This window comes from Streptomyces nanhaiensis, from assembly GCF_046614825.1.
GTDB lineage: Bacteria > Actinomycetota > Actinomycetes > Streptomycetales > Streptomycetaceae > Streptomyces > Streptomyces radiopugnans.
The window spans coordinates 54,420-111,275 of the sequence record NZ_JBKJFM010000001.1; the positions used below are offsets into that span (position 1 = coordinate 54,420).

46 protein-coding genes and 7 pseudogenes (1 of these 53 cut by a window edge) are annotated in these 56,856 nt (G+C 71.3%); 23 read left to right on the forward strand and 30 right to left on the reverse strand.

Annotated elements, in window-relative coordinates; all coding sequences use genetic code 11:
- Positions 1-1,251, forward strand: partial view of a hypothetical protein gene (locus ACLIYP_RS00325; protein WP_412711120.1) — the 3' portion only. Its footprint begins 93 nt before the window's first position; only the last 1,251 of its 1,344 coding nucleotides appear in the window; its start codon lies off the left edge, out of view; it ends in the stop codon at positions 1,249-1,251.
- A gap of 285 nt (positions 1,252-1,536) precedes the next feature.
- Complete coding sequence (locus tag ACLIYP_RS00330) at positions 1,537-2,394, forward strand: hypothetical protein (RefSeq protein WP_412711121.1); 858 nt, start codon at positions 1,537-1,539, stop codon at positions 2,392-2,394.
- Between the two features lie 220 nt (positions 2,395-2,614).
- Here ACLIYP_RS00330 and ACLIYP_RS00335 read toward each other — a convergent pair whose 3' ends face one another.
- Both ACLIYP_RS00335 and ACLIYP_RS00340 read right to left on the reverse strand, forming a co-directional pair.
- Complete coding sequence (locus tag ACLIYP_RS00335; protein WP_412711122.1) at positions 2,615-3,499, reverse strand: 3'-5' exonuclease; 885 nt, start codon at positions 3,497-3,499, stop codon at positions 2,615-2,617.
- Positions 3,500-4,009: 510 nt separating this feature from the next.
- Positions 4,010-5,386 carry a hypothetical protein gene (locus tag ACLIYP_RS00340; RefSeq protein ID WP_412711123.1) on the reverse strand — a complete coding sequence of 459 codons (1,377 nt, stop codon included), beginning with the start codon at positions 5,384-5,386 and terminating at the stop codon, positions 4,010-4,012.
- A gap of 239 nt (positions 5,387-5,625) precedes the next feature.
- Between ACLIYP_RS00340 and ACLIYP_RS00345 the strand changes: the two genes are divergently transcribed.
- Positions 5,626-6,297, forward strand: coding sequence for a hypothetical protein (locus ACLIYP_RS00345; protein WP_412711124.1), 672 nt, complete (start codon positions 5,626-5,628; stop codon positions 6,295-6,297).
- Positions 6,298-6,434: 137 nt separating this feature from the next.
- On the opposite strand, the gene ACLIYP_RS00350 is transcribed toward ACLIYP_RS00345, so the two are convergent.
- The 4 genes from ACLIYP_RS00350 to ACLIYP_RS00365 form a co-directional block, all read right to left on the reverse strand.
- Positions 6,435-7,934: a helicase associated domain-containing protein gene (locus tag ACLIYP_RS00350; protein ID WP_412711188.1), complete on the reverse strand. Its 1,500-nt coding sequence runs from the start codon at positions 7,932-7,934 to the stop codon at positions 6,435-6,437.
- The gene (locus tag ACLIYP_RS00355; protein ID WP_412711125.1) at positions 7,931-10,147 is read right to left on the reverse strand and encodes a DEAD/DEAH box helicase family protein; all 2,217 of its coding nucleotides are present in this window, start codon (positions 10,145-10,147) and stop codon (positions 7,931-7,933) included. The genes ACLIYP_RS00350 and ACLIYP_RS00355 overlap by 4 nt, the downstream gene beginning before the upstream one ends.
- Positions 10,148-10,312: 165 nt before the next feature.
- Positions 10,313-11,041 (reverse strand): hypothetical protein, encoded by a 729-nt coding sequence (locus tag ACLIYP_RS00360; RefSeq protein ID WP_412711126.1) that lies wholly within the window; start codon positions 11,039-11,041, stop codon positions 10,313-10,315.
- A gap of 96 nt (positions 11,042-11,137) precedes the next feature.
- Positions 11,138-12,523: an AbiJ-related protein gene (locus ACLIYP_RS00365; protein ID WP_412711127.1), complete on the reverse strand. Its 1,386-nt coding sequence runs from the start codon at positions 12,521-12,523 to the stop codon at positions 11,138-11,140.
- A gap of 449 nt (positions 12,524-12,972) precedes the next feature.
- On the opposite strand from ACLIYP_RS00365, the gene ACLIYP_RS00370 reads away from it, so the two are divergent.
- Complete coding sequence (locus tag ACLIYP_RS00370; protein ID WP_412711128.1) at positions 12,973-13,722, forward strand: TIGR02391 family protein; 750 nt, start codon at positions 12,973-12,975, stop codon at positions 13,720-13,722.
- A gap of 721 nt (positions 13,723-14,443) precedes the next feature.
- Positions 14,444-15,493, forward strand: a complete 1,050-nt coding sequence (locus tag ACLIYP_RS00375) for an HNH endonuclease (RefSeq protein ID WP_412711129.1) — start codon at positions 14,444-14,446, stop codon at positions 15,491-15,493.
- A 22-nt stretch (positions 15,494-15,515) separates the two neighbouring features.
- Here ACLIYP_RS00375 and ACLIYP_RS00380 read toward each other — a convergent pair whose 3' ends face one another.
- From ACLIYP_RS00380 to ACLIYP_RS00410, 7 genes are all read right to left on the reverse strand, one after another.
- A complete protein-coding gene (locus ACLIYP_RS00380) occupies positions 15,516-16,523 on the reverse strand; it encodes a hypothetical protein (RefSeq protein ID WP_412711130.1) in 1,008 nt (335 codons plus the stop codon).
- Positions 16,524-17,253: 730 nt separating this feature from the next.
- The gene (locus tag ACLIYP_RS00385; protein ID WP_412711131.1) at positions 17,254-17,994 is read right to left on the reverse strand and encodes a DUF6283 family protein; all 741 of its coding nucleotides are present in this window, start codon (positions 17,992-17,994) and stop codon (positions 17,254-17,256) included.
- Complete coding sequence (locus ACLIYP_RS00390; RefSeq protein WP_412711132.1) at positions 17,991-18,170, reverse strand: hypothetical protein; 180 nt, start codon at positions 18,168-18,170, stop codon at positions 17,991-17,993. The genes ACLIYP_RS00385 and ACLIYP_RS00390 overlap by 4 nt, the downstream gene beginning before the upstream one ends.
- Positions 18,171-18,239: 69 nt before the next feature.
- Positions 18,240-18,677: an HNH endonuclease family protein gene (locus tag ACLIYP_RS00395; RefSeq protein ID WP_412711189.1), complete on the reverse strand. Its 438-nt coding sequence runs from the start codon at positions 18,675-18,677 to the stop codon at positions 18,240-18,242.
- Positions 18,626-19,771 (reverse strand): DUF6417 family protein, encoded by a 1,146-nt coding sequence (locus ACLIYP_RS00400; protein WP_412711133.1) that lies wholly within the window; start codon positions 19,769-19,771, stop codon positions 18,626-18,628. The genes ACLIYP_RS00395 and ACLIYP_RS00400 overlap by 52 nt, the downstream gene beginning before the upstream one ends.
- Before the next feature lie 171 nt (positions 19,772-19,942).
- On the reverse strand, positions 19,943-20,623 hold the full coding sequence (locus tag ACLIYP_RS00405; RefSeq protein WP_412711134.1) for an Lsr2 family DNA-binding protein: 681 nt from the start codon (positions 20,621-20,623) through the stop codon (positions 19,943-19,945).
- A complete protein-coding gene (locus tag ACLIYP_RS00410; RefSeq protein WP_412711135.1) occupies positions 20,620-25,380 on the reverse strand; it encodes an RHS repeat-associated core domain-containing protein in 4,761 nt (1,586 codons plus the stop codon). The genes ACLIYP_RS00405 and ACLIYP_RS00410 overlap by 4 nt, the downstream gene beginning before the upstream one ends.
- A gap of 261 nt (positions 25,381-25,641) precedes the next feature.
- Here ACLIYP_RS00410 and ACLIYP_RS00415 point away from each other — a divergent pair.
- Positions 25,642-26,508, forward strand: a pseudogene (locus ACLIYP_RS00415) (IS5 family transposase).
- Here ACLIYP_RS00415 and ACLIYP_RS00420 read toward each other — a convergent pair.
- Positions 26,468-26,866, reverse strand: a complete 399-nt coding sequence (locus ACLIYP_RS00420; protein WP_412711136.1) for a hypothetical protein — start codon at positions 26,864-26,866, stop codon at positions 26,468-26,470. The pseudogene ACLIYP_RS00415 and the gene ACLIYP_RS00420 sit on opposite strands and share 41 nt — an antisense overlap.
- Before the next feature lie 118 nt (positions 26,867-26,984).
- On the reverse strand, positions 26,985-27,614 hold the full coding sequence (locus ACLIYP_RS00425; RefSeq protein ID WP_412711137.1) for an SMI1/KNR4 family protein: 630 nt from the start codon (positions 27,612-27,614) through the stop codon (positions 26,985-26,987).
- A gap of 451 nt (positions 27,615-28,065) precedes the next feature.
- Between ACLIYP_RS00425 and ACLIYP_RS00430 the strand changes: the two are divergent.
- Positions 28,066-28,431: pseudogene (locus ACLIYP_RS00430) on the forward strand (transposase family protein); the annotation flags it as partial.
- Positions 28,432-28,469: 38 nt separating this feature from the next.
- On the opposite strand, the gene ACLIYP_RS00435 reads toward ACLIYP_RS00430, so the two are convergent.
- The 3 genes from ACLIYP_RS00435 to ACLIYP_RS00445 form a co-directional block, all read right to left on the reverse strand.
- The gene (locus ACLIYP_RS00435; RefSeq protein WP_412711138.1) at positions 28,470-28,751 is read right to left on the reverse strand and encodes a transposase; all 282 of its coding nucleotides are present in this window, start codon (positions 28,749-28,751) and stop codon (positions 28,470-28,472) included.
- 250 nt (positions 28,752-29,001) lie between these two features.
- Positions 29,002-29,817 carry an alpha/beta fold hydrolase gene (locus ACLIYP_RS00440; RefSeq protein ID WP_412711139.1) on the reverse strand — a complete coding sequence of 272 codons (816 nt, stop codon included), beginning with the start codon at positions 29,815-29,817 and terminating at the stop codon, positions 29,002-29,004.
- 153 nt (positions 29,818-29,970) lie between these two features.
- Complete coding sequence (locus ACLIYP_RS00445) at positions 29,971-30,636, reverse strand: DUF4097 family beta strand repeat-containing protein (RefSeq protein WP_412711140.1); 666 nt, start codon at positions 30,634-30,636, stop codon at positions 29,971-29,973.
- 221 nt (positions 30,637-30,857) lie between these two features.
- Here ACLIYP_RS00445 and ACLIYP_RS00450 point away from each other — a divergent pair, with 221 nt between their 5' ends.
- The 3 genes from ACLIYP_RS00450 to ACLIYP_RS00460 all read left to right on the forward strand — a co-directional run bounded on the left by ACLIYP_RS00450 (position 30,858) and on the right by ACLIYP_RS00460 (position 32,417).
- Positions 30,858-31,583, forward strand: coding sequence for a GbsR/MarR family transcriptional regulator (locus tag ACLIYP_RS00450; protein ID WP_412711141.1), 726 nt, complete (start codon positions 30,858-30,860; stop codon positions 31,581-31,583).
- An 88-nt stretch (positions 31,584-31,671) separates the two neighbouring features.
- A complete protein-coding gene (locus ACLIYP_RS00455) occupies positions 31,672-32,025 on the forward strand; it encodes a hypothetical protein (RefSeq protein ID WP_412711142.1) in 354 nt (117 codons plus the stop codon).
- Positions 32,022-32,417 carry a DUF5958 family protein gene (locus ACLIYP_RS00460; RefSeq protein WP_412711143.1) on the forward strand — a complete coding sequence of 132 codons (396 nt, stop codon included), beginning with the start codon at positions 32,022-32,024 and terminating at the stop codon, positions 32,415-32,417. Before ACLIYP_RS00455 ends, ACLIYP_RS00460 begins: the two co-directional genes overlap by 4 nt.
- Positions 32,418-32,475: 58 nt before the next feature.
- Here ACLIYP_RS00460 and ACLIYP_RS00465 read toward each other — a convergent pair.
- Positions 32,476-32,679: pseudogene (locus ACLIYP_RS00465) on the reverse strand (DUF4253 domain-containing protein); the annotation flags it as partial.
- A gap of 94 nt (positions 32,680-32,773) precedes the next feature.
- Positions 32,774-33,583: pseudogene (locus ACLIYP_RS00470) on the reverse strand (AraC family transcriptional regulator); the annotation flags it as partial.
- 116 nt (positions 33,584-33,699) lie between these two features.
- Here ACLIYP_RS00470 and ACLIYP_RS00475 point away from each other — a divergent pair.
- Positions 33,700-34,452, forward strand: a complete 753-nt coding sequence (locus ACLIYP_RS00475) for a hypothetical protein (protein WP_412711144.1) — start codon at positions 33,700-33,702, stop codon at positions 34,450-34,452.
- Positions 34,453-34,988: 536 nt separating this feature from the next.
- On the opposite strand, the gene ACLIYP_RS00480 is transcribed toward ACLIYP_RS00475, so the two are convergent.
- On the reverse strand, positions 34,989-35,471 hold the full coding sequence (locus ACLIYP_RS00480) for an ATP-binding domain-containing protein (RefSeq protein ID WP_412711145.1): 483 nt from the start codon (positions 35,469-35,471) through the stop codon (positions 34,989-34,991).
- Here ACLIYP_RS00480 and ACLIYP_RS00485 point away from each other — a divergent pair.
- Together ACLIYP_RS00485 and ACLIYP_RS00490 are read left to right on the forward strand one after the other, a co-directional pair.
- On the forward strand, positions 35,461-35,607 hold the full coding sequence (locus tag ACLIYP_RS00485; protein WP_412711146.1) for a helicase associated domain-containing protein: 147 nt from the start codon (positions 35,461-35,463) through the stop codon (positions 35,605-35,607). The genes ACLIYP_RS00480 and ACLIYP_RS00485 overlap by 11 nt on opposite strands.
- 91 nt (positions 35,608-35,698) lie before the next feature.
- Positions 35,699-36,757: an NAD(P)-dependent oxidoreductase gene (locus ACLIYP_RS00490; protein WP_412711147.1), complete on the forward strand. Its 1,059-nt coding sequence runs from the start codon at positions 35,699-35,701 to the stop codon at positions 36,755-36,757.
- 235 nt (positions 36,758-36,992) lie between these two features.
- Here ACLIYP_RS00490 and ACLIYP_RS00495 read toward each other — a convergent pair whose 3' ends face one another.
- Complete coding sequence (locus ACLIYP_RS00495) at positions 36,993-37,508, reverse strand: YfbM family protein (protein WP_412711148.1); 516 nt, start codon at positions 37,506-37,508, stop codon at positions 36,993-36,995.
- A gap of 85 nt (positions 37,509-37,593) precedes the next feature.
- Entirely contained in the window at positions 37,594-38,232 is a 639-nt protein-coding gene (locus ACLIYP_RS00500; RefSeq protein ID WP_412711149.1) for an SMI1/KNR4 family protein, read from the reverse strand.
- A gap of 109 nt (positions 38,233-38,341) precedes the next feature.
- On the opposite strand from ACLIYP_RS00500, the gene ACLIYP_RS00505 reads away from it, so the two are divergent.
- The 10 genes and pseudogenes from ACLIYP_RS00505 (at position 38,342) to ACLIYP_RS00550 (ending at position 48,447) form a co-directional block, all read left to right on the forward strand.
- Complete coding sequence (locus ACLIYP_RS00505) at positions 38,342-38,809, forward strand: hypothetical protein (protein ID WP_412711150.1); 468 nt, start codon at positions 38,342-38,344, stop codon at positions 38,807-38,809.
- 156 nt (positions 38,810-38,965) lie between these two features.
- Positions 38,966-39,115, forward strand: a pseudogene (locus ACLIYP_RS00510) (acyl-CoA desaturase); the annotation flags it as partial.
- A gap of 57 nt (positions 39,116-39,172) precedes the next feature.
- Positions 39,173-40,405 carry a sensor histidine kinase gene (locus ACLIYP_RS00515; protein ID WP_412711151.1) on the forward strand — a complete coding sequence of 411 codons (1,233 nt, stop codon included), beginning with the start codon at positions 39,173-39,175 and terminating at the stop codon, positions 40,403-40,405.
- 12 nt (positions 40,406-40,417) lie between these two features.
- Positions 40,418-41,092: a response regulator gene (locus ACLIYP_RS00520; protein ID WP_093663234.1), complete on the forward strand. Its 675-nt coding sequence runs from the start codon at positions 40,418-40,420 to the stop codon at positions 41,090-41,092.
- A 135-nt stretch (positions 41,093-41,227) separates the two neighbouring features.
- The gene (locus ACLIYP_RS00525; RefSeq protein WP_412711152.1) at positions 41,228-42,055 is read left to right on the forward strand and encodes an ABC transporter ATP-binding protein; all 828 of its coding nucleotides are present in this window, start codon (positions 41,228-41,230) and stop codon (positions 42,053-42,055) included.
- Positions 42,052-44,583 carry an FtsX-like permease family protein gene (locus ACLIYP_RS00530; protein WP_412711153.1) on the forward strand — a complete coding sequence of 844 codons (2,532 nt, stop codon included), beginning with the start codon at positions 42,052-42,054 and terminating at the stop codon, positions 44,581-44,583. Before ACLIYP_RS00525 ends, ACLIYP_RS00530 begins: the two co-directional genes overlap by 4 nt.
- 82 nt (positions 44,584-44,665) lie before the next feature.
- Complete coding sequence (locus ACLIYP_RS00535) at positions 44,666-46,081, forward strand: MFS transporter (protein ID WP_412711154.1); 1,416 nt, start codon at positions 44,666-44,668, stop codon at positions 46,079-46,081.
- Positions 46,060-47,310, forward strand: coding sequence for an FAD-dependent monooxygenase (locus ACLIYP_RS00540; RefSeq protein ID WP_412711155.1), 1,251 nt, complete (start codon positions 46,060-46,062; stop codon positions 47,308-47,310). Before ACLIYP_RS00535 ends, ACLIYP_RS00540 begins: the two co-directional genes overlap by 22 nt.
- Positions 47,311-47,383: 73 nt before the next feature.
- Positions 47,384-47,533, forward strand: a pseudogene (locus ACLIYP_RS00545) (Tn3 family transposase); the annotation flags it as partial.
- A 95-nt stretch (positions 47,534-47,628) separates the two neighbouring features.
- A pseudogene (locus ACLIYP_RS00550) lies at positions 47,629-48,447 on the forward strand (IS5 family transposase).
- Between the two features lie 165 nt (positions 48,448-48,612).
- Here the strand turns inward: ACLIYP_RS00550 and ACLIYP_RS00555 are convergent.
- The 7 genes from ACLIYP_RS00555 to ACLIYP_RS00585 form a co-directional block, all read right to left on the reverse strand.
- On the reverse strand, positions 48,613-49,623 hold the full coding sequence (locus ACLIYP_RS00555; RefSeq protein ID WP_412694901.1) for a sugar phosphate isomerase/epimerase family protein: 1,011 nt from the start codon (positions 49,621-49,623) through the stop codon (positions 48,613-48,615).
- 20 nt (positions 49,624-49,643) lie between these two features.
- Positions 49,644-50,843, reverse strand: a complete 1,200-nt coding sequence (locus ACLIYP_RS00560; RefSeq protein ID WP_412711156.1) for a Gfo/Idh/MocA family protein — start codon at positions 50,841-50,843, stop codon at positions 49,644-49,646.
- Between the two features lie 36 nt (positions 50,844-50,879).
- A complete protein-coding gene (locus ACLIYP_RS00565) occupies positions 50,880-51,920 on the reverse strand; it encodes a substrate-binding domain-containing protein (protein ID WP_412711157.1) in 1,041 nt (346 codons plus the stop codon).
- Between the two features lie 68 nt (positions 51,921-51,988).
- Positions 51,989-53,020, reverse strand: coding sequence for an ABC transporter permease (locus tag ACLIYP_RS00570; RefSeq protein ID WP_412711190.1), 1,032 nt, complete (start codon positions 53,018-53,020; stop codon positions 51,989-51,991).
- Positions 53,021-53,052: 32 nt separating this feature from the next.
- Positions 53,053-54,567, reverse strand: coding sequence for a sugar ABC transporter ATP-binding protein (locus ACLIYP_RS00575; protein WP_412711158.1), 1,515 nt, complete (start codon positions 54,565-54,567; stop codon positions 53,053-53,055).
- A 170-nt stretch (positions 54,568-54,737) separates the two neighbouring features.
- A complete protein-coding gene (locus ACLIYP_RS00580) occupies positions 54,738-55,919 on the reverse strand; it encodes an ROK family transcriptional regulator (RefSeq protein WP_412711159.1) in 1,182 nt (393 codons plus the stop codon).
- Between the two features lie 580 nt (positions 55,920-56,499).
- Positions 56,500-56,742 carry a hypothetical protein gene (locus tag ACLIYP_RS00585; protein WP_412711160.1) on the reverse strand — a complete coding sequence of 81 codons (243 nt, stop codon included), beginning with the start codon at positions 56,740-56,742 and terminating at the stop codon, positions 56,500-56,502.
- Between the last annotated feature and the right edge of the window lie 114 nt (positions 56,743-56,856).

A 56,856-nucleotide genomic window follows, 5' to 3' on the forward strand; every position in this document is an offset into this window, starting at 1 on the left:
CTGGCCCAGACCGCGAACGTGCTCAGCTCCGCGGCGAGCCGTCACGAGGACGCCGAGGAACCTGGCACGGTCGAGGAACCAGCCGCAAGTCCGACCGACGCTGTCTTGCTGGAAACCCATGGTCTGTCCGCCGCCACGGCGAGCAGTTTGTTGCCCGAGGACGCGGAACGCATCTGCGGCGAGATCACCGCCGATTTGGACCATGCCGTCCGCGGACACGCGACAGCACTCAAAACCCTGGACAAAGCGGTGCGGTCGGTGGAGCGGCTGGCCCATGACCCGCAGTACCTCCAGGTTGTCGACGGGCGCCTGCGGGCCAGGCTGGAGCAGACCCTCTCTCAGCCTCGGCGGCTGGCCGAGCTCCTGGAAGACATCGAAGAACGCGAACGGAAGGTTCGCGAACTGCTGGAGGAAATCACCGAGGACCAGGCCATGGTGGTGCGCAGCTGTACCGCTTTGGTCGAAGCGATCCTGCACGACCTGGATGAGGTCGCCCACCACTCCCGCCTGCCCAAAGGGCTCGGCAGCTGGTCGGGGCAGCAATTCCTGTCCTTCGAGGTGCGCCACCGGCCACGCGGGGAGGAACTGGAGCGCAGACTGGCCGCAGAGATCGACCGCATGATCGCCGCGCTGCCGGCCGGATCCACCGGCAAGGCCACCACGCTCCCCGACGCCATGCCCCTGGCCAAGCGACTGGTTCTGGCCGCGCTCGGCGGCCGCGGCAACATCGTCGCCAAGATCATCAAACCGGCCCAGAGTCTGGAGACCGTCGAACGGGAATCCGTGACCGTCATTCAGAAGTTCAGCGGGGGTGAACTCCTGACCGTCTCCGTCCTGCTGTACTGCACGCTGGCCCGGATGCGGGCTGCGAAACGCGACCGGCGCGTCCCCGGCGGAGTCGGCACCCTGATCATGGACAACCCGTTCGGCAAAGCCAACTACGGGCCGTTCATCTCGCTGCAGCGCCGCGTCGCGGCCGCCCACGGCATCCAACTGGTGTACACAACAGGCACCAACGACCTCCCCGCACTGGGGCGGTTCCCTCTCGTCATCCGGCTCCGCAACGGCATCGATCTGAGGACACGACGCAGGTACGTGCAGATCGCAGAGCGCTACGGTGACGCCGTGACGCGCGCGGCGGAGCGGGCCGGTGGCGATGGCATCACCGCGGCGCGGCTCCTGCGCCGCACCCACACCAGCCAGGCCGGCGGGGAAACCGAAGAGGCGTCCGCGGCCGGGGAAGCGGTATGACCGCGGCGGACCGCATGGCCGCCTATCTGGCCGGGCAGCCCCGCCAGCGCGTCGAGTTCGACGCGCTGGCGGGCGCCGCCGAACAAGAGGACTCCCGTCTCCCCTCCTCCCCCCACCGGCGCCGGGTGCTCGCCGACGCCGCCCAGGAGCTGGTCCGGCGCGGCCTGGCGCTGTTGCCGCGGCCACCGCGGATGGGACTACTCCGCGCACCCGCCCCTCCCCCTGTGGGTCAAACGCCCTCCCCTGACCCTCGCGGTCCGGGACCGGCCCGGGCCGCGGGCGTGGGTGCGGCAACTGTCCGGGCTTGCGGCCCTGCCTCTGACCACCGGCGACCACGAGCTTCTGGCTCCGGTCAACGCGCTGTTGCGCGACGATCCGGATGCCGAGCTCATCCCCCTCGCCGAGCGCTCCTACCAGCTCTACCGCGACGAAAAGTACCTTCACGGCATCGAACGGCATCGGCTGGTCACCCGCGGAATCCTCGACATCGCTGATCATCTGCGGGCCCGGCCGACGCCAGCCCCGCTGGCCATGTACGAGCTCGGGCCGGCGCCCTGGCTGCTCATCGTGGAGAACAGCGCGGCGTTCAGCAGCCTGCGCCAGATCCTGGGTGAGTGGCCCGATCGCGGTCAGGTGGGGTGGCTCGGATACGGGGCGGGAGACCAGTTGGTGGCTTCCCTGCCCACCGCTGTCGAGTCCTTCCGCGAACGCGACCATCGCGCGGACTCCATCCTGCTGTACGCCGACTTGGACCTCGACGGTCTGGAGTGCGCGCGGCAGGCCGATGTGAGAGGCCGCGCGGCAGGTTTGCCTGCCCTGGTGCCCGCTGTCGGCCTCTACCAGGCGTTGCTGACCCGGACCGCCCGCCGCGTTCCCCCAGCACCAGCCGAACGTGTCCGTGAGGCCGTCTCATGGCTTCCTGCGGAGATGGCGCCCTCGGTGGCCGGCCTGCTGACGGCGGGGGCAGTCCTGCGTCAGGAAGCGCTCCCCCTGCCGGTGCTGCGAGCTCTTCTGGATCCCGCGTCCCCGCTCCTGCCCCAACTACGCGATCCGCTGCCCGCCCATCCGCCGGCCGACCGGAGCGGGAGGAGGACACCATCGTGCTCCCCGGCCACGGCCGTCGAGCAGCCGGCCGACCCATGACCCGCGGCGCGCTGGCGCGCCACCGGCCCAGCACCCCGATGCGCGCGGGGCTCGTCCGCACAATCCTGTGCGGCGGTGCCTTCGGCCAACGAGGCGCCGTCGTCGCACAGCGGACCTCCCCGGGGCGGCGATGGTCCCTGAGGGCCGACGGCAGCATCGGGGTACGTCCTGCAGGTACCGGTCCGGCGCCCTCGCTGCTCGACCGGCATCCCGGCGAACCCTAGATCGCGTCGTGGCTCAAGCCCGCCACCTGGCGCAGATTCTCCAGCAGAGCACGGCATTTGGCGGCAGCGTCGTAGCGGCCTCCCAGCCGCTGGTTGCGGTAGGTACCGTGTTCCGCCGACCACAGGCCCTTGGCTACCGATGCCGGTCCCATGGCGTCCTCCCACCGGCACCTGCCCAGCCACGCCCGCACCGGCGTCCGGGATGCGTGGTGGCGCAGCAGCTCCCGCTCCAGCACCGCGCGGTCGAAGGAGGCGTTGTAGGCCACGCAGCGCCGGCCGGAGAAGACAGGGGTCAGCCGGGGCAGCAGGGCACCGAAGACCGGGGCGCCTCTCAGGTGTGCGGCGGTCAGGCCGTGCAGGGCGCCGGCGGCCGCTTCGATGTCGGCCTGCGGATCGACCAGCTCATCGATGAGTACCGTCCCGGTGCCGTCCACCGCGCCGATCTGCACCGCCCAGGGGTTGTGCAGTCCGGTGGTCTGGATGTCGACCACGAGCAGGTCCGGGTCGGCCAGTACCTCCCGGGCCCAGCGGCGGGCGCGGTCGCGTTCGTGTGGCCAGGCCGGCGGGCGGCGCAGCGCCCGGACCGCGTCGTCCAGCAGCGCATGGCGCTCGCCCAGCGTCTGCACATGCCACAGCCCGTCGAGATCGGTCCGCGCGTGCAGCGTTCCCAGACACCGTTGCTGCTCGTAGGCGACCCAGGTGGGGCGGGCGGTGTCATGGGGCCTAACGAAGCACACCGGCCGCCCGTCGATGAGGCGGCTGAACACATCCCCCCAGCAGTCCGGTCCGGCGCTGGGCACCGGCTGGTGTGTCCTGCCCCGGTCCAGCGGTGCAGTGGCTTGGGCCAGCCGGGACGGGGACGGGTGTGCCAGGCGGTCCATATGACGATCTTGCAAGCAGTGTGCGCCGGGCCGGGCACGGCAGCGCTGACACACCACACCTGCCGGTACAGGCACACCCGTTTGCCGTACAGCGGCGGACCCTGAAGCCGCGCGGGCGGCCAGACGGGCCGGACGCGGCCCCCCGGGGGATTCACGGGCCGGCCCCGGCGCTCCCGGTGACCGGCCGCGGACGCACGAGCAGGCGCTGGTGGGGCGGCGGGCGCGGGCGGCGCAGCGCCCGGATCCCGCTACACCAGTACAGCCCGGGCGGGCGCCCCCGCCGTTTCGTCGCCGTCGAGCAGCGCGGCGGCCAAGCGCACGTGTTCGTCGGGGAGCCGGCCGGTGCGGTGTCGGTTGCGGGCCTTGGCGAGCCAGGCGCCGATCCTGGTGGTGTTCCCCGTCAGCGTGGATGGTCTCGTGGGGCGGGTGCGAGTTGAGCTGGGTCCTGAGGAGGAGGAGGGGGGCCGCTGTCGGTGGCTTCCGCCCCTCCTCCGTGTTCGCTGAGGGGTCTCAGCTCTGCGGTTCCTTCGGCACGACGCGGGAGAAGAACTCCTTGGCGGCCTGCCCGTCGAGTTTCCCGTTCGTGGTCGCGGACCGCCGCAGTGCTTCGCCCGTCACCTGAGCGGGGATGCCGAGCTGCTTGTCCGCCTCGCCCATGATCTCGCCGATGTACCACTGGGCCGAGGTGGGGAAGTGCTGGATGAACCAGCTGAGCATCTTGGCCAGGGGCACCGACAGGATGAGGTCGAAGTCCTTGAGCTGGCCGCCCCGGCGTTCGGCGATGCGCAGCGAGGTGGTGAAGTCCTCCAGGACGGCATGGCGGATGGTCGGCCCGAGGGCGTCGGTCGGGATGATCCGCCTCAGGCTGTCGGCGACTTCGAAGGCCAGGTGGTCGGCCACTTCCCGCACGCTCGGCTCGTTGCGGTGGCGCAGGGCCCAGCGCTTGCGGATGTCCGGGCGCTTCCACAGGAAGCTGGAGAAGGTCTCGCTGAACCGGTCCCGGATCTGGGCCGCTCCCGGGGCCAGGCGGTGCCGGTCGCCGGCCGTCATGGCGTCCTGCAGTCCCTCGGAGGAGCGGCGCCTTGCTTCGGCCCAGTCTTCGGCGACCGGGCGGGACCACTGGGCCCGTCCTGCGACGGTCGCCTGGGGCAGCGGCACGTCGTTCTCGCCGCGGGAGATGTAGCCCCGCAGGGTGGAGGCCGTGATGCCGCCCAGTGCGGCCATCTCGGGCACGCCGAGCAGCCGGTCCCCGGCGAGTTCGGGACTGGCCAGGTCGACGACGCACTTCTCCAGGGGCAGGGGGTCGTCCTGCTTCTGGTGGTGCTGGGCCCACCGGGTCAGGTCATCGATCCAGTTCTCGGGTTCTGCGGTGGCCGGGTCGAAGGTGGCGACCTTGTGCACGTGTGCGCGGCCGGGGTGGGCGCGGCCGTCGAGCATGTCGGCGGCGTGGACGGTGGCCGTGGCGCGTGCTGTGTGGCGTGCGTAGTCCTCGGTGACCGGGTCCCAGATCTGGCCGGGCCGGTACCAGGCTTCGCCGTCCCACCAGTAGCCGCCGGCTCTGAACAGCAGCGGCGCGCCGGACCAGTAGGTGTGCAGGCTGGCGGTGTCCTCGTCGCGGAGCAGGAGCACGGTGCGGCCGTGCTCGGGGTGGTAGCGGACGGCCCAGCCCAGGTGGTGGGCGATCGGGTCGGTGGTGAAGGCCAGCCACCCTGCCTCGCGGGAGGTGTCGCAACGGCCCCACATGCCTTCGCTCTTGTTGCGGCCGACTGCCTCGATGGCGTCCGGGCCGTCGTCGAGCGGCAGGTGTGAGTCGTCGACGAACGGCAGGCCGGGAACCGGGTGGTCCGTCCGCAGTCCGTTGGCGAGGGGACGGATGTCGTAGACCAACGTGCTCTCCCCCTTCAACTTTTGTGCTGTATCTAGCTACAGCACTTCTGATGCCCAGTAATACACGACTGGGAAGCGGATCGGCACAGCGATTTCGAGACAGGTTTCGCAGCGGCGCACAGCGTGATCGCCGCACCCCGCCCGCGCTCCTGTGGGCAGTCGGCCGCTCCCGCGGGGAAGATCACCAACTTTGGAAACTTTAGTTGTCGCATTGAGTTTAGGTGTTCTACGGTTGTCGCATGGATGATGTGTGGGAATTTCACGGTCATGCCCTGAAGGAGCAGGCCGCCTTCCAAGCCCAGGTGCGTGATCTGGTGTGGCGTGAGACCAAGAGGCGCATGAGCTTCCTGGGCTTCAGCGAGCAGGAGGGCCCCGCCACTCCGGACGCGCTGGCTGCGACCTCCGCGGCCGCCAAGGCGGTGCACCTGACGTACCTGGAGGTCGCCACAGAAGCCGGTGCCGCCGCAAAGGAGTTGGCCACCGAGGCTGCCACGCACGCAGGCCGGGCTGCTGCTACCTACGCGGACCTGGGTGAAGCCGCGGGGATCAGCCGTCAGGCCGCCCGCAAGCGGTGGCCGGAGGCGGTCGGCACCCACTGGGCGCTCTACCTCCTGACCGGCAAGAACCGCCCGCACGGCATGGCCGTCCAGGTACTCCGCAGCAGCAGCAAGGCGATCGAGACCGGGCGCACCGCCGTGGACGAAGGCGCCCTCGCCCAGGACGGCGCCGTGGCGGCCGTCGTCGTCAATGCCGCCCGCGAGGCCGTGTGGGCGTGCTACTTCAACGACGGCGCGTACGCGCCCGAAGAGATCACCCTGCCCGAGGACCTGCAGAGCGTCCCGGGCCCGGGCCAGGAAGGACACAGCGACTGGATGCACCGGTGGGAACAGCACATCACGCGCCTGCCCTGACAGGAGCGGGCTGCAGCCCCCGGCCACAGCCATGGGCCCGGTCCTGCGGCGGGAGGGAGGACCGGGCCCATGGCTGTACAGGCGGTGTTTCAGCGGGGCCCCGTTTTCTCCTGCGGCCGCATCAGCCGGGGCAGGACCTACATCAGGACGGCCGGGGCGGCGTCCTGGTCCGTCCAGTCCCCCTCGAACAGGGCGGCGACCAGGCGGGCGTGGTTGTCGGGGAGCTGCCCGGTGCGGTGTCGGTGGCGGGCTTTGGCGAGCCAGGCGCCGATCTTGACGGTGTCGCCGTCGACGCGGATGGTCTCGCGGGCGGCGGGGGCGCGGCCTTCACGGTGGAGGAAGAGCTCCAGGAGCTGCACGGTCTGTTCGAAGGTGCGGCGGGCGCGGCGGACGGGGGCGAGGGGGTTGGTGTCGGGGGTGAGGCCGAGAGCGGCCATCAGCTGCTGCTGACCGGGGGCGAGATCCGGCCAGGTGGTGAGCTGGCGGGCCAGCCAGGAGCCGATCCTCACCCCGGCCAGGACCGTGTCGCGGGTGAGGGCGGCCGGGTCGGCGCCGTCTGCGAGGTGGGTGCGGAGCAGGTGGTATTTGCGGTGCCAGTCCGCGCCGTGCGGCAGGCGCCAGTCCGGTGCGAGGGCGGTGAGGGCGTCGGCGCGGGCCGCATCGAGGGTGTTCCTGGCGGCGAGGTGGCGCTGCTCGGCGAGCCAGGCGCCGACGGGGGTGGTGGCGGGGGCGGCGAGGTGACCGTGCGCGGCGTGGTAGTCGGCCGCGGCGGCGAGGCGGGCGCGCCAGGCGGCGTCGTGCTTGTCCCAGATCATGCCCAGCGCGTCGAGTTCGGCGATCCAGTCCGCCTCGAGGCGGCCGGCCCTGCGGGCGTCGCGCAGGGTGGTGATGAAGGTGCCCAGCCGGAAGCCGGTGGGGTCGGTGTGGTCGGCGGGGACGTCGAGGTGGCCGTAGTGGTCGCGGTAGGCCTGGGCGGCAGCCAGCCCGAGGCGGCGGGAGCGGGAGATGCCTTGGTCGCGGGGGTCGAAGGACGCCAGATCCATGGCGCGGGCGATGCGTTCGGGGTGGACGGTGAAGTCGAAGTGCCAGCGGCGTTCGATGACGGTGCTGGTCTCCTTCGGCAGGCGGTTGGCCTTGTCCGGCAGGCGCTCGAGGATGCGGTGGTCGTGGCTGGCCAGCGCGCAGGCGATCGCCCACACCGGCTCGTAAGGGGTGCCGAGGATGTTCTCGCCGTCGGCGCCGGGCGGGACGTAGACGGGGACGACCAGGCTGGCCATCTTGCCGGAGACGTCCAGGCGCAGGGCGCGGCCGAGGGCCTGGACGCAGCGGATGACGCTTCGGGTGGGGTCGGCGAAGACGACGGCATCCACGCTGGGGATGTCGACGCCCTCGGCGATCAGGCGCGAGTTGGCGAGGATCGCGCAGTCGGCGGCGGCGAACGCGGTGAAGGTGTCGGCGCGCTGGGCGGGGGTGTGCTCGCCGTGGGCGAAGAACAGCTGCGGGGTGAGGTCCGGGACGAGGCCGGGGTCGGTGCGGGCCAGCAGACGCAGCGTGTGCGGGAGCTCGCGGGCGAAGCGGCGGGCGTCGGAGACGAGGTTGAAGTAGACCAGCACCTTGTTCAGGCGGTGCTCGGTCATGGCGCGCAGCACCGCGAGGTGCAGGGCGGTGGTGCGCAGCGCGCTGTCCGGCTCCTCGCCGCTGCCGTCGCCGGGAGGGCGGGCGGTGGGGAGGTTGAGGCGGCGGCGCAGGTCGGCGTCGGTGAGGGTGGGCACCACGATGCGGTAGTCCGCTGCCCGGCCGTCGGCCGCTGCCTGTGCGAGGGGATATTCGAAGATTTTTTTGCCGTACACCTGTTCGTTGTCCATGGAGTTGGCGAACGCGTCGACGTCCCGCCCCGCGGCGGCTGGGCGGCGGCGTGGGCGGGTGGTGTCGGCGGACTCGGCCAGTTCGGGGGCGGCGAAGATGCGGGGGTGGCGGTCATGTAGAGGCGGCGCTCCGCGCGGATCCGCTGCGCGTCGTTGACGATCGCCCACTTCTTGTCCGCCCGGCCGGCGATGCGGTGCGCCTCGTCCATGACCGCCAGGTCGAAGGCGGGGACGTCATCGCGGGTGCGCTGGGCGGTTTCGATCTTGGGCAGGGAGTCGTAGGTGCAGATCACCGTCAGCGCCGCGAGTGCCCCCTCGCCCGCCGCGGCCAGGGCCGCGGCCAGCCCGGCCGCGTCCCCGGTGGCGCCGACCCCGGCGGCGGCCAGGTCCGGGCGGGCGCAGGCGTCCATCGAGGAGACGATCACCATCGGCTCGCGGCGGTGGTCGGCGCGCCAGGCCAGCGCGGTCTGCGCCGCCAGGTCCAGGGTGGGCACCGTGAACAGCACCAGCCGCGCCCCCAGCTCCTCGCCGATCCGGTTCGCGACCAGGGTCTTGCCGGTGCCGGTGGCCGCCACGTACAGCCCGCGGCTGCCCGGGCGGCGTAGATGCCGTACGGCCGCGTCTCTGCCCCGGATCTGGTCCGGGCGCAGCACCGCCCGCTCCGGTCGGGCGGGGAGGTCCACCAGGTCCATGGTCGGTGTCGTCCTTACCGGGTGAGCGGGGGTCAGGGGGCGGTCGGCGGGGCGTCCTGGAGGAGGGTGGTGTAGCGGTGGTGGGTGTCCAGGGAGCGCAGGAGGGGGCCGGTCAGGCGGGCGGTGACCGCGCCGGGGGTGGAGGTGATCTCCGCCCAGGTGGCGAGGGTGGCCTCTTCGTAGGTGTCCTGGTCGTAGCGGGCCCTCGATCCGGGCCAGGTGTCCTGGTTCTGGTAGGGGCGGCGGCCGCGGAGGCGGGTGGCGCCCACCGCGAGCGCCCAGTTGCCGCGGTAGCCGGCCTCGGCGGCCGCGGCCTGGACCAGGGGCCAGCAGGCGCCGGGTGAGGTTGACCACGGCCGCGTCCAGCAGGATCTGCTCGCCGGAGGGCAGCTGGTCTGACAGGCGGCTGGAGAAGAGGCGCAGGCCGCCGTCCTCGAAGACCTGGACCTCGATGACGTCTGGGTCGTGGCCGTCGCGCGGGGCGTTGTAGGTGCGGCCCTCGCCCAGGGCGGGGCTGGCCTTGGCCACGCCGCGGGCGCGGCGGTGCCCGTTGGTGGCGTGGGTGAGGCCGGGGGCGGCCTGCACGTCGCGCAGCAGGGTCTCCAGCCCGGGCGTGGCGGCGTTCTGGAAGTGCCACAGGCGGGTGTTCCAGTTCGGGTCGCTGGTCAACTCCAGCAGCATGTCGCGCCGCCCGGCGGCCGGCTGGGCCAGGAGGAACAGGTGCGACTGGTCGCCCGCCCCGGCCAGGGGGTCGCGGCCGATCTCCTCGCGCAGCAGGGCCAGGGCGTCGTCTTCGGCGGTGCGGCGCCGCTGGTGCAGGCGGACGACGTCGGCGTCGGCCAGGGGGTGCTTGGTCTTGTCGCCGCGGCCGAAGTAGCGGCCGTCGACCATGTGGGGGGCGGCGGGGCTGGGCGGGATGTGCACGATGAGGTAGCCGCGGGCGGGGTCACTCTCGCACGGGATGGGGTCGGTGAGTACCGGCAGCGGCGGGTCGGGCAGGGTGCGGGCGATGTTCTCCACCCGTTCGGCCAGGCCCGCCAGCGGCTGGGGGGCGAGGGTGAGGGTGCGGTGCTCGGTGTCCTCGGCGACGCCGATCAGCAGGGTGCCGCCGTCGACGGCGAAGGACGCCAGATCCCGGGCGAGTTCCTTGTTGGAACTCTTGCCCGCAGCCAGGGCCTCCTTGGCGTCCAGGTGGTGCGACTCGCCGATCAGGCCCTGCTCCAGGGCGGCGCGCAGGTCGGCCTCGGTCTTCGGCGCCCAGCGGGGGGTGTCGGGTGAGAGGTAGATCGACATCGGCCAGGCCTTCCTCACGAACGGGTCGGCGCTGTGCGCCCGGACCGGCACGGTAGCGGACCGCACCGACAACACCGCAGGGACCGTTGCGGTACGGGCCCTCTTCGTTCCTGCCGGCCGCCCCCGCCGATACGGTGGGCGCTGCCGCCGGTCTCCGCCAGGGGGCTACCAGTTCCCGGTGCTGTCGCGCCACGCCGTCCCCAGCGCGGTGAACTCCTCCAGCCGCTCGGCCAGGAGGTCCTGGGGGCGCTGCAGGTGGTAGTCCAGGAGGTGGATGCCGTCGTGGAAGGGCACGAAGCCGCACCGGGCCCACACGGCGGCCAGCTTCCGCCGGGCGGCGGCGTGCTCGGTCTCGGTCATCTCCCGCCCGTCGGCCGAGCCGGGCTCGCACACCACCGCGGCGCAGCCGTTCGACAGGCGGCGGATCGCCGCGGCGGCCAGGGCCGGGCCCAGGCCGAAACCGCGCCAGTCCGGCTCCAGCACCACGCGGTCCATGACCAGCAGATCACCGACCGGGTGGGCCAGCGCCTTCTCGAACCGCGCGCTCCACTCCCCTCCGGCGACGTCCAGGACGCTCTCGCCGATGCGGGCGACATCGCCGCTGTGGGCGTCCATGGCCTCCCAGGGGTGGCCGGGGCCGAACATGCGGATCCGTACGAACACCATGCGGCCCACGGTGATGTCGCGGACGGCGTCGAGGTCGGCCTGGGTCGCGGCGCCGGTGGCGGCCGCCTCCTCGGTCAGGAGGTCGGCGTCGATCCGCGCGGTCACCGTCCACATCTCTAGGGTGTCGGAGAACTCCTGCGCCGCCACGGGGTGTTCATGGCGGTAGACCAGGCTGATCAGGGACGGATCGGCGGGCAGGACACGGCGGGCGGCCGGGGATGTCGTCACCGGGCCCACGGTAGCGGCCGACCACGGGCCGGGGCGGGACGAGTTACTCGATTAGGGGGAAGCCGGGTGCCGGGGATGTCTCGGCGCGGGGCGGGTTCAGTCGGCGCGGGGGGTGACGTCGAACTGCCGGAACAGGTCGTGGAAGAACTGCTGGAGCAGGGCACGGGCCCGGTCGCGGTCGCGGAGCTCGTGGGCGCCGAAGCGGAACACCTCGTATCCGGCGAGTTTGAGGTCCCGGTCGCCGCGCATGTTGGCCGCGTACTTGGCGCTGTCCGGCCGTCCCTGGGTGGTGTAGTGGTGCATTCCGTCGACCTCGAGGACGATGCGGTGTCCGTGGGGCAGCAGGAGCAGGAAGTCCATGCGGAAGTTCAGCAGGGCCTGGGCGCCGCGGGCGCGGACGGTCTTGGGGTCCCAGTGCAGCCACACTTCGGGCAGGAGGGCCGGCAGGCCGTACACGGTGGGGCCGTGGATCTCGTGGTAGAGGTCGAAGAGGGTCCGCTGCGGGGGTGAGGTGTCGGGCAGGCAGCGGGTCAGCCGCGCGTACAGCGACCTTTTGGCTTCGGTGTCGCCGGGGAGGGTGCGCTGGTCCTTCCACCAGGCCTGCAGGTCGCGCCAGCGCAGGCCGTCGGCTCCGATGGGGCGGTCGTAGACCAGGACGTCGTCGGTGTCGCCGAGGACTTCGATGTCGTTGTCGACGGCGTCGCGGAAGCGGATGTCGGGCTTGGTCAGCGTGGCGAAGACGAGGTTCTTCGGCCGTCGGGTGCGGGCCGTCCGGGTGGAGACGAGGGTGAAGACCGGGTAGCCGCCGTCGGTGCCCATCTCGCGCAGCTCGGCCGCGGCGGTGTGCAGGTGGGGGTTGATGGTGGCGGTGAGGCGGCGCTGTGCCGGTTCGTCGGGGATGGTGTCGGCGCTGACCAGGCCCTCCAGGAACCGTGCGAAGCGCGCATCGCCGGCGTCGAAGGCGCCGAGTTGTTCGAGGAGTTCTTCGGTGGACCAGTCCCCCGGGTTGCGCAGGACGTGCCGGTCGATGCGGGCGCGCAGCCCCGTGGGGGTGCTGGTCAGCAGGCCGAGCAGCGGGTCGTCGTCCAGGACCCACAGGCGGTCCAGGAGGGCCATGAACCGGCCCGGGTGGCGGGCGAGGTCCGCGAGGTCGAGGGCCCGGGCGATCTCGCGCCGGGTCTTCTTGGGTATCTGTGGGGTGTTCTGCGCGGCCCATAGCGCGTCCTGGATCGTGTTCCGGGCCGCGGGGTCCACCAGTCCGTCACGGATCACGCGCTGCGCCACGTCCGGCAGCCGCCCGTCCGGCAGGGCCTTGAGGCTGTGCATCACCCGCTCGCGCTTCGACCCTTCCTCGGGCGGTTGCGGTAGTCCCAGCCGCGCACAGGCTCCGGGGAGCGTTCTGTGGGTGTTGGCGTCCCCCAGCCCGGAGAGCGCGTGTTCGAGGAGCTGCCGCAGCGCACCATGGTCCGTCTCACCCGCCATCACCCGATGATGGCAGGCACCAGGGCCCGGCCGGCACCGGCTTCGGACCCCCCGGGCCGGTGGGTGCGAGGAGCGCCGGCGCGCCGCCGGGCCGGTGGAGGCACAGTCGGCGCCCACGTTGGTCCTGCGGGAGCCGGCCGCAGGCGAGGGCCGGGAGCCGGTGAGCGGGCCGGTCGGCACGACTCGGTGATCAGCGGCGCTGCTCGGCCCACGGGTTTGCCTGCCCGGGTGCTCGTCGGCAGCGCCCGTGTTCTCGCGCGGGAGATTGCCCCACCTGGTTTTCAGGCCGTGGCTGGCCTCTTGGGGGGTTGCCGGCGGCCGGGCATGGCGGCCCCGCCGGTGCCAAGCTCTCTTCTCGCGCTCGCGTTCTCTGTCGTGCCGTGTCCGGCGTGCGGGTGCGCCTTGGCTCGCGGGTCCTCATGGTGTCCGGGCCGACTACGCTCCCGGGGATGGACCACGCCTTCGCAGTACGGAAGTTGACGGAGTTCCTCGACCTCGTCGGCGGCTACCTCTTCGAAGTGGACCTCGCTACCAGCGATGAGGGGAGACAGTTGCCGGCCTGGCCTCAGCAGCTCGTTGTGCAGGAAGCCGTGGCCCGGCAGATCGCCAACGCCTACTCACCCGGGCTGGGCGATGTCGAACGCGATGACATGGAAAACGACGCCACCTACTGGCACCGGGTACGCACCGCCGCCGCTCAGGCGCTCGGCATGGCCTCCTCCGCCGAGGAGATAGCGGCCTTCCTGCGCCCCACCTCGCCAGCCATCGCCGCCGACTGTCTCCATCCGTGGGCCTGGGAGCCGGCCGCGCCGCTGTGGGCCGCCGAGGCCCGTCAGGACGCTGTCCTCGCTGCGGCCCGCACCGTCAACCGCCGGCTTCAGCAGAAACTCGGGCGTCATGACATCGGTGAGACCGATCTGTGCATGCAGGCTTTCGACCTTAAGGCAGCTCAGCCGGGGAAACCACGGCTGCGGTTTCCGGGTAACCGGACGACAGCGACATGGCGGGCCCGTCAGGATGGGGCGAAGTACTTCACCGCAGGCGCCTTCCTCGCCATTCGCAACGTCGCGGCCCACGAGGAAGCCGTGGACTGGTCCCGGCAGGACGCTCTGGAACACCTGGCGGCCCTGAGCATCGTCGCCCGCTGGATCGAGGAGTGCACGATCGAGCAAGCACAACCGTCCGAGCCACCCCAGTGACTTCGGGATGGCTCCGTGCATGCTGTCCGACGACGTTCGTCGATAAGCCAGCAAGGCGGTCGGGAGCGAAGGGGCCGGAAGACGTTCGCCGGTTGCAGGAAGGCAGGTGGCCGGCCACCGTGTCCGCCGGCGTCCGGCCACCATCGGTGCCTGCCAACAGGATCATCGGCATGACACCGCTGCTTCTCACCGACACCGAACGAGCTGTCCGCAGCAGGTGGAGCGCCGAGACGTGCACACCCGAGTTCCGAGAGAAAACCCCACTCAAGCCAGACCGAGCGGACAAAGTATGACGGAGATCATTTCTCGTGGCATCCTCGGCATGATATAAGGCAGAGTTTATCAGCCCGCGACGTGCGCCGCACTTGCCCACCTGACCCTCTTGGCAGCAATGTTTACCGAATTCGAGAAAGAGCCCTTCCGCCCATCCGGTACACAACACCTGGTGTGCGCCGCGATACCCGCTGGCTTCGGCGCCCCTGTGTACGCGGCCCGGCGACCCGACGACGCGTCACTCAAGGCTCTCTGGCCCTACCCAGCACTGCCAGGTGGTTTACACACGGCCGGATCCCTCAGGAAGGATGGGTTGCGCCCCCCGAACCTTTTCCGCCCTGACGGGTACGTTCTCGGCCCTCCGGGTAAGGCTTTCATCTCTGGGGACGGCACCTGGGACAGCAGCCAGACATCCGGCTGGATGGAAACTATCTACAGGCCCGCACCCGTGTACTACGCGAACCGTGCGGTCCCCTTCTCAGCTCCGCCGACTGTTGAACAACTGGCGGCTGAACGGCGCGGCGCGATCGACTGGGCCCAGGAGGCGCTCGACGACCCACACACTGTCATCCTCGCCATCAACGCCGTCGGATCGCTGGCGCCGACTACAGACCCGATCGCACGGGCCACGCCCTACGAGATAGCGCTCACCTCGGCGAAGGGTCTTGAAAAGTGGCATCAATTCATCAATCCGCAGTGGGATAACCGCTTTATGCAACAAATCGACCCACATGGTGCAATTCCCGCCGACATCGAAGAAGCGCCCACTTTTCGGGATGTTCATGAAGCGCTCACACGCAGGCTCTCCGGTAAGAGAGTCATCACCTACGGACGCAACATGGTTTACGCCACCTTGTACTCGGCGCTGGAATACGCATGGCTGGGAGGCGCTCTTCCGGAAGGGGCCGTATGGCCAGATACCCTACAGACACTGCGGGGCCTGGAACAGATCCACTGGGAATGCGCGCGCTTGCGGCACGCGGAACTCGAGAACGAGTGGGACATAACGGAAGGACACTACGCCCTCCCCTCACCACTACCAGCCGGAAACGCCGTCCAGCAGTGCAGGGAAGTCGCGAAAATCCTGCAACACATGGCAACACCGGCGCTGCGCTATGCGGAGCTGAACGCGCGGGCTGAGCGGGCCGTACGCGAGGGCAGAAGCCACATCCCGCGTGACTTCTCCGAAACTCGCCGGAGCCGCATCCCCGCATCACGCCAAGCAGTCCTCGAACGGAGCAAAGGCGCCTGTGAAAACCCTGACTGCCCCGATCTTCGCTACACCTCCGCCCGCAGTAGAAACGGAACCTATCTCCTGGAGGTGGACCATATCGACGACCATGCCGAGGGAGGCGAGGACCTGCCTCGCTCCATGATTGCCCTCTGCCCGAACTGTCATGCCATCAAAACGCGAACAGCTGTGGCCAAAGATTTCCGTGCGTCGCTTCGCGCCGCGGCCCTGGCTAACCACCACCGCATGCTTGGCGGCAGCACTTGATGGCGGTCGGTATCGGCGCGGGTCAGGCCGGATCCGACCTGACCGGCGGACGGAACGGCCCCGCGAGCTGGCTGGCTGGCTGGCTGGCTGCGGTACGTCTTCCCCACTGCTGCGGGGAGGTTGTGTTCTCCCCCGATGGGTGATGAGTCACCCCCTCTGCCGGAATTCTGACGGTGGTCAGGTCGTGCCGGGCCCGGGGTGGCAGGCCCCGGGGGTCAGGGTGCGGTCGCCAGGGTGCGGTCGAGTTCGGCGGTGATGTGCCAGGTGCCGTCGGGCTGGTCGGTGACCTCGGCGCGCAAAAGGACCGGGCCAGCGGGCCGCCGGTCTCCTCCGCCCAGGGGCCCAGGTGGGGCAGGAGGCGGGCGGTGGGGTCGTCGGTCCAGTCCAGCAGGAGCATCTGGTGGGGGGCACACCGTTCCAGGTCCCAGGTCAGGACGTCCAGGGCGGTCAGTGACTGGACGCGGTGCCAGGGCCGGGCGGCGACCTCCAGCGGCCACCATGCCGACAGGCACACCGTCAGGTGCAGGGGGCCGGTGGCCTGCCACCAGGCCCTCTCGGGCAGGCCGGTGCTGCGGCCGGCGGTGATGCCGGTCAGGTCCGGGCGCAGCGGGTCGTGGAGGACCAGGTGCTGCACCGGGGGGAAGACCGCTTCGTGCAGGTCGTCGTCATAGCGGGTGGCGGCCCGGCGCCGGCGGAACCGGCCGTCGGCCGCGTCGGGGTGCAGGTCGGGGACCGGTCCCCAGTGCATCGCCGCCTCCTCCCAAGGGACGGTCTCGACCTCGTGGTCGGTGAGCCAGGTGGGGGTGAAGTACCGCAGGGGCCCGGCCGCGTCCTGGGCGTCCTTGACCGCGTGCAGGTGGGGTGAGCGGTGGCAGGCGGCGCGGGAGATGGCGTGTGCGGTGGCCCACCGCCACGGGTCGGGCCGGTGGGCGGGGGTGTCCGGCAGGGCCGGGGTGGTGGGCAGGGAGCGGTCGGGGGCAGGGTGGAACTCGTGGTCGGCGGCCTCGGGCCAGCCGTGGTCGCGCAGCACGCGGTTGACGGCCGCCCGCCACAGGGCGCGGCCCGGGTCGTGGTGGAGGGGGCGGGGTACCGCTCCCGGGCGTCACAGCCGGTCGTTGACCGCGGCGACCGCGCCTACGCGGCCGTCGCGGCGTGCTCCGGCGGCCGCGTAGGCGGCCAGACGCTCGGCGTGATCGTGCAGCGTCGTCGGCTGGGAGGTCATGGCCGCTGAGGATGGCAGCGTCCGCTCTGGTGCGGGGCCGGAAGCCGGGAGGGTTCCCCCCGACGAGGGAGCCGGACAAAGCGCCCCGCCACCTGGGGCGGGTCCGGTCTGGGTGCCCCGGTGCGCTGCCGCGCGCCGGGCAGGACGCACCGGCCGCCGGAGGGCGGCCAGAGGACGGGCCGCTGCGCGGCCGGTGCGGCTTGTGTGCTCTGACCTGCCAGGCACACCCCGGCGGGGCAGGACCGCCCACGGTCCGCGTCCTTGCTTTCGAAGGCGCCAGTCGGCTTGAAGTCTTGCCATCGGAGGTGCGGACGGGTCAAGGAACGGGCGGAGCGCTGGCGGCGGGGGCGTCCGAATGCCGCCGCCGAGCGGTGCCGTCAGCGCCGGAACGCGGATGCTGCGCGGTGATCTACGGGGCTGCCGCGGAGTATTCCGGGGCCGACGGCCTGGACGGCGGGGGCATCGGCATCCTGCACACGGGCCGAGCGGACTCGAGTCGAGCGTCCCGCCCCGGAGGCTGTCCGCCGGTGTTGTCGCCTCAGTCGCTCCGGGACGGTTCCTCGCGCCCGTCGGTGAGGGCGTTCATCGCAACGAAGTCCTCCTCCTCGGTCTCCGTTGCCGCGCCCGGGTACAGGGCCGGCAGGGCGGGGTCGACGCCGTTGGCGGCGGCCATCTCGGCGTAGCTGCCGTACACGGTCGTTCCGTCGGGCAGTTGGGGCGTGGGCAGCGCGCCGGAGCGCAGCAGGTTCAGCACACCGGGGTTGCCGTCGGCCCCGGCCAGGAGCCAGCCCGCGCAGAGCAGGGGCCGGGCGGGGGTGCCGGCGTGGCAGCCGAACCGGCCCGTGGGGCCGCCTGTGCGGTTGCCGGGCGCGGAGTGGAGGAAGGCCTGGGGCGGGAACTGGCCGCGGGGGGCGTCCCGGCGCCATGGGCAGGGCTCTGCGCCTGCGCCTGCGCAGGGGCGGCGGGGTGCGGCCGGGGGGCCGTCGTACGCCACACCGGTCACGCCCCAGGTGTCGTCGGCGGGCCGGTGGGCCACCACGCGCGGGCTGGGCCGCGGCGCGGGGTGTGCCGCCGAGGCGGGCGGCGCCTCGGAGCTGGGGGGCTGTCCGGCGGCCAGGCGGGCGTTGATGTCCTGGAGGACTTCCTCGGCCGTCATGCCGTGGCGGGCGGCCAGTTCGGCCAGGCGGGCGCGCACCCGCCGGTCGTGTTCGTGGTCTGTGGCGCAGCGGGGCGGGCCGCCCGGCTGTCCGGTGGTGGCGGGGGCGTCGATGCCGCTCACGAGTGGTTGTTCTCGGTGGCGTTGCAGCGGCGGCACCGGGCTTCCCCGGCGGCCGGGTAGGCGTGCTCGGGGTAGGTGCGCTCGCCGGGCGGGCGGCAGGGGTCGGTCAGCTCGGGGATGGTGTGCTTCATCCCGCCGATGGGCGGGGTGTATGCGCTGTGGTTGTGGGTGCTCATGGCTGGTTGTCCTCGGTGGTGTTGGCGCGGGCAGGCGGGGCGGGCTTGCCGCACCAGGCAGGGCGGGTGTCAGGGGGCGGGGGTGTAGGAGAGGCGGGTGTCGGGGCAGTCGGCGGCGAGGTCTTCCAGCGCCGACCGTTCGGCGGTGTCGGCGGTCAGGGACCAGCGGAGCTTGGTGGCGATCCAGTCCGCGGCGTAGGTGCAGTGTGTGTCGGTGGCCGGGGGAAGCCATTCGGCCGGGTCCTGGTCGCCCTTGGAGCGGTTGGTGGCCGCGGTGACCGCGATCAGGGCGTAGTCGGCGTCCAGGTCGTTGGCGAAGGCCTCACGGCGCTGGGCGTCCCAGGAGTGGGCGCCCGAGTCCCAGGCCTCGGCCAGGGGGACCATGTGGTCGATGTCGAGGCGGGCGGGGTCGGTGACGGTCTGCTGGTCGTAGGCGGAGTGCCAGCGGCCGCCGGTCAGCGCACACCCCTCCCCCTGCCTGGGGGGCTCGGTCGCTTCGGCGAGCAGGACTTCCCGCCGGGTGTCGCAACCGTCCTGGTCGGCGTCGGTCCAGTGGCGGAAAACTTCTCCCGCTCGTAGCCGTCGCGGGACTCTGGCGCGGTCTCCAGCCGGGTGAGGGCCTCGGCCAGTTCAAGCCCCTCCCCCGCCCCGCCGGTGTCCGAGATGGCGGGTGCGGTGGCCGGCGCGGACGGTTTGGCGTCATCGGCCACCCCGCCCGTTTCGGTGCCGCACCCGGCCACCAGCAGCAGCGCGGCGGTGGCGGGCAGGACGGACAGGCGGCGGGGCGAGAGCACGTCACATCTCCAGGACACGGGCTGCGTTGGGCGCCTCATCGTTCCAGAGCACTTCAGCGCCCCTCCACCCCGCACCAGCAGGCCAGCAGCGAGGCGGCGTACACCCGATCCGGTCAAAGGCGCCGGTCGTTCCAGGGCCACCGCGTCGACCGTCGCGGGCCCGGTCGTCGAGGTGGTGGGGATGGGGTGGTGGGGATGGGGTGGAGGGATGGGGTGGGGGTGGGTGAGGCCGCAAGTGCGGTGAAGGCGGTTGCGGGCGGTCACCTGCCCGGCCAGCGCCTCCAGATGCACGGCGTGGGCCATGCCGGCCAGGCCGGTGTCGTCGAGCTGGAGACGCCACCGGTTGGTGGCGGTGTCGTAGTGGGCCTCGATCAGTGCCTCCCACAGGGTGCCGGCCGCCGCGGGGGCGGCGGCCGGGCCGGGCAGGAGGTGGGTGTAGCGGCTCAGTAGCAGCATCTCGTGCGGTTGCAGGGCGACCTCTTGGTAGGCGGGGTCGGCTGCCTTCGCCGTCCGGGCCGGGCACGGCCGGTCGGCGTTGGTGCGGTGGTGGTGCCAGGCCAGCGCGTCCAGCCCCGCGGGCGTGATCCGGGCGGCCCGGGCCTCGGGCGGGCGGGTGGCGTGGGCGCGCAGCACCTCGGCGGCGGGGACGGTGCGGTACAGCCCGGCCCATTCCAGCGCCCGCACCGCCCGCTCCTCCAGGGGGCCGCCGACCGGCAGCCAGGTCTGCCGCACCGTCTCCCCCGCCCACTCCGCCGCTGCCAAGCGCTCCAGGACCGCCCACTGCCCGCCGGTGATTTTGTCGGTCATCCCCGCCTGCCCCTCTCTCGCCGAAGCCGGGGGCCGCTGCCCCCGGATCCACGGGGAGGGATCATGGCCCACCGCGCACCGGCCGCGTGGTGTTCTCGCCCGTACACCACCCGTACAACTGCCGCCTGCCGGTGCCGTCACGGCGCGGGAGCACTACGGCGGGGTGGTGGTTCAGGCGGGGTGGGCTTCTTCCCAGGCCTGGAGGATGGTGGCGGGGATGCGTCCGCGGTCGGGGAGGTCGTAGCCGTTGGCGCGGGCCCATGCGCGTACCGCCTGGGAGTCGATGCGCCGCCCGGTGCTGGGGGGCGATGCCGGTGCGGGGCCGCTCTGGGCGGGAGAGGGGGTGAAGGAGGTTCCCGCGTCGAGGAGGTCGTCAGGGAAAACGGGGACCTGGAGCTGTCCGCCGAGTACGGCGGTGAGGAAGTCGGTGAGGGTGCCGTCGAAGGTGTACCAGTCGTGGCCGCGGGCCTCGTTGACGGTGATGCGCCAGGCGTCGGGGGCGGTTTGGGGTGTGGTGATCCAGAACAGGTGGTTGCCGTTGTCGGTCACCCCGATGGCGAACAGCGCCTGGGGGTCGTGGGGGACGGGGAACCTGTCCTGGTCGCGGTCCTGGGTGAGCTGGGCACGCAGGGTGGCGGGCATGGGGCCGGTGAGGTTGACCCACGGGGTGGGCGCGTGGGGGTGATAGATACGGAGGAAGTCGCAGAACGCGCCGGGCCCGTAGGCGGAGGCCAGGTGTTTGTAGTCGCCGGGTAGGCGCAGGCCGAGGGTGGTCTCGACGGTCGGCCAGTCCACGGCCGGGGGTGTGGCGGGTGGGGGGCAGAGCTGGGTCAGGTCGTCGAGGCCGGTCATGGCTGGAGTCCTTGGCGGTGTCGCTGCTGCTGTGCGTGGGCGGGGTTGTCCAGGGTGGTGTCCACGATCGTCTTCCCTTTTTGATCGTAGGCTTCGAGCTGGATGTACTTCGGTACGGAGTCCTTCTGGTCGTCGCTGTACTCGAGGTAGACGTTGTAGGTGACGATCTTTCCGTCTTTTTTGACCGCGTCGTAGATATCTTGTTCGAAGTCCCGCATTTCGGGGCTGTTGGTGGGGTTCTGGGTGATGGTGAAGAGATTGTCCAGGGTGTCGCCGGAGCCGCCGAGCATGTTGGCCAGGATGTGTCCTCGTGCCTGGTTGTAGTCGCCGCCGAGGAAGCCGGGGGGTCTGAGTGACTGCCTGGCGTCTGTGCCTTCGTCGAGCATGTCCCGGGTGACGGTGGCGTTCATCTCGTACGGGCGTCCGTGCTGGTCGCGGGTGAAGGTGACGCGTCCGCCCCAGGTCGGGTCCGCTTCGCAGCCGGCCAGGCCGAGGGGGTCGGCCAGGGTGAAGGGGTTGGGGACGTAGGCGTAGTGGTTGATGGCGGGGGCGAGGCCGAGGGGGTCGGGGGTGATGTAGCGGCCGAGGGCGGGGTCGTAGTAGCGGTTGAGGTTGTAGTGGAGGCCGGTTTCGGGGTCGTGGTACTGGCCGGGGTAGCGCAGCGGGGTGTAGGCGGTGGCGTCGCGGTTCCACTGGGTGGCGCCCCAGGTGGTGCTGCGTGCTCGCCAGGCGATGTCGCCGTCGGGGTCGATGAGTTCGCTGGGGCTGCCGTCGAGGTGGGCGACGATCGCGAAGAAGCGCCGGTCGACCTCGTGCTGGTCGGTGTCGGTTTTCGTCTCGCGTTGGGCCAGTGGGTGCAGGCCGGTGTAGTCCCAGGTGAGGGTGGTGGGGCCGGTGGTCTGTTCGGCCAGTTGGGCGCCGTCCCAGCAGTAGGTGGTGGTCTCCAGGAGCCGGCCGTCGGGGTCCAGGTGGTGTTTGGCGATGCGGCGGCCCAGGGCGTCGTAGCGGTAGTGCCAGCGGGTGCCGCCCGGGGTTTGGAGGTGGGTGAGGCGGTCTTCGGCGTCCCAGTGGAAGTGCCAGGTGAGGGTCTTGCCGGACAGGGTGGTGGTCTGGCGGCGGATGAGGCGGCCGGCGGGGTCGTAGTGGTAGTGGGTGCGGCCGGCTCGGGTGATGCGGGTGCCCTGCTGGGTGCGGGGGCCGGCGGTGTCCTGGCCGGGGGCCTGGGCGGGCAGGGTGGCGTGGGTCTGGTCGCCGGCTGCGTTGTAGGCGTAGGTTTCCCGCCAGCCGCGGGCCTGGACGGCGGTGATGCGGCCGGAGGGGTCGAGGGTGAGGGTGCGGGGGCCGGCCAGGGTGTCGTCGATGCCGGTGGGGGTGCCGTCGGCCCGGTAGGTGAAGGTGCGGGTCAGGATGTCGGTGCCGGGTGTGGTCAGGGACTGGCCGGTGAGGCGGCCGAGGGTGTCCCAGGTGTGGCGGAGGGTCAGGCGGCCGTCGATGTCTCGGGTGGTCTCGCGGCCGAGGGCGTCGCGGTCGAAGTGGAAGGTGTGTTCGCCCGTCTCGTAGGCGGTCAGGCCTTGGGGGGTGTAGGTGAGGGTGCTGGTGGCGCCGGAGGGGGTGCGGCGGTGGGTGCGGCGGCCGAGCGCGTCGTAGGCGTGGGCGAGGGTGCGGTCGTTGACCGTCTCGGCGGTGATGCGGCCGGCGGCGTCCCGTTCCAGTTCGATGGTGGCGTGGGCGTTGGTGATGCGGGTGAGGTGGCCGGTTTCGTCGTGGGCGAAGGTGGAGACCGGTCCGTCGCCGTGGCGTAGTTCGGTGACGCGGCCGAGGGTGTCGCGTTCGAAGGTCAGGGTCTGGCCGGCGGCGTTGGTGCGGGATATGAGGCGGCCGGCCGGGTCGTGTTCGTAGGTGATGGTGCGGCCGTCGAAGTCGGTCTCGCGGGTCAGACGGCCGGCCGCGTCGTAGGTGTAGTGCCAGGTCAGGCCCTGGGCGTTGGTGACGCGGGTCAGGCGTAGTTCGGTGTCGTGGGCGAAGCGGTATTCGCCGTCGGTGGTGCGGGTGGCGGTGGGCTGGTCGAAGTGGGTGTGGGTGTGGGTGCTGGTGCGGCCCATGCGGTCGGTGTGGCGCAGCAGGTTGCCTTCGCCGTCCCAGGTCCATTCCTCCCGGGTGCCGTCGGGGAGCTCCCGCCAGGCCGGTTTTCCCTCCACGGTCCAGGCCTGGCGGACGGTGTGGCCCAGGGCGTCGGTGGCTGCGGTGACGCGGCCGAAGGCGTCCCGTATACAGGTGGCGGTTGCGCCGTCGGGGGCGGTGACCGCCTCGGGGAGGCCGGCCGGGTTGGGGGTGATCCGTGTGGTCTGGCCCAGGGCGTCGCGGATGGCGGTCAGGTGGCCGTGGGCGTTGACCTCGTACTCGGTTCTCGCGCCGGCCGGGTCGGTCGTGGAGGCCAGGTTGCCGCGGTCGTCGTAGGTGTAGCGCGTCCGCCGGCCGCCGCGTTCGGTGATCTCGACGGGGAGGTGCAGGTGGTTGTAGGCGGCGGTGGTGCGTGCCCCGTCGGGCGCGGTCATCGCGGTGAGGTTGCCGTGCTCGTCGCGTTCGAAGCGGGTGGTGTGGCCCAGGGGGTCGGTGACGGCCAGGAGGCGGTCGTAGGGGTCGAAGTCGAAGTGTGTGGTGTGGCCCAGGGGGTCGGTTTCGGTGACGACCTGGTGGGCCTGGTTGATGCGGAAGGCGGTGGTGGCGCCGGTGGAGTCGGTGAAGTGGGTGGTGCGGTGGCCGTCCGCCCCGGCGGGCTGGTAGGCGAAGGTGGACGACAGGAAGCCGGCCGGGCCGGTCGTGCGGCTGACCCGTCCTTCGGTGTCGTAGACGTAGTGGTAGGTGGAGTCGTTGCGGTCGGTCCAGGACGTGATCCGCCCGTCCGGGTCGTAGGTGAAGCGCAGCGGCCGGCCGGAGGAGTTCGTCACGGTCTCCAGGCGGCCGGCTTCGTCGTACCCGAAGGCCGTGATGCGGGTGGGGCCGTTTGGGGTGCGGAGGCTGATGTCTGCGATGCGGTCCAGGTCCGCGTCCCGCGACAGGGTCACGCGGTAGCCGCCGTCGTGGGTCACCGCGGTGGGCAGGCCGCCCTCGCTCCGCGCGAGGTGGACGCTGTTGCCGTTGCGGTCCTCGATCTCGTTCAGCCAGTACAGGCTGCCCTGGTGAGGGCTGCCGGTGAAGTAGCGGGTGATCCCGGAGCGGATATCGGTGACCGCGTAGGTCACCTCGCCCAGGACGCTGCTTTCGGCGAAGGCCAGGGGCAGCCGGTCGCCTTCCAGGGGCCAGACCGGGTCGCTTCCCTCGCCGGGGAGGGCCGGGTAGGCGAGGATCGATCCGTCCTCGCGCGCCCACAGGGTGCCGCGGTCGGTCACCTCCAGGCGCTCGTCCAGGGTGGAGGCCCAAGTGGGGCCGAACCAGTGTCCCCAGCGGTAGCTGGAGAGGTGGGTGCGGCGCAGCACCAGCGGCAGTACCCCCGGCAGGGCCAGGTCGGTGTGGGCCAGGACCATCTCGCCGCTGGCCACGTCGACCGGGTCGGTCTTGCAGCGGCGCTTGGACAGCGGGATCGCCTTCTCCCGGGGCTGCTCCGAGGCGTCCCGCAGGGAACGGGGCCGCTCCCCGCCGCGGCGGGAGCCGGGACTACCGGGCCGGTCAGCCCCGCCGGGGCCTTTCCCGCCTTGGCCGCCGCGGCCGTCTCCGCCGTCGACCTTGATCTTGTCGAAGGAGTCCTTGGTGCGGCGGTCGTTGTCCTTGTGGGAGCCGGCGATACCGCGCACGCCCTTGGGCAGGGCGCCGCCCATGTGGTCGCCGAGCTGTTTGGTGGCCTTCTCCAGGGAGGCCATCATCTTGTCGGCGACGGTGTCGATGGCCTGGGCGACGTCGTCCTTGCCGCGGGTGCGGTTGTGGCTGCTCTTGGCTTTGGTCAGCTTGCCGGTGGTGCGGCCGTTGATCGAGGTGCTGACGCTGTTGAGCTTGGTCGCGGCCCGGTCGTGCTCGTCCTCGTCGATGTCCAGGGTGCCCAGCATCCCGCCCAGGCTCGGCAGGCCGCCCGCTGCGGGGCCGTCGGCGGAGGCCAGGTGCAGGGACTCCTTGCCGGACTGCACGCCGTCGGCGAAGCCTTCCCGGCCGGCCGCGCCGACCTGTGCGATGTCGACGCCGTCCTGGGTGCCCAGGCCGTTGGAGGCGAGCTGGACGACCAGTTCGGCGGCCATGTTCTCCAGCGCGGCCGCCGCGGGCTCGGTCATGGCGGTGACGATCTGCTCCACCGCCAGGTCCATCATCTCCTTGATCGCCCGCTTGACCGCGATCCGGCAGGCCTGGATCGCGCCCGCGCCGATCAGCGTGGACAGCCCCGCGGTGAACGGGGCGGCGGCCAGGGAGATACCGGCCGAGGCCGCGCACGCGGTCAGCTCCCCGACGGCCACCCACTTGCGGCCTTCGATGATGTCGGCCGCCGCGTCCATGGCATCGGCGAAGATCCGGGCCGCGTCGCCCAGATCCTTCAGATGCTTGTCCTTGACCTTGCCCCAGTAGCCGTTCAGCGCGCCCAGCGCCTCGCTCTGCCCGGAGGAGATCAGCCGCTGCATGCTCTGGTGCGCGGCGTGGGAGTCCTCGTCCACGTCGTCGGCGAAGTCCCGCAGGTCCTTGGCCATGTCGCGGTACGCGTCCTCGTCGACGTTGGGCCAGCCCACCCCGATCAGATCCAGAATGGTGTCCACACCGTCCGGCAGCACCACCGCCATGACTCGGCCCCCCTCTTCGCCGCCCCGCCCCGCGCAAGTCGGCCAACTACTCTTCCACAGGCGCTGGTTGGGCACCGAACGGTTTCCGGGCGATCCCCCGCCGCAGCCCCCAGCAGAAGATGATCATGCCAGGTTCCGCGTCCCTCCCCCACCACAGACAGCCGCCAGCCCGCCACAGGCTGAGGGTGGCCCGGGGCAGCTGAAAATCTCCAACCGAATGATCACCGGTGTGGGTCGACCGATTTCGACGCTGCGTTGATCATGCTGGAAGTCGAGGTGGTACGGCCGGAGCCGTGGGAGGTCGGCGACGAGCTATGGGCGGTGGTCGAGCCGCTGCTGCCGAGGGGCGAGCGCCGCACGCACCGCGCCCGGGGCACAAGCGGCCAGATGGCCGGGGTGCCGCAGGGGGTCCTGTTGGTGCTGCACACCCAAGGTCTCTTGGGAGCATCTGCCGCAGGAGCCGGGCTTCGGCTCGGGGGATGGTCTGCCGGAGGTGTCTGGCCGAGTGGCACCGGGCCGGCGTGTGGCAGCGCCTTCATGAGGTCCTGCCGACCGGACTCCGGGTCGCCAGCGCCCTTGTTTTCTCCCGTGCGGCCGTGGACTCCGCGCACGTTAGAGCCTTGAGACGAGGGCCCAAGAGGGGACGAAACCCTGTTGGCCGGGGCGGGGCGGGCAGCAGGCACCATCTGGTCACCGACGGCAGCGGGATTCCACTCGTCTGCGCGCTCACCGGCGGCAACCGCAGCGACGTCGCCCAGCTCGTCCCGCTGCAGGAGGCGGTGCCGCCAGTGCGCGGCGAGCGTGGAAGACCCCTTCGGCGGCTGGATACGGTGCTCGCCGCCCACTGCTACGACCATGACAAGCATCGGTGCCTGTGCGCGAGCTGGGCATCAAACCGTGATTGCCCGTCGTGGCACTCGACACGGCTCCGGCCTGGGCACTCGGAGGTGAGGGGTTGAGCGCGCGTTCGTGCTGCTGCACCACTTCCGCCGGCTGCGGATCTGCTGGGAGGCCCGCGACGACGTCTGCGAAGCCTTTCTCGTCCTGGGGTGTGCATTGATCTGCTGGCGCCGCCTGAAGGCGTGGGTCAGGAGAGGGTCTCGCCCTCACGCAGCAACCACTCCCTGACGCTGGGCGCGCTGTCCAGGAGCCGCCTGATCTGCGTTCCCTCGTCGCGCGAGGTCACCCTCGGCAGTGAGGCGAAGTCACCGGGGAGCACGTCCAGCAGGCTCCTGACGCGTTCTCCGGTATGCAGGGCAATCAGTAGCTCGCACCGCAGGTGAGCGGGGACATCCGGGCGGTGGGACAGGTCGTGCCACAGGACCGGCCACAGGTAGTGGACTCCGGCGGGAGCGGCGTTCACCGCCACCCACGAGGGGTCCAGGCGTTGACTGAGACCGAGATCGAGGGCGCGCTCCTCCAACTCCAGTAGCGAGGCCGTGGCTATGGCCTTGAGTTCACGAGGCAGCGACTGGTCCGAGTTCACGGACTCATGCTCCCGCAGGGCCCCGGCAACGGCGCAGCAGGTCAAGTGCGGCATTCCGTTGGGAGTTCTACGTGGACCACGGCCCTTCGGCACGACCGTCGCCGCCCGGAGGGGACGGTCAGCTGAACTCCATGCCGAAGTACGGGTCGGCGTCGCCTGTGTAGGGGTCGACGCCGGACTCCCACCGTCGTTGTTCCTCGCGCCAGTGGAGGAAGCACGCAGAGGGCTCTCCCCAGAGGGAGGCGTCGCTGAGCGGGCACTCCTCGAAGCCCTTGGCGAACAGACGCCGGAGGAACTCCGTCATTCCGCAGTCGTAGATCTTCCAGTGGGGCCAGCCGTGCCGCTCCCACACGACGACGGGCCACTTGTCGGGGTCAGGGTCGGCAGTGAGCCAGCCGAGCATGTCGGCTCCGCAGCTGACGCCCCAGGCGAGGACGGAGGCGGGGCCGGCATCGATCCCTTCCGGCCCGCCGCCGTATTCCCACATGTGCCGCATATTGGCCGTCTCGCCCGCCATGCTCCCGAATCCCGGGCCCTGTGACGGTTGTGCGCTCGCCTCGGGCACGAGGACGCTCAGCACGCCGTCGATGCCTCCGGCTCCGTACGTGCTCATGAAGGCGACGTAGTCGGACGGGAAGTCCACCCCCCACGTTCGCCGCATCGCGTCCCAGTCCACCTGCTCGTCGGCGCCGTCATGCGGCGGCATCACCGCCCTGAGCGCGGCAAGAACTGTCTCCTGAGACGGCATGTCCCCTCCAAGTGTGGTGCTCGTCGGACGACCGTACCGGGCACCACCGACACCGAGGAGGGCGCTCCCCGACCGACCAGCGCGACGCGGAAGACTCTGCACGCCCGAACCCCTCGACACCTCGACCGAGCCGGGCCGAGGCACCGAGGGCCCCTTCCGCTGAAGGCGGGACGCGGAACACGGCCGGGGATCGCCGGCTGGCCAGACCGGCGACCCCGCGGACCATTGACCGTCCCGCCGCCGAGGAGCCATCCGGGGCATGACTTCAGGGTGGGGCAGGCTGTGCTGGTGGGCGGAGTTGCTGCCCGGCCGTTCGGTGTGGCCAGAACTGGCCGTCAGCCCGGCTCCGGTGTACAAGCCACGTCCCAGGCCACCGGCTACTGGGGGCACCACCCGGCCGAAGGCTGGGGGACTACCTGCACGAAGGCATCGACGTCTGCTCCGGACGGCACCCCTGTGGGTCTCCGACGTCGAGCCCGGCAGCGTCCCCGACATCACCGCCGCCCGCCTGCATGCCCTGCCCGCCCTTTACAGGACCGCCGCCGAGGGCCTTCCGACCCTGGCGGACAAGGGCTACATCGGCGCGGGTATCGGCATCCGCATCCCGGTCCGTCGCCCAAAAGGCAAGTCAGGAGAGGCACTTCACACCGATACCCGCATGCCCAACATGCTGCGGCGACACGTCCGCGCCCTGGGCGAGCGCACCGCCGCCGAGCTCAAGCAGCGATGGCGCACCCTGCAGCACGTCACGCTCAGCCCCAGCCGGATCGGTGACATCACCCGAGCAGCCCTCGTCCTCAACGGAATCTGGAAGTGATCACCACTGAGAAAACCTCACTCACCGGTCGTCCTCCTTCACGAAGAAGGCGGTCGCTTTTTCAGGATCTCGATCGTCTGCTGCTGTTCGCGGACCTCCTTGCGCAGCCACTTGAGTTCCTCGCGCTCGGCGCTGCTCAATTCGCCGGGAGTGCCCTCGCCCCGGTCGGCCTTCGCCCGGCGGTACCGGCCGCGCAGGGACTCGGAGCTGATCCCGAGTTCCCGGGCGACGGCGGTGACCGTCCTGCCCGAGGAATCGACGAGCGCGATGGCGTCCCGCTTGAACTCCTCGGTGTACCGCTTCGTGTACTTGCTTCCCACCTGGTGCTACTTCCTCTGGAACCTCAGGTCCCAGTTTCCAGGTGTCCACGATCAAGGGAAAGCTTCAGTCGGCCGCCCCGGGCAGCGTAGCCGCAGCCCCCTGCCGGTGACGGCGCCGGACGTGTCACCGGGATGGCCGGAGGCGCGGATGGACAACGGGCCGGGCATGAACGCGGAAATCGTGATCCTGTGGCGCTTCCTCCGAGCCGGAGTGCTGGGCGTACTGCCCAGCGACGTTGCCCGCTCCTCGTCAGAGCCCCCGGCGGTCGAGGGCGGCGACCTCGCGCACGGCCTCGGCGACGGCGCGGAAGTCTTTCCTGAGGATCGCACCGTGGTTGCTCGCGACCTTCACGCTCTTGATGTCCGGGTTGCGGGCGGTGACCGCATCGAGGCTGGTGCGTATCCGTTCCTGCTCGTCACCGCGGCTTCCCAGGGAGGTCCCCGAAGCGACCACGTACCGCACCGGGACGGCGATGCCGGCCAGCACGGGGCCCAGTTCGCGCTCACGGGAGAGCCGGCCGAGCTCGATGTTGCTGTTCGCCATCTGTTCGGCGGTCATTCGCGGGGCCAGCCCCGTCGGGCGCAGCAGCGGCAGGAAGCAGCTCATCCGCTGGAACGACTTCCGGATCCGCTCCTCCATGGCCTCGTCGAGCCAGTCGTACGGGTACGCGCCATCGACCAGGACCGCGCCCAGGGCACGCTCCGGATTCCGGCCGGCCCAGTGCGCGCCGACGACCGCCCCGTAGGACCAGCCCACCACCAGCGCCCGATCCACTCCCCTGGCCTCGAGAACGGTATCGACGTCCCGGACTGCGGCCTCGAAGGAATAGTCCGCCGAGCGCTTCGACTTCCTGCCGCGGGCCCGCTCGTCGTAGGTGATGTGCCGCCACTGCGTGCCCAGTTCGCCGATGGTCCGCCGCCAGTATCCCTGCGTGGCGAACTGGCCGTTGAGGTAGATCACGGGGGTGCCGGGGCCGCCGCTGTCGGTGACGGCCAGGGCCGTGTCGTCGACCGGCACCATGCCGGTCCACTGCGCAGTGGCCGGGGAAGTGTTGTCCTTCGTCATGTGTTCCTCCTGATCGCGTGAGAGCTTCCTGTACGGCTTCTCCCGGTCCCGTATGTGGATCGCGGGTTCTTCGGGATGGATGGCGGTGCCTTCGGCGACGACCGGCGGAATCGGTCGCGGTGAGTCCGGCCGGATCGTGCGGTTTCCGCTCTTTCAGCGGCTGCGGGCGGTGATGTCGCCGTGGGATGTGGTGGCACGGATGTCGAGTTCGGCGGTTCCGGCGTTCTTCAGGGCGTTGCTGACGCGGCCGTAGGCGGTACCGGCGTCCAGGGCGGCCGGGACACCGGCTGCGGCGGCGATCGAGATGTCGCCGTGCTCGGTGCGCAGCGTGACCGTGCCGCGCAGGGCCTCGGCGATGTGGATGTCGCCCTTCTGGGTGCTGATCTGTGCGGGGCCGCCCAGGCGGCCGACCGAGATGTCGCCGGCCTGCAGGGTGAGGCTGGCGCTCGCGGTCTCGTCGAGCTTGACTGTGGCCTGCGCGCCCTCGAAGGTGACGTCGCCGAGCCGTCCGACGCCCCGGAACTCGGCGAGGGCCGCCTTCGCCTCGACGCGGGAGCCGGCGGGCAGTTGGACGGTCACCTCGATGGATCCGGAGTCGCCGAGGATCCGGTTCTTCCCCGGAGAGGTCTCGATTCGCAGGACACCGCCACCGTATTCGCCCCTGGTCCGTTCGGCCGCCTTCACGTCGCGGCCGTTCGAGGGGTTCGCGGGCAGGACCTCGACCACGGTGTCGGCCCGGTCGGCGGCGATGAACCGGATGCGTCCCGCGGGGATGTCGAGGATTGCGGAGACCGGGGCGGGGGTGTCGAACTTCTGCATCGTGCTCTCCCTTGACTCGTTTTTTCTTACACCGGAAACGCTACGTTGCATTCAATTATCCATCAACATCTTTGTCGCACGGGAGGACCATAACAGCAGGTGGAAGCCGATAAATCGTTGCAACTCCGATCAGGATTAACGCAACGACAATCATCCATTCGTTGCAATGGATTGAGCGTGAACGCTATCTTGAAGCCATCGGGAGAACGAGGGAGACCGCGATGCCGGGAAGCAGGCTCACCCAGCAGGAACGCCGACAGATCGTGCAGGGACTGGGCGACGGCCTGGCCTACGCCGAGATCGCCAGACGTCTCGATCGTCCGACCTCGACGATCACGCGTGAGGTGATGCGCAACGGCGGCCCCGCCGGCTACCGGGCCGACCTGGCCCAGCGCGCCACCGAACGCCGCACCCGCCGGCGCAGGCAGGCCGTGCCAGGAGAACCGCAGACGCTCCCGCAGGCACACGGAGGTGTCTCCGAGGCTGTACGCGAGTACGAGGAGACATTCGCCGCCGCCTTCATGGCCTCGGGCATGCCGAGGATGATGTCCCGGGTGATGGCCTGCCTCGCCCTCACCGACACCGGCAGCCTCACCGCCTCCGAACTCGCCCAGCGCCTCCAAGTCAGCCCGGCGTCCATCTCCAAAGCGGTCGCGTTCCTCGACAGCCAGGGTTTCGTCCGCCGGGAACGCGGCGAACGCCGCCGCGAGCGCTACGTCGTCGACGACGACGTCTGGTACCGGTCGATGATGGCCAGCGCCCGTTCCACCGCCCAACTCGTCGACACCGCGCGGCAGGGCATCGGCGTCCTCGGCCCCGGCACCCCGGCCGCCGCCCGCCTCGAGAACGTCGCCCGCTTCCTCGGCTTCGTCAGCGAGAGCATCGCCCGCGCCGCGGAGCAGGCCCGCGACGTTCTTCACACCAAACCCGGGACGACCTCGGACTGAGCCGATTCGAGGAGGACAGGACCCGGTTTCGTGCAGCGCGCACGCGGCTTCCGCACAGGAGAACGCGTACGCCACGTCCCGGAGGCGGGTGGCCGGGCAAGCCGTGTCGATGGCCCGGCCGGCCACCGCGAGCGCCACACGGTCGAGTACGGAACCAACCCCCCAAAAAAAGCACCGCGCCGCCGCCGCGCGCCACGGCAAGCCGGCGGCCCGCTACAAGGCGACCCTCCTCGTCGCCGCCGTCAACGAGTGGCTGTGCCGCTCGGCCATGCCGGCGGTGGCCCTCGTCCTGGCCCGCGAAGGCGTCCTGGTCGACCAGGTCCACCCACTGCAGACTGCTCGCTGGGCCGACGACGCCGAGGGCGCGGCCGATCCGGCAGTGCTGCTCGGAACCCTGATCACCGCTGCAAAGCGGCGTCCGTCCCACTGGAGGCAGTCGTGAACGAACGCGATGTCCTGCTCAACGAGCTCGCGCAGGGGCTGCGCCCGATGTCCCAGGGCCTCGAATGGTTCGACGGCCTCGGACGGGAACAGCAGTCCGAGGTGCTGCTGTCCCTGCGCCATCACTGCGTTCAGGCGCGCGCGGTCACCGAGGACGCACCGGAGAGCATCCGCCGTGCCGGGCTGCGCCCGACGCATACACCCGCAGTGCTGATCTCACGAGGCCGGATGGACGAGCAACTGGGAAAGATCGCCGGTCTTGCGCCCCTGGACGAACGCCGCAAGGCGTTCCGGCTGCTGATCGCGGTGCTCGCGATCGCCGACGGACGGCGCCGCGAGCGCTTCTGCTCCGGCGGCTGCAGTCACTGGTGGCACAGACTGTCCGCCGCCTGACACTCCAGCACCGCACTCCGAGGGCCACTTCCCAGTCGAACGTCTTCCGGGCAGCGGGTCAGTCCCACCAGAAGTCCCAGCAGTGGGCACCGGTGATCCGCTCGGCGTATGCGGCCAGTGCGTACGGCCTGCTGCCCTGCCAGATGTCGTCCGGGCAGAAGGCGAAGTGCTCGACCGAGGCCAGGAGAGCCTCGTGCTCGTCCACGGAAGGCGAGGCGACGCTGAGGTGCAGCATGGAGAAGCCGACCCCTACGACACGAGCACCGAACCGTCGCCCCCCCCCCGGCCTCGGGCGACCGCTGAGAACCCCACAGTGCCATCACCACAGTCACAGGAACCGGATGCCGGGGGACTCGTCATGAGGGTGCGCCGGCCGGCTGCGGGGGCGGGGCCGTCGCGGTGCGCCGATACGCGCTGGGGCTGATGCCGCGGGTTCGTTTGAACGCCGCGCTGAACGCGAACGCGTCGGAGTAGCCCACGGCGCGGGCGATCTCCGCGACAGTCGCCGTCTCGCGCTCGGTCAGCAGGTCCGCCGCGAGCGTCATGCGCCAGCGGGTGAGGTAGGTCAGGGGCGGTTCGCCGACCAGGTCGGTGAACCGCTTCGCCAGCGTGGCCCGCGACACCCCGGTCCGGCTGGCCAGCGAGGCAACCGTCCACGGCGCCGCCGGTTCCCCGTGCAGCAGGCGCAGCGCGCCGCCCACCACCGGGTCGCGCCCGGCGGAGTACCAGCCCGGCGGAGTACCGCCGGGCCGGTCGAAGTACTCGCGCAGCGCGCACACCAGCATCCAGTCCAGCAGCCGGTCGAGGACGATCTGCTGGCCCGGGGTGTCGGCGGCGACCTCGGCGGCGAGATGGTCCCACACGGGGTCGGGCCCGCCGCCGGACCCCACGCGCAGTACGACGGGCAGCGCGTCCAGCAGCCTGCGACTGATCTCCCCGCGCACCGGATAGGCGCCGACGACCAGGGTCGTCGCGTCCTCCCCGCCGGTACCGGCGTCGTGCCAGCCAAACCGGTGGCGGGTCCCGCCCTGCTCGGGCGTCGAGCAGAACGCGCCGCACTCGACGGGTTCGGCCCGAGTGCCCACCTCGTCGACGAAGAGGAACGGCGCGGGGCCCCGCACGATCACTGTCTCGCCGACGCCCAGACGCTCGGGCCCTTCCGCTTCGGTGCTCGCTACGGCGGGTGCGGTGCCCTTGGATTCCTGCGGCGGAAGCCCGTACGCCGACGTGCGGAAGGCTGGGCTAGGCTCTGCCGGTCCATCACATTCGAGCAGGAGGTTGCGTGCGTCAGGGGAAGCCGCAGGCGAGAACACTGGGAGCGGTCCTGGTCGCCGGGGCGCTGTGGGCGGGCGGCTGCGCGACGGCCCAGGTGCCGGACGGCGCAGCCAAGGCTGCTGACGCCGAGACGTCGGCTGGCACAGCGGGCCGCCCGCTGAGCGTCAAGCAGCTCAAGACACTGGCTTTGCGGGAAGCAGAAGTTCCGCAGGCCGGCCCGGGCGGAACTCCCGTGCAGGAGCGCAAGCTGCGTGCCGGGAGGCCTTCGTTTCCGCCGGTCTCCGACCCTGCCTGTCAGGAGGTTCTCGAGGTCAGCCGCGGCGAAGGCGCGTTCGCCGCCGTCGAGCAGGTCTTCAACTGGAAGGACAGCCTCTGGGCCGGTTCCTCGATCCTCGCCTCCTACAAGGGCACGGGGGCTCAGGAGGCTTTCGCGCGGCTTCAGGCGGGCGTGGAAACCTGCACGTCCTACTCCGGGACCGGCTATGTCGGCGAGTTCCGGGCCCGGCTTGCCGTGGAAAGCCCGCCACGGACCGGGGACGAGGCCGTGAGCTATCGCACCGTGATCCCGCTCGAGGAGCACCTCCTCGGGGTTGAGGAAACCACCGGCGAGGACCCGCTCCGGCAGGAGCAGACCGTTGTGGTTCTCGTCGGTACCACGATAGCGACGTTCAACATGCTGGACGTGGACGGCAGCGCGTCCTTTCCTCCTGACCTGATCGATATCCAAGTCGATCGGCTGAAGAGAGCACAGCGCCGCTGAGAGAAGAGGCCGGAACTGCTGCGAAGGGGCGGGCGCCCGCTGTGCTCGTGCCGCCTCTTCAGCGGCCCGGAACTGTCGGCGGTAGGACGTACTCCTTCCCCATCCCGGCCCAGGGCCTGCCGCCTCACAGCGTGGGTGCGGCTGTCCTGCGGCGGCACAGCAGCATCTCGTGCGGCTGGAGGGCGATCTCCCGCCAGGCCGGGCCAGCCGCCTCAACGCCCAGGCCAGGCACGGCCGGCATCCTGATCCCCCCTGTTCCGGCTGAAGGAACCGGATCGGCCACCCCGGGCGTCCGGGAGCGGCGGCCCCGGCGGGCGAGCGGACCTGAGGCGATCCAGCACGCCTGCCGGGCATGGTCCGGGGCCGGGGCGACGGTGCAGCCCCCATTACCTTCTTGGTGGCCCCGCAACGGGGCACCCGGCCTCCGGAGTCGGCATGACTTTCTCCCCCTGTCGAACACATGGCCTGGGGGGTGGTGTCACCGACTCCGGAGGCATCGGCAGACCGCTGATTAGGGGCATGACCCCCGGCCGAGGTCAGCACACCGATACGTCCACCGCGCGGTCGCGGACCTCTGCCGCCCCGGTCCCGGCGGCGCCGGGAGTGCCCCCGGGATGCTCGGTGAAGCCCAGGAAGCGCGAGACGGGCCCGGTGTGGGTCAGGTGGAGTTCGTGCATGGCCCTGGTACACGCGAGGTAGAGCATGCACCGGTCGATCTCGTCGGCGTAGTTGACGTCGCCCGTGTGCGGGACGATCACTGCGTCGAACTCCAGCCCCTTGGCGATGTGCGCCGAGGTGACGACGATGCCGCCGGTGAACACCGTGGTGCCGTAGTCGAGGAGGGCCGACTCGACGCCGGCATCCGACAGGGCGCGGTGGAGCGTCTCCGCCTGGGCGACGGTCTTGCAGACGATCCCCAGGGAGCGGTGGTCGCCGCGCCGGCGCCACCACCTGGAACGCGCCCTCGCCGCACTCCGCCAATACCGGCAACCGGAAGGACACGTGAAGGTGCCCCGCACATGGATCGAAGCCGTCCGTGACGAGGCCGGGCACTGGCACCCCGTCCGGCTCGGGGTGTGGATCAGCAACCAGCGCCAGAGGCGGGACCGGCTGGACGCCGAACGCGCCGCCGTGCTGGAGGAACTGGGGGTGTAGGACCTCCTGCCGGTACAGGGGCCGGGGCTCTCGCCGTCGGCCACTGGGAGCGTGTACGGTCCACCCGCCGGGAAGGGGGACCATGGGGCGGATGCGAGTGCTGCTGCTGGACGCGGCTCCCGGGGAGCTGCTCGACCGTGAGCTGGAGCGTCTGCTCGGGCACGGTCTGGCCGTCACGCTGAACCTCCGGCGGGTGACCGACCCGGCGGGCGTGCGGGCGGCGTGGGCGGGCCGGGTGGCCTTCGCCGACTTCGACGCCTTCGATGAGTCGGCGCTTGTCGCCGAGACCGTCCGCGGCGGGCTCGGTTACCACGCACTCAAGTCCCGGGCCGGCGTCCCGCTGCGCGCCGCCTTCCTGGCGGCGGCGACCGGCCCGGCGTTGGCCAACCGGCTGAGGGTGATCGGGCGGGCCGGGGCGGGCACCGACCACGTGGACCTGGCCGCCGCCGACCGCCACGGCGTGGCGGTCACCCATACCCCGGGCTCCAACGCGAACGCGGTCGCGGAGTTCGCCCTGGCCCAGTTGCTCGCCCTGACCCGGAACCTGGTGGCACACAACGAGGCCGCGCACGGTGGCCGCTGGAGCACTCCGGCCGCTCCCGCGGTCGAGCTGTCGGAACTGACCCTGGGCATCGCCGGACTGGGTCGGATCGGATCGGCCCTGGCGGGCCGGGCGGCCGCCCTGGGCATGGCCGTCCAGGGTTTCTCCCGCCGCCCGGCACTGGCAAAGGAGTCGGTGGTGCTCCAGGTCGCGTCCCTTGAGGGCCTTCTGGCCACCAGTGACGTGGTGTCGGTGCATCTTCCGCTCACCGAACAAACCCGCTCGATGATCGGTCGGGCGGAACTGGCGCTGATGCGGCCCGGGGCGATCCTGCTGAACACCGCCCGGGGCGGGATCGTCGACGAACAAGCGCTGGCCGACGCGCTGCGCGACCCCGCCCACCCCCTGGCAGCCGCCGCCGTCGACACCTTCGCCCACGAACACGCCGCTTTCGCCTCCCCTCTGTCCGGCGTGCCGGGCGCCCTGCTCACCCCGCACATCGCCGGAATGACCCGGCGCGCCATGGCCGAGGCGGCCCTGCGCTGCGCCGACCACATCGCAGCCCTCCTCACCGGCCGCCCGCACGGCATCCCCCTCGCAACACTATGACGCCCGCACCGACAAGCGACCATGGTGAGCGACCGGGCAGGCTCCCCACCGAACCCGCCACCACGCCGGAGAAGACCAGGCCGCGGGAGGCGGGAAGAGAGGCAGACGCAGAAGGCGTAGTCCGACCGGCAGGCAGCACAGAGCCGGGCAGAGTGGCTCCTGCCCCGCAGCGGGGGCTGGGCGAAGGGGTCTGTGGGTGTCGGGTGGGGCTGTCCGGGCGGAGCCGGAAGCCCGGTCAGGTCAGCATGAGGACGACGGCGTCGCCCGCTGTGGCGGCAGCGCGGAAGAACCGGGTCAGCTCCTGGTAGCGGCGCCGCAGGGTCTCCAGGTCCGCGGGAACCCCGGCCTCGGATTCCGGCAGGAGATAAATTTCGGCGCGGCGCATGGCCGCCAGGTCGTAGTGCCGGGCGAGCTCGCCGAACGGTGTGGCAGCGAGGAAACCGGCAGCCCGGGCGACGTCCTGGGAGTTCAGGTAACGGGCGGGGCCGTAGGCCATCTCCTCTTCCAGCACAAGCACGGCCCCTCCGTGGACAATGTCGACCGGCATACCGCCGTGGGCGGCAAGGAGGTCGTGCAGCTTGTGCCAGGCCTTCTCGATGCTGAAGAACGGCGCCTTCTCCGGCGGCAGCGGATCCCCGCCGGCCCAGGCGTCACCGAGCTCTTCGAGGTGCTTGTGCGCCCAGGCCGGATCGTCCAGCGACCGCCGCAGCTCGGCCGGGGACAGGCGGACGTACTCGCAGTGGATACCCATGAGAAGCGACGCTAACCGCAGGCTCTGACAAGCCACCGGACACGCCCGCCGACCCCCCCGCATTCGACAACCGCCGCCGGGCGGGTCAGGGGTCGAACCGCAGGCCGGCGTACGGGTCCGGCTCGCCCGTCCACGGGTCGATGCCCTGGGCCAGCAGACGCTCCTCCTCGCGCCAGTGCAGGAACCGCCCCGCGCCCGCCCGCCACAGCGTGGTGTCGCTGACCGGGCAGCTGTCGAACTCGCCGGCCAGCAGTCGGCGCAGGAACTCGGCCATACCCACGGGGTGAACGGTCCACCGGGAGACCAGGCTCGGCCGCAGCACCGCGACCGGCCACCGGTCCGGGTGGGCCGGAGAGGTCGGCCAGCACAGGACGTCCGCCGCGGTCGTCACGCCCCAGGCGAGGACATCCCCCGTGGTGCCGCCACCGCCTGCGGCGCTGTCGGCGGCCGAGTCCGGGGGCCACTGGTCGCGTGCGTTCGCCGTCTCGGAAGCCATGCCGCCGTCGTCCATGCGGTCCGGGCCCAGCGGGCGCAGGATCTCGAGGGAGTCGCTGATGCCGCCCGCCCCGTAGACCTGCATGAAGGCCCGGTAGTCGGACGGGAAACACACGCCCCAGGCGGCCGAGAGAGCCTCCCAGTCGACCCCCTCGTCCGCGCCCGCACCCGGAGCAAGAACGGGCCGCAGCGCGGCGACCGCCTCCCGCCCGCGCACTCCACCGGTCACCTCATGCCCCCGTAGGTTGTAGATCCCGCCTCGGAGCACCGTACCCGGGTCCCGCCAAGGAGACGGACGCGCGCCAAGGGCGAGGAGGACCGCAGTGGTGTGCACGCGGATGTCCTGGCGTGGCCCGCACCGCCCCTGGGATGTCCACACCGCCTCCTTCACGCCGCCGCTCGAAGCGGCGATCACCCCGCAGTTCCCGCAGGAGGCGAGCGCCGAGCACCAGGCCCGCTACGACGAGCGGGAGCGGCTGCGCACCCCGCGGCAGGAGCAGCGCACGCCGGACGGCCGGCTCCACGCCGAGTGGGCAGGCGAGCTCCACGCGGCGGCCGAGCGGCTGATGCGCGGTGCCACCGAACACGCCCACACCGCACCCGCAGGGAGGACGGCACGTCCGAGTGCACGAAAATCGCATGGTGCGGAACACTCCCGCGTCGGCGGGGAGGACGCACATGGCCTGGGCATCGCCCCCTCCTACCAGCCCACCCTCGTCGACCCCTTCCGCGACCATCTGCGCCGACGCCGAGCCGAGGAGACGGATGGATGCGCCGCTTCAGGACGTTGCCGACCACCGCCGTAGTGACCACGCGTGCCGGCAGCACACGGCGAAGCTCACCTCCGCCGCACCGCGGGAACACCACCGCGCGACAAGCCCCACCGGACGCGGTCAGCGAGTTCACACCGCTGCTGCGTGACGTCGAGGAACAGGGCTGCTCGACCGGCGCCCCGGCTGGTACGCGCGCACCCGAGGCTCGCCCAGTCCATGGTGAAGGCCCGCTGCCGCGACCTCGGCATCCCCTACGCGGAGACCGACCTCGTCGACTCCTACCGTCAGGCCCTGCGGCACATGTACGAAGTGGGAGAACCGCTGCGTGCCGGCATATGAGGAGCCGACGCCTTGCGCCACTCCGGACGCCGTCGCGGCGCACATAGGCTGGTGCGCATGACCTCAGTGGAGGAGGAACGCCCGCGCGCGCTGCTCGCGGGGGCTTCGCGGCGATGGGTGCGGCTGCTGCCGTGGGCCGTGGCGTTCGTGCTGTGCGTCGCCCTGCTGCCCACGACCATCGTGGTCCTCACCGCCGACTACGGCCTGACCGGAGGCGTCGCCGGCGGGTTGGCCGTCGCGCAGGCCGCGCCGCTGCTGCTCGCCGTCGTGCGGCCGCTGCAGGCCTGGTACGTGGTCTTCGTCGCGGACGTTGCCGGGGCGCTCGCCCTGCTCACCGTCGACTTCCAGGAGCGGCTGCTGTGGCCGTTCCCTCCCATGGAGATCGTCGGGTACGTCGGCCTCTGCCTCGCCCTGGGCCTGCGCGAGCGGCGCCGGACACTGCTGCTGGTGTGGCTGGCCACGGCCGCCGCGAACGTGGCCCTGGGGTTCGTCGCGCCCCATGGCTTCGGCGCCATGGGCCTGCTGTTCACCATCCTCGGGGGCGTCGCGCTCCTGCTGGGCGGTGCGCTGCGCGAGCGGTCCGAGGTGCAGCGCAGGCTGGTCGAGCAGGAGACGATCAGCGAGGCCGAACGTGGCCGGCGGACGCTGCTGGAGGAGCGCGCCCGGATCGCCCGCGAGCTGCACGACGTGGTGGCACACCACATGTCCGTCATCACGGTGCAGGCGGACACAGCGGAGTACCGCCTCGACAGGCTGCCGCCAAACGTGCGGGAGGAGTTCACGTCCATTGCGGCGACCGCGCGCGAGTCGCTCGGCGAAATGCGACGGCTCCTCGGCGTGCTGCGCAACGAGGAGGCGCACGGCGAGCTCGTGCCCCAGCCGGGCCTGGCGCAGATCGGGCAGCTGGTGGAAGTGACGGCGAGGGCCCGCGGGCCGGTGGAGTTCACCCCCTGCGACGCCCATGTGCCCGAGGCGGTCGGCCTGTCCGCGTACCGGATTGTCCAGGAGTCTCTCTCGAACGTCGTGCGGCACGCACCGGGTGCCCGCACGCAGGTGTCGCTGTCGGTGACGGAGTCCGATCCGCAGGACGGTGCGCGGCTCACCGTCCTGGTCGTCAACGGACCTCCGCCCCAGCCGCCCGACGGGCCGCTCGAGGTGGGCGGCACCGGGCACGGTCTCGTCGGCATGCGCGAGCGGGTGCGGCTCGTCGGCGGCAGCCTCGACACGGGGCCGCTGCCGGACGGCGGCTTCCGGGTCGCTGCCCAACTTCCCCTGAACTTCGCTGACTGAAAAGGACTTCACGTGACGACGCGCGTCATCATCGTCGACGACCAGGCCATGGTGCGGGCCGGCTTCGCCGCCCTGCTGGCCGCCCAGAGCGACATCGACGTGGTGGGCGAGGCCCCCGACGGCGCGCAGGGCGTCGAGCTGAGCCGGCGTACCCACCCGGACGTCGTGCTGATGGACGTGCGGATGCCCGAGATGGACGGGCTGGAGGCCGCACGCCGCCTCCTGGAGCCGGCACCCGGTGTGACACACCGGCCGCGCGTCCTGATGCTCACCACCTTCGACGTCGACGACTACGTCTACGAGGCGCTCCGGGCGGGCGCGAGCGGCTTCCTCCTCAAGGATGCGCCGCCGGCCGACCTCATCGCGGCGGTCCGCGTCGTGGCCTCGGGCGACGCGCTGCTCGCCCCTTCCGTGACGCGCCGGCTCATCGCGGACTTCGCCAAGCAGCGTTCCGCCGTCCGGGGCAAGCCCGCGCTGCGGCTCAAAGGCCTGACGGAACGCGAGACCGAGGTCCTCACGCTGGTGGCCCGCGGGCAGTCGAACGGGGAGATCGCGCAGACGCTGGTACTGGCTGAGCAGACGGTGAAGACGCACGTCAGCCGCGTCCTGACCAAGCTTGGCCTGCGCGACCGCGCCCAGGCGGTGGTCTTCGCCTACGAGTCGGGGCTGGTCGCTCCGGGCGAGTAGGACCGCCCCCGCCCCTCCCCCACCCCCTACCGCGGTAGCACCCCCACATTGGCTCCCCGGTATGACGCCCGGCGCTCAGCCGTCCCCGCACTCTTCACCCGTCACAGAAAGCACACGTGAAGAGGGAGACGGGACATGAGGCTACGCAGAGGCAAGCGGCAGAAGGCGGACAACCGGCCCGAGGTCCCGGCCACCACGTCCGGTCTCGCCGTCGAACTGCGCGACGTCCGGCGGCAGTACGGCCGCGGGCCGGGCACGGTGCACGCCCTCGCGGGCATCGACCTCGCCCTGCCGCGCGGCACGTTCACCGCGGTCATGGGCCCGTCCGGGTCCGGCAAGTCCACCTTCCTGCAGTGCGCTGCCGGGCTCGACCGGCCGACGGCGGGATCCGTGCGCCTCGGCGGCACGGAGATCACCGGCATGAGCGAGAACGAGCTCACCGAGCTGCGCCGCAGCCGCCTCGGCTTCGTCTTCCAGGCGTTCAACCTGCTGCCGTCGCTGACCGTGGAGCAGAACGTGCTGCTGCCCATGCGCCTGGCCGGGCAGCGCCAGGACCGGCGCCAGGCGCAGGCGGTGCTCGCCCAGGTCGGACTCGCCGACAAGGCGAAGCGCCGGCCCGGAGAACTCTCCGGCGGTCAGCAGCAACGCGTGGCCGTCGCCCGCGCCCTGGTCACCGGCCCCGACGTGATCTTCGCGGACGAACCCACCGGCGCCCTCGACACCGGCACCGCCGCCGAGGTCCTCGGCCTGCTGCGCAACGCGGTGGACGCTCTGGGCGCCACCGTTGTCATGGTCACCCACGACCCGGTCGCGGCCGCCTGGGCCGACCGTGTGCTGTTCCTCGCCGACGGCGCCTTCGCCGACCACCTCGAGCGCGGTTCGGTGGAGCAGATCGCGGCACGGATGGCCGTGCTCACCTCGCGCGCCTCCCGCTCCGGTGCGATGGCGGGGGTGGCGGCATGAGGCGCCCCAACGGACTCGCCCGTGAGGCCGTCCGCTTCAAGCCCGCGTCCTTCGCGGGGACCTTCCTCGCGCTGCTGATGTCCGCACTGATCGTCTCGGCCTGCGGAATCCTGCTCGAGACCAGCCTGCGCGCCTCCGTGCCGCCGGAACGGTACGCGAACGCGCCGGTCGTCGCGGCGGCGGACCAGAACAAGTACGTCGTCACCGGCAGCGGCGAGGACCGCGAGAAGGAGGCGACGCCCCTGCCGGACACGGCACGGATGGACGCCGGGCTGGCTGCGAAGGCCGCCGGGGCGCCGGGTGCGGCCACCGCCGTCGCGGACTTCACCTTCCCGGTGCGCGCGGTGGACGCCGGCGCCCGTGCACTGACTGTTCCGGGAGGTGTGCTCACCGCGCACGGATGGGGCTCGCACACCTTCACCGGCACCTCGCTGACCACCGGCTCCGCACCCCGCGAGGGGGAAGTCGTCCTCGACGCGGGAACGGCCCGCGCCGCGCGCGCCGCGGTCGGCGACACCGTCGTACTGGAGACCGCCGCCGGCCGGCAGGACTTCCGCGTCGCCGGCGTCGCCGAGGCCGGTCCCGCGGAGACCGCCCGCGACTTTGGCGACGCGGGTGCCCTGACCTGGTTCGCCGACACCCAGGCCCCCATGCTCGCCGGGCACCCCGGCAAGGCCGACGCCGTCGTCGTGCTGGCGGAGGACGGCACCGGCGCCGACGCCCTCGCCGGCGCCGTGAAGCAGGCCCTGGCCGGCTCCGGCGTCCAGGTCCACACCGGCGACGACCGCGGTGCCGTCGAGGACCCGGGCCTCGGGTACGCCAAGGTGACGCTCTTCGGAATCGGCGGCTCCTTCGGCGGCATCGCCGCCATCGTCGCGGTCTTCACGGCCGCCGGAACCGTCGCGCTCTCGGTCGGTCAGCGGGCCCGCGAGTTCGCCCTGCTGCGCGCCGTCGGCGCCACCCCGCGGCAGGTCCGCCGCGCGGTCGCCTCCGAAGCACTGCTCGTCGCGCCGCTCGCCGGGATCATCGGCTGCCTGCCCGGCATCGGGCTCGCCCACTGGTGGTTCGGGCAGCTCCAGGACCGGGGCGCCATCCCGCGCGCCGTGGACCTGCACGTCTCCGGGCTTCCGCTGCTCGCCGCCGTCGTCATGGGGCTGCTCACCGCGCTCGGCGCAGGCTGGATGGCCGGGCGCCGGCCCGCGAAGACCAAGCCCGGACAGGCGCTGTCGGACGCGTCGGTGGAGCGGTTGCGGCCCGGTCTGGTCCGCACCCTCCTCGGCGTCGGCGCCCTCGTCGGAGGCACGATCCTCACCGGCGTGTCCGCCCGCTCCGCCGGGGACGACGCGGCCGGCGCCGCCCTCGGCGTCGTCATGCTCTTCATGCTCGCCGTCGGGCTGCTCGGCCCGTCGGTGGCACGGCTGTGCGCCGGCCTGTTCGGCCTCCCGCTGCGCGGCGCGGGCCCGTCCGCCGAGCTCGCGGCCGCCAACTCCCGTACCAACGCCCGCCGCCTCGCCTCCGCGATCACCCCGATCGTGCTCGCCGTGGCCTTCTCCTCGACCCTCGTGTTCATACACACGAGCGAGACCCACGCCGCCGACAAGCAGCTGCGCGCGGGCATCACCGCGGACCACGTGGTGACGGACCCGGCCGGGCTCCCGGTGGACGCGGCTGCACGCGCCGCCCGCGCGCCGGGCGTGGAGGCGGCCGTCGGGCTGCTGAACACGCAGGTGCTGGTGCCGACCGGCTCCGGCGAGTTCAAGTCGCTCCAGGGCGCGACCGCCCAGGGCGTCACCGGCTCTGGCGCCGAGCTGGCGAAGGTGCAGGACCTGGACGTACGCGACGGCAGCCTCGACCGGCTCGGCGAGGGGCGTATCGCCATCGACAAGACCCTGGCGACCTCGGCGGACGCCGGTGTCGGCGACCGGCTCCCGCTCCACCTCCCCGACGGGACGGAGGTCAGCCCCGAGATCGTCGCGGTCTACGGCCGCGGCCTCGGCCTGGCCACGGTGACCATGGACCGGGCGTCCCTGGCCGGGCACGTCACCTCGAGCTTCGACAGCACGCTCCTGGTACGGGGCGGCTCGGAGAAGTCGCTCACCGCCCTGGGCGAGGTCACCGACGCCTCCGGCTACGCCACCGGGCAGAACCGCGACGCGAAGCTGGGCGCCTGGATGAACAACACCATGGCCGCGGTCCTCGGCGGGTTCGCCGCCGTCGCCGCGGTCAACACCCTGGTGATGACGGTCCTGGACCGCCGCCGCGAGCTGGGCATGCTGCGCCTCGTCGGGTCCACCCGGCGTCAGGTGATGACGATGCTCCGCTGGGAGGGCCTGCTGGTCGCCGTGGTGGGCCTGGTCCTCGGCTCCGCGATCGCCGCGGCCACGCTGGTCCCGATGATGAGCGGCGTGACCGGTGACATGCCGTACGTGCCTCCGCTGGTGTACGGATGCTTCGCGGTCGCCGCCGGCGGCCTGGCCCTGCCGGCGGTCACGCTGCCGGCCCGGGCCGCGCTGCGCCGCCGGTCCTAGCCCGTCCGGGGCGGCAGCGCCACATGCCGTGCGCGCCCCCCGTTGCCCCCTTCCTCACCCGGCAATGGCGGAAAGGACACTCATGACCACAACCCTGGATCCCCCGGTCCCCATCGGGAAGGCCGCTGTCGGAGCCCTCGGTTTACTGGCACTGTTCACCGGCGCTCTGGAGTCGGTGGTGTCACCGACGATCCCGCTCCTGGAACGCGAACTGGACATGAGCCAGTCCGAAGGGGCACTGCTCAGCATCGTGCTCCTCATCTCCGGGGCACTCATCACGCCGTTGGCAGGCATGTTCGGCGACCGCTACGGCGGGAAACGGGTCCTGATCCGGCTGATGGCGGTCGTTGCGGTCGGCGGCACGGTGTCCGCCCTGGCCCCGAACCTGCCCGTACTGCTGCTCGGGCAGGTGCTGCAAGGGGCGATGGTGGGCGCGCTTCCACTGTCGTTCATCGTCGTGCGCAAAAACCTGCCCCCGGGAGAGTCGAGGGTCGCCATCGGGGTGGTCAGCGGACTCTTCGTCGGGGGAGGGATGGTCGGCATGCTGTCGGCCGGGCCGGTGGCGGAAGAGCTCTCCCGGCACTGGATGTTCGCGCTGCCCACGATCGCGGTCGTCGGGGCCACCCTGCTCGTGAACAGGCTCATGCCGTCCGACCGGCCGGGCGGGTCGGACGACGCCGGCATCGACTGGCCCGGCCTGCTGCTCCTGAGCGGGATGCTGGTCACGCTCATGCTCGTACTCGCGCTGGCGCCCGAAGCGGCCTCGCAACCACTCGTGCTCGGCGCCCTCGTCGTGTTTCTGGCCGTCTTCGTCGCCGGTTGGGTGTCCGTCGAACGGCGTGCGGCCTCTCCGGTGATCGATCTGCACATGCTGGCACGGCCCGCGATCTGGAAGGCGTGTGCGCTGACATTCGTGATCTGCCTCGGCACCTCGATGGCGGCCTATCTCGTTCCGCAGCTGCTCGACGAGCGCGGCGACGGGTACGGATTCAGCGCCAGCGCCACCGAGATCGGCTTCCTCCTGCTGCCCGGCGCCGTCGCCGCGACGCTGGCCGGGCCGCTCGGCGGGATCGGGGACCGGCGTTTCGGCTCGCGTGCCGTGGTCAACACCGGGGTCGTCATGATGGCCGTCTCCCTGGTCGTCCTGGCGTCCGTGCACACCGAGGTCTGGCACGTCGTCGTCGGCAAGGCGCTGATCGCGCTGGCAAGCGGCTTGTGCGTCACGGCGATGACGACCAGCACCGCCACGGCCGTCGATGCCAAGGACACCGGCATCGCCACCAGCCTGATCCTGGTGAGCCGCGTACTCGGCTACGCCGTGGGCGGGCAGCTCGGTGGTGCGCTCCTCACCGCCGCAACCCCTTCCGGGTCGGAGGTCGCGGCCGAATCGGCCTACGTCACCGGCTTCGTCATAGCCGGCGTCGTCACGTCGCTGGCCCTGTTCGTCACTCGCACCATGCCCAAAGGAGTCAAGGAATGCCCCTCACCGATCAGCTGACGGATGTCCGTGGCACGCCGAGGCGCACGGTCCTGATATCCGGGGCCGGCATCGCGGGGCCCGCCCTCGCGTTCTGGCTGAACCGCTACGGATACGCGGTCACGGTCGTGGAGAAGGCGCCCACCCTGCGCGGGGGTGGCCATCCCGTCGACGTGCGCGGCACCGCACTGGAAGTCGTCCGGAGGATGGGGATCCTGCCGCGGCTGCGGGACGCGCACATCGACCTGCGGCGGCTGACCTTCCTCGACTCGGACGGCAGCGAGGTGACCTCCCTGCACCCGCATGCCGTCACCGGCGGTGTCGCGGGACAGGACCTGGAGGTACGGCGCGGGGATCTGACGGAAGCGCTGTACACGGCGGTCCGTGACGACGTGGAGTTCCTGTTCAACGACTCCATCGACACCCTCGACCAGAGCGACCACGGGGTCGACGTCACCTTCCGCGGGGGCGGCAGCCGTACGTTCGACATGGTGTTCGGTGCGGACGGCATGCACTCGCGCACCCGGGAGATGCTGTTCGGCCCTGAAGAGCGGTTCCACCGCTACCTCGGCTACTGCTTCGCCGTGTTCACCATGCGCAACACCTTCGGGCTCTCCCACGAGACCGTGATGTGGAACGCCCCGGGCAGGGCCGCGGCACTCTACGCCGTGGGGGACGACGACGAGGTGCACGCCTTTTTGAACTTCGCCCGGCCGGAGCCGCCCATGGACGCGTTCCGGGACCCGCAAGCCCAACGCGACCTGACCGCCGAGGTCTTCGCCGACGCGGGATGGGAGATCCCGGGCATGCTGGCCGCCCTGCGCGAGGCGGAGGACCTGTTCTTCGACGGGGTCAGCCAGATCCACATGCCCCGCTGGTCCAACGGCAGGGTCGCGCTGGTCGGCGACGCCGCGTACGCGCCCTCGTTCCTCACCGGACAGGGCACCAGCCTCGCGCTCGTCGGCGCGTACATGCTCGCCGGCCACCTCGCGGACCGGGGTCACGGCGCGGGCTTCGCCGCCTACGAACGCGACACCCGGCAGTTCGTGACCGCGAACCAAGGGCTGGTCGGCCAGGGCGGCGCCACCCTCTTCCCCACCACCGCCCAGGCCCTGGAACAGCGCAACGAACGACTGCGCAGCCTCAGCGCCATGCCCCCGGCGGAGGGAAAACTGGCTCATGCGGCGCTCACTCTGCTCGATCCCCTGCGCCGGCATGACCGCCGAGCCGGGTCGGGCCCTGCCGGCTGATGGAACTCCATCTGGAACAAGTCGAGCCGTTCCGTCACCGACCCGTGTCATGTCGTCAGCGCGGGCCGACGCGATGCTCGCGCTTCATCTGCTCCGGTCCGCGCTCGTGCACGTCAACACGCTGCTGGTGCAGCAGGTCCTGGCCGAGCCGGCCTGGGCGAAGAATCTGGGGGACGAGGACCGGCGCGGCCTGACCGCACTGTTCTGGCCCAACGTCAACCCGTACGGCACCTTCCGCCTGGACATGGACAAGCGGCTCGACCTGGGGCTGACCGCTGCCGTGCCCCGCCCCCGCAACCCGGCGGACATCGCCGGCCGATCGAGCCGCTGCTGCCCGTGCGGCAGCGCCGGCACCGGCATCCGGGCCGCAAGGCGCTGGACGACCGCACCGTGCTGTGCGGCATCCTGCTCGTGCTCTGCACCGGCATCCGGTGGGAGTGGCTGCCCGGGGAACTCGGCTTCGGCTCGGGCATGACCTGCTGGCGCAGGCTGCGGACTGGAACAATGCCGGGGTGCGGCAGCGGCTGCACGAGGTGCTGCCGGCCGAGCTGCGGGCGGCCGGCCGCCTGGACCTGTCGCGGGCGGTGATCGACAGCTCCCACGTCCGGGCGCTCAAGGGCGGCCCAGAACCGGACGGAGCCCGGTCGGCCGGGGCCGACCGGGCTCCAAACACCATCTGGTCTGCGATGCCACCGGCATCCCGCTCGCGGCGACGCTGACCGGCGGCAACCGGGGGCGACATCACCCGGCTGATGCCCCTGCTGGCCGCGGCTCCGCCGATCCGGGGCAAACGGGGCCGGCCTCGGCAGCGGCCGCGGGAGGTCTTGGCCGACCGCGGTTACGACCACGACTGCTGCCGCCGCCAGGTCCGGGTCAGGGGCATCAAACCGGTCATCGCCCGCCGCGGCACCGAACACGGCTCCGGGGTTGGGCATCCGGCGGTGGGTGGTCGAGCAGACCATCGCGCTGCTGCACGGCTTCCGCCGCCTGCGGATCCGCTGGGAGATCCGCGACGACATCCACGAAGCCCTCATGCGACTTGGTTGCGCGCTGATCTGCCGGCGCCGCCTCCGCACCGCATTGCGACAGGAACTCTTGCGGTTCCCGTGGTGGCGACCGAGTCGCGGTCTCGGATGAGCCGGACTCCGGCTCGTTCCTGTGAGATCGACGGAGCCTCCCTGGTGAACCCGTCCGCGTGTGGGGCGCGTTCGCATCGACGTCGCCGGTAGGACTCCGGAGGTAGGCCGCCGGGCCCCGGAAGGAGAGAGGCACTGGCTCGTGCTTCGGCGGGCGGCGGTGTTGTCAGGACCGGCGATCGCCACCGAAGGCGGCGTCGAAGGAGGCGGTGGGAGGCTCGAAGTCGAAGCGTTTGAGCGCCCGCAGGGCTTCGGGAGCGCCTTGGAGGCGGCTCATCCCCGGGTCCTCCCACTCAACGGAGACGGGACCGTCGTACCCGATGGAGGACAGCATGCGGAAGACGTCCTCCCATGGAACGTCGCCGTGCCCGGCCGAGACGAAGTCCCAGCCCCGGCGCGGGTCGCCCCAGGGCAGGTGGGAACCGAGCCGTCCGTTGCGTCCGTCCAGCCGTTTGCGCGCCTCCTTGCAGTCCACATGGTAGATCCGGTCGCGGAAGTCGTAGAGGAATCCGACGGGGTCGAGGTCCTGCCAGACGAAGTGGCTTGGGTCGAAGTTGAGCCCGAAGGCGGGCCGGTGGTCCACGGCCTCCAGCGCCCTGTGTGTCGTCCAGTAGTCGTAGGCGATCTCACCGGGGTGGACCTCGTGGGCGAACCGCACGCCTTCGGCGTCGAAGACGTCGAGGATCGGCCCCCACCGTTCGGCGAAGTCGGCGTATCCGCGCTCCACCATCTCCGGCGGCACAGGGGGGAACATCGCCACGAGGTGCCAGATCGAGGAACCGGTGAACCCGATGACGGTGTCCACGCCGAGGGCGGCGGCGGCCCTGGCCGTGTCGGCCATCTCGGCCGCGGCCCGGCGCCTGACGCCCTCGGGGTCGCCGTCGCCCCAGATGCGGCCCGGAAGTATCGCCTGGTGGCGTTCGTCGATGAGCCGGTCGCACACGGCCTGGCCGACCAGATGGTTGGAGATGGCCCAGCATCTCAGTCCATAGCGGGCGAGGAGTTCCCTGCGGCCCCGGACGTAGTCCTGGTCCTCCAGTGCCCGGTCGACCTCGAAGTGGTCTCCCCAGCAGGCGAGTTCGAGTCCGTCGTAGCCGAAGTCCCGGGCAAGGCCGCAGACCTCTTCCAGGGGGAGGTCGGCCCACTGGCCGGTGAACAAGGTGAAGGGACGTGACATTGTCGCGTGTCTCCTTGCCGTCAGACGGGTACGGGGGTGTAGCTCGCGTTCTTCGCTGCGCTCTCCTCAACCGCGGCCAGCACCCGCTGGACCTGCAGCCCTTCGGTGAACGACGGTGCGGGGTCGGTGCCGGTGGCGATGGCGTGCACGAGATCGTGGGCCTGGTGGGTGAAGGTGTGCTCGTAGCCCAGGGCGTGGCCGGGGGGCCACCAAGCCTCCATGTACGGGTGCTCGGGTTCGGTGACCAGGACGCGCCGGAAACCGGCCGTCGTGGCCGGCTCGGTGTGGTCGTGGAATGACAGTTCGTTGAGGCGTTCGAGGTCGAAGGCCAGCGATCCCAGCTCGCCGTTGATCTCCACGCGCAGCGCGTTCTTGCGGCCCGCCGCCACCCGGGACACCTCGAAGCTCGCGAGGGCGCCCGAGGCGAGCCGGCCGGTGAACAGGGCCGCGTCGTCCACGGTCACCGGTCCCCTGGCCCGCGGCCCGTCGTCCCCCGTGAGCGTCGCGGCAACCAGGGGCCGCTCGGAGACGAACGTCTCGGTGAGGGCCGACACACCGGCCAACGGCTCCGCGGACAGGTACTGGGCCAGATCCACCGCGTGCGCGCCCAAGTCGCCCAGCGCGCCGGAACCGGCCTTCTCGCGCGAGAGGCGCCAGGTCAGCGGGAACTCAGGGTCGACGAGCCAGTCCTGGAGGTAAGTGACCCGGATATGGCGCAGCGCTCCGAGGCGGCCTCCGGCGATCAGACGGCGGGCTTGGGCGATGGCCGGTACCCGACGGTAGTTGAAACCCACCATCGCCACCTGGCCACGCCGGCTGGCCGCCCGCGCGGCCTCCACCATGGCCTCCGCCTCCGGCACGGAGTTCGCCAACGGCTTCTCGCACAGCACATGCTTACCCGCCTCCAGCGCCGCGATGGCGATCTCGGCGTGGCTGTCTCCCGGTGTGCAGATGTCGACCAGGTCGACGTCGTCGCTGTCCACGACGGCGCGCCAGTCGGTCACGGCGGCGGCCCAGCCTTGCTGCCGGGCCGCCGCTCCGACCGCCGCTTCGTCACGGCCCGAGATCATCGCGAGCCGGGGACGCAGTGGGAGCGGGAACGCGTGCCCCGCCGTCCGCCACGCCTGCGAGTGGGCGACGCCCATGAACGCGTAGCCGACCATGCCGATACCCAGGTCCGGCTTGGGCTCGCCGTACTCTCTGCGATCACTGTGTTTCATCAGATGTGCTCCTGGTTGGCCGGGTGGGGGGAGGGCTCAGATGAAGCCGGTGGGCAGGTAGTCCTCCACGTTGTCCTTGGTGACGATCGCCGAGTAGAGCGTCAGGGACGAGGGGATCTCCAGCTCGGCCAGGCCGCTGACGCCCTTGCCCTGCCCGAGGGCACGGGCGAGGTCGATCGCGGAGGCCGCCATGGTCGGCGGGTAGAGCACGGTGGCCTTGAGCACGCTGTCGTCGGACTGGATCGCTTCCATGGCCGACTTCGATCCCGCGCCGCCGACCATCACGAACTCGTCCCGGCCGGCTTGCTCGATGGCCCGCAGCGCGCCCACGCCCTGGTCGTCATCGTGGTTCCACAGAGCGTCGAAATCCTTTTGGGCCTGCAGTAGTTGGAACATCTTGGCCTGGCCGGACTCGACGGTGAACTCGGCTGCCTGGCGGGCGACCTTGGTGATGTTCGGGTAGTTGCCGAGCGCGTCGTCGAAACCCTGGGTGCGCTGCTTGGTGAGCTCCAGGGTGTCGAGCCCGGCGAGTTCGACGACCTTGGCGTCCTCGACATCCTTCAGTCGCTCGCCGATGTACCGGCCCGCGTTGAGGCCCATTCCGTAGTTGTCTCCGCCGATCCAGCACCGGTAGGCCTGGGGGGAGTTGAATATCCGGTCCAGATTGACGACGGGGATGCCCGCACGCATCGCCTCGAGGCCGGTCTGGGTGAGCGCCTTGCCGTCGGCCGGCAGGATCACGAGCACGTCGACCTTCTTGTTGATCAGTGTCGTGATCTGGCCGATCTGCGTCGCCGTGTCGTTGGACCCCTCGGTGATCTCCAGCGTCACGTCCTCGTACTGCTCGGCCCGCCGGGTGGCGTTCTCGTTGATGGCGTTCAGCCAGCCGTGGTCGGCCTGCGGGCCGGCGAACCCGATGGTGACCGGCTTGCCGGGCTTGCCCGCGGTCTCCGGTGCCGTGGCAGCGGACCCATCGCTGGAGGAGGCGTTGCTCGTGCAGCCGGTGACGAGGGCCCCGGCACCGATCGCCGCGCCGAACAGCACTCTTCTGCGGCTGGTGAGGATTTTTTCAGACATGCTGAGTCAGCCCTTCTCAGGTGTGGTGCGGGGCGGGGAGAGGACCAGGGGCGGGGGCGGGTGCCTGGTCAGGCTCCGCCGGTGCGGCGGAGCGTGCGGTGTTGGAGGAGGACGGCGGCGACGATGATCGCGCCCTTGGCGATCTGCTGGACGTCGCTCTGCAGGTTGTTGAGCGCGAAGATGTTGGTGATCGTGGTGAAGATCAATACGCCCAGCACGGAACCGACGATCGTGCCGCGCCCGCCGGTCAGCAGGGTGCCACCGATGATCACGGCCGCGATGGCGTCGAGTTCGTACAGGTTGCCGTTGGTGTTCTGTCCTGAACCTGACAATACGATCAACAGGAAGGCCGCGATGCCGCAGCACAGACCCGAGAGCACGTACAGGTAGAGACGCTGGCGCCGGATGTCGATCCCGGCCAGCCGGGCGGCCTCGGCGTTCCCGCCGACCGCGAGCGTGCGGCGGCCGAAGGTCGTGCGGTTCAGGAGCAGCCAGCCGAGCACGGTCACCGCGCCGAAGACGAGCACCAGGGGAGGTGTGCCGAGCACATAGGCGCCGGGGGCGCCCAGGTCCAGGACGGCGTCCACCGTGACGATCTGGGTGCGGCCGTCGGTGATCTGAAGGGCCAGCCCGCGTGCGGAGGCGAGCATCGCCAGCGTGGCGATGAAGGGAACCATGCCGCCGTACGCGACGAGGACGCCGTTGACCAGGCCGCATCCGACACCGACGACAACAGCGGTGAACAGGATTCCGGTGAAGCCGTACTCCTGTGTCGCGACGGTGGTCGCCCAGACCGAGGCCAGGGCGACGATCGCGCCCACCGAGAGGTCGATGCCGCCGCCGGCGATGACGAACGTCATCCCGACGGTCACCACTCCGATGATCGACGCCTGCGTCAGCACCAGTTGCAGGTTCGAGCCCGCCAGGAAGGTGTCGGGCTCGGTGACCCCGCCGACGGCGACGAGGATCGCCAGCACGCCGAGCAGGGAGAGGTTGCGGACGTCCGCCTGCCGACCGAGACGAGCCAGCGGGCCCGGCGGCCTGCCGCCCGCGGGCCCACCGCGGACCGGACGCTTGCCACGACTGGCCGACTGGGGCACCGCCCGCCGCGCAGAGGAGACTGGCTGCTGTGTCACGAAGGCTCCGTTCCAGGAGACGTGGTGTCGGCATGGGCTGCCATCAACAGGTCGAGAACGCGGTTTTCGTCGAGGTCCCGGGCCGGCGCGGTGTCGACCACCCGGCCCTCGCGCAGCACCAGGACACGATCGGCGAGGCCGAGGACCTCGGGAAGCTCGCTGGAGACGAGGAGAACGGCCAGACCCGCGTCGGCGAGCCGCCTGATCACGCCGTAGAGTTCCGCACGCGCTCCCACGTCGACGCCCCGGGTCGGCTCGTCGAGCAGGAGGACGCGGCAGTCCCGCAGCAGCCAGCGTGCGAGGACCGCCTTCTGCTGGTTGCCGCCCGAAAGCGTGCGTATGAGCACATCCGGGTCGTCGGGACGCAGGGACAGCTCCCGGGTGACGGCCTTCGTCGCGACGCGCTCGCCGCGCCGGTCCAACCAGCCCAGCCGCGCGAAGCGCGAGAGGGTGGAGACCGACACGTTGCGGGTGACGGATTCAAGCTGGAACAGCCCCTGGGCCTTGCGTTCCTCGGGAGCCAGGCCCAGTCCCGCCGCCACGGCCGAGCGTACGCTGCCGGGACGCAGCCGCCGGCCGTCGACGCTCACCTCCCCGGCGCTGGGGCGGCGCGCCCCGTAGATGGTTTCCAGGATCTCCGAGCGACCGGAACCGACCAGGCCGGCGAGGCCGACGATCTCACCCGCGCGCAGCTCGAGGTCGAGCGGCGCGAACTCCCCCTCCCGGGCCAGGCCACGCGTCCGCAGGACGGTCGGCGCGCTCTGCCGAGGTGCGGACCGGCCGGGGAAGACGTGCTCGATCTCGCGCCCGGTCATCAGTGCGATGATCTCCCGGTCCGGGGTCTCCTCCACCGCAAGCCCCCCGGCGACGGACCGGCCGTTCTTGAGGACCGTGACCCGGTCCCCGATGCGCCGGATCTCCTCAAGACGGTGCGAGATGTAGACCACGGCCACTCCGTCGGCCGTCAGTTCGCGGACGATGCGGAAAAGGTTCTCCGTCTCGTCGGGGTCGAGCGCCGCGGAGGGCTCGTCCATGACGATGAGCCGCACGTCGTGGGAGAGCGCCCGGGCCATCGAGACGATCTGCCGCTGCGCGGCCGACAACTCCCCCACGGCCCGGCTCGCATCGATCTCCTCGTGCCCGAGCCGCCGCAGCAGTTCCGCCGCCGCGACGCGGGTGTCACGACCGCGGATCACAAACCCGGCCGCCGTCCGCTCATGGCCCAGGAAGACGTTCTCGGCGACGGACAACCCCTCCACCAGGTCCAACTCCTGGTAGATCGTGGCGATGCCGAGCCGCATCGCGGCGATGGGCGATCTCAGCACGACCTCCTCGCCGCGCCAGGTGACCGTGCCCGAGTCGGGGCGGTGAGCGCCGGCGAGCACCTTGATCAGGGTGGACTTGCCCGCTCCGTTCTGCCCCAGCAGGCAGTGCACTTCGCCCGCCTGCACCTGAAGAGTGACACCGTCCAGGGCTCGCACCCCGGGGAAGGCCTTGATGATGTCCGACATCGTGAGCAGAGGTGATCGGACCGTGTCACCGGCCCGTTGAGAGGAAACAGACATAGGCACCACGAGGAATCCCAACGGAAAGGACATGCCGGCCCCGCCCGGGCTCCTGCCACTGGGGACTGGGACTGGGACTGGGACTGGGGACGGGCGGGAGAGTCGAGTCGCGGAGGTCAGGCGGGCGAGAACAGGTGGTCGCTGATGAGCCGCGTGGCACCGATGACCCCGGCCATGCCGCCCAGTTCACCCAGGACAATGGGAAGGTTCCCCGTCGCCAGCGGAAGGGAGCGGCGATAGACCTGGGAACGCACGCTTGCGAGAAGCGTGTGGCCCAGTCCCGTCACACCACCACCGATGACGACCATGCCGGGGTTGAAGAAGCTGACGAGCCCGGCGATCACCTGCCCGACCCGTTCCCCGCCCGTGCGGACCATGTCCAGTGCGACCGGGTCACCCGCGGCCGCGGCGGCCGCGAGATCGGCGGAGGTGAGCCGCCCGGACGCCTCCAGTCGTACGGCCAGGTGCGCCGAACGACCGCTGCGTGCGGCCTCTTCGGCGTCCCTGGCCAGCGCGGCACCGCTGAAGTGTGCTTCCAGGCATCCGCGGTTTCCGCACGCGCACAGCCGCCCCTGCGGATCCACCTGGATGTGGCCGATGTCTCCGGCGCACCCGGTGACGCCCCGGTACACCTGGCCGCCGACGATGATGCCGCAGCCGATCCCCGTTCCGATCTTGACGCAGAGGAAGTCGGCGACGGAGCGGGCGACGCCTGCGTGCTGCTCACCGAGGCCCATGAGGTTGACGTCGTTGTCGACCATGACCGAGCACCCGAACTCCTGGCTCAGAGCTTCACGCACGGGGAACCCGTCCCAGCCCGGCATGATGGGGGGCGCCACGGGCACGCCCTCGGGGAAGCGCACCGGACCGGGAACGCCGACCCCGACCCCGTCGAAGCCTTCCACCAGCCCGGACTTCTTGAGCTTCTCCGCCATCGCGAGCACCTGCTCGAACACCGCGACGGGGCCGTTCTTGACGTCCGTGGAGTCGTTGAGGTGGCCCAGCACCTCAAGCTCGCCGTTGGTGACGGCCACGTCGATGGAGGTTGCGCCGATGTCCACGCCGAGGAAACGCAGACCTGGCGCGAGCCGCACGCTGTGGGACCGCCGGCCCCCTCGGGAAGCGGCGAACCCATCGGTGGCCACGAGGCCCGTCTCCAGCAGCCGGTCGATCTCAACAGCCAGTTTGGAGCGGGAGAGCTGGATGCGCTCCCCCAGTTCGGCCCGTGAGCTGCGCCCACTGTCCCGCAGCAGACGCAGCAGGTGTGCCTGGTAAGTATTGGCCGGCCGAGCCGTCATCCGCCGCACGAGCACTCCTCAACGTCGGTCGCTGCGCGTTGAGACACCGCCCAGCGAACGAACCCTGACGGGCTTTCGCCGAGAAGCTAGCAGCGCCAGCCGACCTTAGGAAGAAGTTTCGCAGCGTCACTCAAAACTTTCGCTCACCAGAGGACGAAGTGCCACGTCGTGTGCCGACCAGCTGCACAGAGCAATCAACGTTCCACGTCGACCTCGGCGTTCGAGGGCACGCACGGGCCGGCGGTCGACAGGCTGAGCCGGCCCGCTCCCCAGGGTCTGGGCCTTTGGCGACCGTCTCGCGGATCGGCCGACCCCTCGTCGGCGTGCCCAGCCGAGCGCCGAGCGAGACACGCGTGCCGGGGCGCCAGTGCACGGCGTGCGCCCGTGCACTGGCGCCCCACCGCGGCTCGGAAGCTGGTCAGGTGCCACAGGGCCTCGGTGCTGTACCCGCAAAAACGTCAAGCACGCGCGAGCCGGGCCCGTGGCGGCCGCCGCGAACACCGCGGCCGGTGTTGTCGTCACGGTCGGCGCCCTCTACCGCCGTCCGGCCCACAAGCCATGGCGCGGGACGGCCGGTTCGTCAGTGGAACAGACCGCTGCAGGCGTTGAGTGCGGGCCGGCCGTGGTCGCGCGGCACGCGGTTGACGGCCGTCGGCACAGGGCCCGGGCCGCGGTGGAGGGAGCTGGGCACCGTTCCCGGGCGCCGCAGCCGGGCGTTGACCGCGGCGACCGCTTCGGGCCGACCGCCGCGGCGTGCTCCGGCGGCCGCGTGGGCGGTCAGGCGCTCGGCGTGGTCGTGCAGCGTCACCGGCTGAGAGGTCATGGCCGCTGAGGATGCGGGTGTGAGTAGCTGAGGTACAGGAAATCCCGGTGAGAACGATCATGGTCGGCTAGCACACCGGCTGGAGGCTCCGCGGGGGTTCCCGGAAAGATCGTT

Excerpts from the sequence above, each read along its gene's own strand:
- ACLIYP_RS00490 (WP_412711147.1), top strand. The coding sequence starts at position 35,699 with ATGCGAGTGCTGCTGCTGGACGCGGCTCCCGGGGAGCTGCTCGACCGT.
- ACLIYP_RS00555 (WP_412694901.1), bottom strand. The coding sequence starts at position 49,623 with ATGTCACGTCCCTTCACCTTGTTCACCGGCCAGTGGGCCGACCTCCCC.
- ACLIYP_RS00450 (WP_412711141.1), top strand. The coding sequence starts at position 30,858 with ATGCCGGGAAGCAGGCTCACCCAGCAGGAACGCCGACAGATCGTGCAG.
- ACLIYP_RS00575 (WP_412711158.1), bottom strand. The coding sequence starts at position 54,567 with ATGTCGGACATCATCAAGGCCTTCCCCGGGGTGCGAGCCCTGGACGGT.
- ACLIYP_RS00515 (WP_412711151.1), top strand. The coding sequence starts at position 39,173 with ATGACCTCAGTGGAGGAGGAACGCCCGCGCGCGCTGCTCGCGGGGGCT.
- ACLIYP_RS00585 (WP_412711160.1), bottom strand. The coding sequence starts at position 56,742 with ATGACCTCTCAGCCGGTGACGCTGCACGACCACGCCGAGCGCCTGACC.
- ACLIYP_RS00505 (WP_412711150.1), top strand. The coding sequence starts at position 38,342 with ATGTCCTGGCGTGGCCCGCACCGCCCCTGGGATGTCCACACCGCCTCC.
- ACLIYP_RS00560 (WP_412711156.1), bottom strand. The coding sequence starts at position 50,843 with ATGAAACACAGTGATCGCAGAGAGTACGGCGAGCCCAAGCCGGACCTG.
- ACLIYP_RS00565 (WP_412711157.1), bottom strand. The coding sequence starts at position 51,920 with ATGTCTGAAAAAATCCTCACCAGCCGCAGAAGAGTGCTGTTCGGCGCG.
- ACLIYP_RS00530 (WP_412711153.1), top strand. The coding sequence starts at position 42,052 with ATGAGGCGCCCCAACGGACTCGCCCGTGAGGCCGTCCGCTTCAAGCCC.
- ACLIYP_RS00390 (WP_412711132.1), bottom strand. The coding sequence starts at position 18,170 with ATGAGCACCCACAACCACAGCGCATACACCCCGCCCATCGGCGGGATG.
- ACLIYP_RS00410 (WP_412711135.1), bottom strand. The coding sequence starts at position 25,380 with ATGGCGGTGGTGCTGCCGGACGGTGTGGACACCATTCTGGATCTGATC.
- ACLIYP_RS00540 (WP_412711155.1), top strand. The coding sequence starts at position 46,060 with ATGCCCCTCACCGATCAGCTGACGGATGTCCGTGGCACGCCGAGGCGC.
- ACLIYP_RS00335 (WP_412711122.1), bottom strand. The coding sequence starts at position 3,499 with ATGGACCGCCTGGCACACCCGTCCCCGTCCCGGCTGGCCCAAGCCACT.
- ACLIYP_RS00355 (WP_412711125.1), bottom strand. The coding sequence starts at position 10,147 with ATGTCGATCTACCTCTCACCCGACACCCCCCGCTGGGCGCCGAAGACC.
- ACLIYP_RS00425 (WP_412711137.1), bottom strand. The coding sequence starts at position 27,614 with ATGCCGTCTCAGGAGACAGTTCTTGCCGCGCTCAGGGCGGTGATGCCG.
- ACLIYP_RS00350 (WP_412711188.1), bottom strand. The coding sequence starts at position 7,934 with ATGACCGAGCACCGCCTGAACAAGGTGCTGGTCTACTTCAACCTCGTC.
- ACLIYP_RS00535 (WP_412711154.1), top strand. The coding sequence starts at position 44,666 with ATGACCACAACCCTGGATCCCCCGGTCCCCATCGGGAAGGCCGCTGTC.
- ACLIYP_RS00365 (WP_412711127.1), bottom strand. The coding sequence starts at position 12,523 with ATGGCGGGTGAGACGGACCATGGTGCGCTGCGGCAGCTCCTCGAACAC.
- ACLIYP_RS00370 (WP_412711128.1), top strand. The coding sequence starts at position 12,973 with ATGGACCACGCCTTCGCAGTACGGAAGTTGACGGAGTTCCTCGACCTC.
- ACLIYP_RS00445 (WP_412711140.1), bottom strand. The coding sequence starts at position 30,636 with ATGCAGAAGTTCGACACCCCCGCCCCGGTCTCCGCAATCCTCGACATC.
- ACLIYP_RS00405 (WP_412711134.1), bottom strand. The coding sequence starts at position 20,623 with ATGACCGGCCTCGACGACCTGACCCAGCTCTGCCCCCCACCCGCCACA.
- ACLIYP_RS00580 (WP_412711159.1), bottom strand. The coding sequence starts at position 55,919 with ATGACGGCTCGGCCGGCCAATACTTACCAGGCACACCTGCTGCGTCTG.
- ACLIYP_RS00495 (WP_412711148.1), bottom strand. The coding sequence starts at position 37,508 with ATGGGTATCCACTGCGAGTACGTCCGCCTGTCCCCGGCCGAGCTGCGG.
- ACLIYP_RS00440 (WP_412711139.1), bottom strand. The coding sequence starts at position 29,817 with ATGACGAAGGACAACACTTCCCCGGCCACTGCGCAGTGGACCGGCATG.
- ACLIYP_RS00400 (WP_412711133.1), bottom strand. The coding sequence starts at position 19,771 with ATGACCGACAAAATCACCGGCGGGCAGTGGGCGGTCCTGGAGCGCTTG.
- ACLIYP_RS00345 (WP_412711124.1), top strand. The coding sequence starts at position 5,626 with ATGGATGATGTGTGGGAATTTCACGGTCATGCCCTGAAGGAGCAGGCC.
- ACLIYP_RS00525 (WP_412711152.1), top strand. The coding sequence starts at position 41,228 with ATGAGGCTACGCAGAGGCAAGCGGCAGAAGGCGGACAACCGGCCCGAG.